The organism is Tabrizicola oligotrophica, from assembly GCF_011008935.1.
GTDB classification, from domain to species: domain Bacteria; phylum Pseudomonadota; class Alphaproteobacteria; order Rhodobacterales; family Rhodobacteraceae; genus Tabrizicola_A; species Tabrizicola_A oligotrophica.
This window is the reverse complement of the sequence record NZ_JAAIVJ010000008.1, coordinates 111,844-166,834: the sequence shown is the minus strand read 5'-3', so window position 1 is coordinate 166,834 and position 54,991 is coordinate 111,844. Positions and strand designations below refer to the sequence as shown.

Below are 54,991 nucleotides of genomic sequence, written 5' to 3'. Positions count from 1 at the left end.
CGATCTTGCGGAAAACCGCCCGACTTTCCTTGACTTTTGTCAGGGGCAGCGCCGCCTCAGCCGCGCTCGGCCTCGGCAATCAGGCGGCGCACCCAAGCCAGCGCGGCCATGTTGGCGGGCAGGGACAGCGGCAGGGACCAGAGCAGCGACTTCACCGGGCTGAAGGCCGCGGCCCAGCCCGCCGAATGCAGGATCAGGCCCGCCAGAAACAGGTTGATCGCCACCGCCCCGGCCACGAAGGGCCAAAGCGCCAGCGCCAGTTTCCAGCCTCCAATCGGCCGCGTCTCAGTGGCTGGTGCCATCTTCGAAGCTGATCTTGTTCCAGACATTGTATTTCCCCGAAGGCTTGCGCATCGGCAGCCGCTGCAACTCGGTCTGGGTCGCCGCGTCAAAGACGATGACTGCGCCGTCGTCCTCCCAGATCGACACCAGCGCCCGGCTGCCGTCCTTGGTGAATTCGGTATGCGCCACAGTCTTGCCCGGCGCGGGGGTGATGACCTTCACCACCTCGAGGCTTTGCTTGTCGATGATGTGCATCTCGCCCTTGTGTTCGCCGGTAAAGACATCGGCCCAAAGGTATGGCGTGCCGGCGTGGCTGCGCAGGAAGAAACCGGGGCCGGAGGTGTGGATCACCTTGACAAGGCTCCAGTCTTCCATGTCGATGATGCTGATGCTGCCCTCGTTCAGATGCGGCACCGCCATCACCCGGCGGCCCTGTCGCATCCAGCTGATCCCCGATCCCAGATGCGGCATGCCGGGCAGGGGCAGGCTGGCAATCTCGCGGCCGACGTCAAGGTTCACCACCACCCCGGTTTCGCCCTCGCGGTTGGCACCGATCAGGTTGCGGTAATCGGGGCTGAAGAAGAAATCGTCCAGCGGCGCCGAGACCGCAATGCGGCGGCGGGCGAACAGGCCGCGTTCGACGCCCAGGGCTTCCTCCACCCCGGCCTCGCTGGAATGCACGAAACCTTCGGCATAGGGGCCACCGTCCTCGGTCGTGGCGATCTCCCAGATCTCCGGCACGTCCTTCAGCGCCAGCACGAACGTATTGCGCTGCGGCGCCTGATAGACGGCGGCAACCCGGCTCGGGCTGCCGTCCTTGCCGGTGATCTCCACCACCTTCGCCACGCTCAGATCGGCTGTCGACAGGATGGTCAGGCTCATCGGCAGGTAATTCGCCACCGCCAGCCACTTGCCGTCCGGGCTCATGGCGATGTTGCGGCTGTTCAGCCCGGCGCGCACCTGACCCACCACCGACAGCGACCACAGGTCGTATTTCTGCACCCAGCCATCGCGCGACATGATGAAGACATGGCGCCCGTCCGGGCTGAATTTCGGGCCACCATGCACGGCAAAGGGCGTGGCAAAGCGGTCCAGCACCTCGAACGTGTCGCCATCCAGCACCGAGACATGGTGATCGCCGGTTTCCACCACCAGCGTCACGTTCATCGGATCGGCCGAGAACACCGGCGCGGCGGCGGGTTTGTAATCGGCGTTCAGCGCGCGGGTGGCGGTGATCTCGGCCGCGCCCCAGACCGGGGCTTCGGCCAGCGGCGCCGCGACATAGGCCGCCACCGCCGCAATATCCCCGGCCGAGAGCGTGTCGGCAAAGCCCGGCATCTGCGTCATCGCCCGGCCCGCGCCGATCACGGCCTCCAGCTTCTCGCCCTTCAGCCGGCCCAGACTTTCGGGAATGAGCGCCGGCCCGGTGCCGCCCAGCCGGGTTTCGGCATGGCACCCGGCGCAAAGGTCGCGGTAGATCATCGCCCCGTCCGGCCCGGCCTCCGCAGCCCCGGCCATGCCCGCGCCCAGAAGCGCCAGCAGAAGGCCAAGTCCTGCCCTTTCATACTGGCCCAAATATCCCCCGCGGAGCGTCCACCGTCGGCCCGATGCGCGGCGGCTGGCGTCAAAGGAACCGATGCGCCGGATCATGGCTTTTCCCCCGGAATGGCGTGACGCCCAGGCGGGCGCTGTCGTGCAGCCCGATCTCGGCATTGGACAGGTAGCAGGCCGGATCCTCGGCCCAGGGGTCGCCAGTGACCTGCAAGGCGCGGATGCGGGTGTTGCCGCCGCAGACCGCCTTGAAGGCGCAGTCGCCGCAGCGCCCCTTCAGCGGGCGCGGGCGCTGGCGAAGGGCGGCCAGCATCGGGTCGGCCCCGGTCCAGAGCTGCGAGAAGGGCGCGGTCTTGACGCTGCCCACGGTATAGTCCGACCAGTAGGTGTCGGGGTGAACCTTGCCCTGCGGATCGATGTTGGCGACACCGAGGCCGCTGGAATTGCCGCCCCAGGCTTCCAGATGGCTGCGCACATGCGCGGTTTTTTCGGCACTGAAATTCCGCTCCACCCAGGCCAGGAAGTAGACGGCGTCGGCGTCGTTGTTGCCGGTGACGACCTCAAGCGGCGCGGCGCCGTTCAGCCCGGCCCAGGCGCGCTCGATCAGCAGGTCCATTGCCGCCCGCGTGCGGGCATGTGCGGTATCCTCGCCCCGGTGCTTGTCGCCGCGCCCGGCATAGACCAGATGCGACAGGTAGAACTTGTCGACGCCCTCGGCCTCGCACAGGTCCAGCATGCCGGGCAGGAACTGGGCGTTGTCCTCGGTGATGGTAAAGCGCAGCCCCACCTTCACCCCCTTGGCCTTGCAGGCGCGCACCCCGGCAAGTGCGGAGACAAAGGCGCCGTCGACGCCGCGGAACCAGTCGTTCATCCCCCCCAGACCGTCCAGCGAGATGCCGACATAGTCAAAGCCCAGATCGGCGATGCGGTCGATCTCGGCGGCAACCTTGGTGCCGTTGGTCGACAGCGACAGGTGGCGAAAGCCCAGCTCCCGCGCCCGCGTCGCAAGGTCGAAGAAGTCGAACCGCGACAAGGGTTCGCCCCCCGACAGGATCAGCGCCGGAATGCCGAAGGCCTTGAGATCCTCCAGCACGCCCATGGCCTGCTCATGCGACAGCTCGCCCGGGAACGGCACGTCGGCGCTGGTGGTGTAGCAGTGCCGGCAGCGCAGGTTGCAGGTGCGCGTCAGGTTCCAGATCACCACCGGCTTCACCTCGCCCGCGCGGCGGCGGGGCGGGGTGGGGGTGATCAACTCCTGCATGTACTGGCTCAGGCGGAACATGGGTCAGCCCCCCTCGACAAGGCGCATCCCGGTCTTTTTCAGGATGCGGGTGGAATAAAGAATGTCCGAAGCCCGCAGCGCGGGACCAAGGATTGCCGCAACCTGCTGGCGCTTGGCCTCGACCTCGTCCCGGCTGGTGCCGTGGATCATAGCAAACAGGTTGTAGGGCCAGTCCGGCAGGCTGCGCGGGCGCAGGTAGCAATGGCTCACGAAACCCAGCGCGCCGATCCTTGCCCCCAGATCCTCGGCGGCCTCATCGGCGACATCCCAGACGCTCATGCCATTGGCGACCATGCCGACCGCATAGTGGTTCGGCGCCACTGCGATGCGCCGCACGATGCCGGCCGCTTGCAGCGCGGCAAAGCGCGCGATCACCTCGGCCTCGGGCAGGCCCAGCCATGTGCCGACCTCGGCAAAGGGCCGCAGCGTCAGCGGCAGGCCGCTTGCCGTGGCGGCCAGAAGGCGGCGGTCGGTGGCGTCCAGTTTCATGCAACAACCCGGAATCCGATGAAGAACTCTTTCAGTTTGGGAAAGAGATGAACCTTCAGCCCGGTCTCCTTCCCGATCCGCGCCGCCGTCCTTGCGATTCCTTCCGGCCGTTCACAGGCCAGCACGAACCACATGTTCAGGCGGTGCTGGCGCTCATAATTATGGGCAACCTCGGGATGTGCATTGACCAAAGTCACGACCTCGTCGAACCGTCCGGGCGGCACGGCCATGGCGCACAGGCAGAAGGCTCCGCCCATCGCCGCGGCGTCAAGGAAGGGGCCGAACCGGGTGATCGCCCCGACCTCGCGCAGGCGCGCGACACGGGCGACGGCCTCGTCCTCGGCAAGGCCGGTTGCCGCGGCCGCCGCCGCAAAGGGGTGGGCGGTCAGGGGCAGCGGCTCTTGCAGCAGGTTCAGGAGCTGGCGATCCGTGTCGTCCAGCGTTCCGGGGGGAAGGGCCTGGCGTGTCATGTCATGCAGCCTCCGCAAGGCGGGCGCCCGATTGCTTGAAGCAGCGGGTCGAGAACAGCACCCGATGGGCCGCCGCCGACAGGCCCGGCAGGCACCTGGCCCGCGCCAGCACCGCCAGCGCCTCGTCCCGCGTGCGGGCATGGATCATGCAGTAAAGCCCATAGGGCCAGACCCCCGGCACTGTGCGCCGCTGATAGCAGAGCGTCACGCCGGGCAGCGCGGCAAGCGCCGCGCCGGCCTCGGCAATCCGGTCCTCGGGCAGGGTCCAGACCACCATGGCATTCGCCGTCCAGCCAAGCGCGCGGTGGCGGACGATGACACCCAGCCGGCTGATCACCCCGGCCCCGATCAACAGGCCGATCCGGTCGCAAAGCCCGGCCTCGTCGCGCTGTAGCGCCTCGGCCAGGGCGGCATAGGGCCGCGCCACCAGCGGCAGGCCCTGCGACAGGCGATGCAGCAGGGGGCGATCAGCCTCGGTCAGCGCTGACAGGTCATGCCCGGTGGCGCGCGCCATGGTGGCGGGCTGCCCGGTCAAGCGAAAACCAAGGTCGATGTTGAAGGGCTGCACCAGCCGCAGGTCCAGCACCTGCAAGCCGGATCGTGCGCCGATGCGATCCAGCATCGCCTGCAGGGCAGGGCCATCGGGGGCGGTGGCCACGAACCACAGGTTCCAGTGGTCCTCGCGCAGGTAGGAATGGTTCACCCCCGGCTCGGCGCCGACCAATTCCGCCACCTCGTCGATCCGCGCCTCGGGCACGGCCAGCGCGGCAAGGGTCGAGGCCCCGGCGGTGTTGGGCCGCACCGTGGCCCCCACGCGCGCCACCGCGCCGGTCGCCTGCAGCCGCGTCAGCCGCGCCAGCACTGCGGCCTCATCCAGCCCGAGCCTGCCGCCGATCTCGGCGAAGGGCCGTTCAACCAGCGGCAGGTCGCGCTGGAACTCGTCCAAGAGGCGCGCATCGAGAGGGTCAAGCCGGTCCATGCCTAAAGCCCCGTCTGATGGGCGCGGGCGGTGAAGAAGATACCGCTCGGCGCTTCGGCCTGCACTTCGCCGACCTTCTCGCGCGTGCGGGTGTCATAGATCAGCACTGCATTGTCATCGCGGGCCGAAATCCACACTTCTGCCCCGCGCGGGGCGAATTCCATGTGCAGGACGGCCTTGCCGGGGGTCAGCGTCGCCACGACCTCGTGGGAGCGCGAGTCCACCACCTGCACCACGTCATTGAGCGGGGTGGCGAAGTTGACCCAGACATAGGGGCTGGCCGGCTGGGCGATGATGAAGACCGGCTGGCCATGCACCGGGGTCGCGGCGGTCTGGGTCTGGCTCTCGCGGTCGACCCAGAGGATTTCATGCCGGCCCACCGCCGGCAGGGCATATTGCCCCTCGGTGAAGGCCCAGCTTTGCAGATGCGGCATCTTGTAGACCGGCATGTCCTCGCCGGTCTTGCCGTAATCGGTCAGGAATTTCTGCGGTGGCGCGGCGGGGTTCCACAGATCGAAGGCCGTGACGCCCTTTTCCCCGAACAGCCCGACAAGGAAGGTATGGGCGTCGTCGGTCAGCACGGCGTCGAAGGGGTTCTTGCCGGCATTGCCGATCATCTCGACCGCCGGTTCGGCCCCGGAGAAATCGCCGAGAAACACCTCGCCGGTGTCCCAGACCGTCCAGGCAAAGCGGCGGCCCGGCACATCGACCAGCCCCACGGTCTTGCCCTTGGCCGGAATGTCGGCCACCAGCGCCAGCGTTTCGGCGTCAAACACCTTCACCCCGCCCGGTTCGTAATTCGACACAGCGACCAGCTTGCCGTCGTCGGAAATCGCGCCGCCGATGGAATTGCCGGCCTGCACGGTGCGGGCGGCGATGGTGCGCGTCAGCAGGTCCACCTTGGTCAGCCCGCCATCGCGGCCAAAGACGAAAGCAAAGCGTTCGTCCGGCGCATAGGTCAGCGAGGCGTGGCTCAGATCGCCCAGCCCCTCGATCCGCCCCAGCGCGGCGCGGTCCGAGCGGTCGATCAGCACCAGGCTGCCACTGGCGCGTTCGATCACCAGCCCCAGATCGCCGGTGGCCACGGCCTGCGGTAGATCGGCGGCAAGCGCGGTGGAGGTCAGCAGCGCAAAGGCGAGAGCGGCAAGGGCGCGCATCGGCTAGTCCTTTCCTTTCAGATAGTTGGCAATCCACAGCGCCTCGTCTTCGGTCAGCAGCGGACGCCAGGGCGGCATGGCGGTGCCGGGAATGCCGTCAAGAATGATGAGCGTCAGCCCCTCGGGATCGGCGTTGGCCAGCGCCTCGCGGGTCAGGGGCCGGCCAAGGCCGCCCTTCAGCGTCAGGCCATGGCAGGAGCCGCAATCCTGCGTGACCATGTGTTCCAGCGCGCGGGCGCGGTCGGCGGAAACATCGGCCATGGCGGGAAAGGCGAACAGCACCAGAACGGCGCACTCCTCGAGCATGTCATGCACTCGTCGTGTCACCGTCCGAGGAGGGCATGAAATGCTCGACGAGGGGCGCGCGCAGCTAAGCATAGGCCGCCATCCCCGTGCCCTCGCAGGCAAGGGCGGCAGCCAGAAGCGCAGGTTCATAAAGCGAAACCACGCGCCCGATGATGAACAGCACCGGGGCTTCGGGCTGGGCGTCGGCCATGGCACCGGCAATACCGGCGAGATCGGACAGCACCCGGGTTTCGCGCGGGGTGGTGGCGGAGGCCACTGCCAGAACCGGTGTGTCCGCGCCAAGGCCATGGGCCATCATCTGCGTCGAAATCTCTGCAATGTTGGCCACGCCCATATAGACAACCAGAGTCGTGTCGGCACTGGCGAGCGAGGTCCAGTCAAGATCCAGCGCGCCATCCCTGGCGCGGTGACCTGTGACATAGCGCACGCCGGTCGCCAGCCCGCGATGGGTCAGCGGTACGCCGGTCGATGCGGCCGCGCCCTGCGCGGAGGTGATGCCGGGAGTGTAATCGCAGGCGACACCTGCCGCGCGGCAGGCTTCGGCCTCTTCGCTGCCCCGGCCAAAGATCAACGGGTCGCCACCCTTCACCCGCGCTACACGCAGGCCCTGGCCGGCAAGCTCCACCAGAAGCGCGTTGATGCCGTCCTGCGGCAGCTTGTGGGCCTTCGGCAGTTTGCCGACGTCGATCCGCCGCACATGGGACGGGATCAGCGCCATGATCTCGGGACTGACCAGCCGGTCGTAGACCACCACATCGGCCTCGACCATCAGCCGCAACGCGCGGCGGGTCAGCAGCTCAGGGTCGCCCGGTCCGGCGCCGATCAGATGCACATGACCGGGCAAATTCGGGCTGGGCAGGAAATCTTGGAACAGGTCGTTCATCGCTCGCACCCCGGCTGGCATGTGGTGAAATTCAGGAGGGAGAGGGCGGAGAGGCGCGCCACACGCCCCTCCGCCCACCGGGACCGGCCCCCAAAGGCCGGTCCCAATCGTTGCAAGGGCTTAGTAGATGTCGTCCTTGGTGTTCAGCACGTTGAACTTGCCGGTCGGCGTGATCAGGCGCGGGTCCTTGATCACCGTCTTCAGCTCCAGCGTCTTGTCATCGACGACGACAATGGCGCTTTCCTTGTCCTTGGCGTTCCAGACCGAGAACCAGACCTCGGTGCCGTCCTTGTTGAACTCGGGCTGCACCACACGCGGCTGACCATCGGCAATCCCGGCCCATTCGCCGATCGGCAGGGTCTTGAATTCCGGGTCCACGTTCGGATCGCCCCCCATGGCGGCGATGTCGAACACCGCGACCGCCGAGGAAACCGCGGCATCGGGGTTCAGCGGCGCGTCAACATAGAGATGCTGGCTCGACGGGTGGGTCTTGATGAACAGCGACCCGCCACCAAGGGCATAGAAGCTGTCGACCACTTTCCAGGCCTGATCGGGGTGGCCTTCGGGGTCGGTGCCGATCAGTGCGACCGATTCGTCGCCAAGGTGCGAGGTCGCCCAGACCGGCCCATAGACCGGGTGGTTGATGTTCGCGCCACGCCCCGGGTGCGGCGTCTGGCCGCCGGTTTCCACCAGCGCGGTCAGCTTGTCTTCCTTGGTGTCCACCACGGCGATCTTGCCGCGCTGGTTCGCCGCCACCATGAAGTAGCGCTTGGAGCTGTCGAACCCGCCGTCATGCAGGAAGCGCTCCGCCTCGATTTCCACCGTCTTGAGGTTCTTCAGGTCGGTGTAGTCGACGAAGATGATCTTCCCGGTTTCCTTCACGTTGACGATGAACTCGGGCTTGTAATGCGACGACAGGATCGAGGCGACGCGCGGTTCGGGGTGATAGACCTGCTCGTCATAGATGTTGCCGCGGGTGGAGACGATCTTCTTCGGCTCCAGCGTTTCGCCATCCATGATGACGTATTGCGGCGGCCAGTAGGCCCCGGCGATGGCCAGCTTGTCTTCCCAACCCTCGAATTTCGAGGTCTCGATCGAGCGCGCTTCGATGCCGATCTTGATCGAGGCCACCGTGGCGGGGGTCTCCATCCACAGGTCGATCATGTTCACCAGGCCATCGCGGCCGATGACGAAGAGATAGCGGCCCGACGCCGAAATCCGGCTGATATGCACCGCATAGCCGGTGTCGATCACCGCCTTGATCTCATAGCTCGCGCCGTCGATCAGCGCGACCTGTCCGGCATCACGCAAGGTCACCGACATCAGGTTGTCGATGTCGATGTCGTTCATCTTCTCTTTCGGGCGGTCCTCGGGTTTCACCAGAACCTTCCACGAGGCCATCATCTCGGGCATGCCCCATTCGGGCGGCTGCGGCGGCTCGAGCAGCAGATAGCGGGCCATCATGTCGACCTCGCCCTCGCTCAGTGCGCCCGAGGTGCCCCAGTTCGGCATGCCGGCGGGCGAGCCGTAGGTGATGAAGCTTTGCAGGTAGTCATAGCCGTTTTCACGGGTGATGTCGGTGGTCAGCGGCTTGCCCGTCGCCCCCTTGCGCAAGACGCCATGGCAACCGGCGCAGCGTTCGAAATAGATCGTGGTCGCCTGCTGGAATTCTTCAGCCGTCATGACGGGATCATCGGCCTTGCGACCGGGGATTTCGACCTTCAGCTGGCCCAGCGTGGTCATCGAGGGCTCATAGGCGGCGGCAGGGCCGTCGGTATGGTCCTTGGGCTTTTCTTCCGCAAGAAGGGGCGCGGCCAGAAGCCCAAGGGCCAGGGCAGCACTGCCGAGAAGGACAGACCTGGCAGATTTGGCTTGGGGGGTCATGGAATTTCTCCGTTCAGCTGGTGAGGCTGAGCGCACCATTGGCGAAGGGCGCCTCCGGTTCATTGACTTACGTCAAGGCTGGCAAAAAGCTCTGCGCCCATGGTTGGTGCAGTCCCGGAGCCCGCCATGCGTCGACTGCTTGCCCTTCTGTCCCTTTGCCTTGGCCTTTGCGTTTGCCCTGGCCTGCCGGTCTGGGCCGGGGGCGGTCCTTTGGGCCTTGCCGCCCCTGAACCCCGCCCGCCAACCGCAGACGAGGCGGCGGCGCTGTTCGCCACGGTCCCGCCGGTGCAGATCACCCGGGACGCAGGCGGCGTGCCGGGCTGGAGCGTGCGGCAGGGCGCGGTGCTGCTCGGCCATGTCGGCTCGACCTGGGAACTGGCGGGGTCGGTGGGCTATTCCGGTCGGCCGCTGGATGTTCTGGTGGCGGTGACGCCCGAGGCCCGCATCGCGGGCGCGCTGCTGGTTCAGCACAACGAGCCGGTGCTGACCCTTGGCATCTCGGATGCCGACATCGCCGCCTATGTCTCGGGCTTTGCCGGCCATGAGCTGACCCGCGATCCGGCCGATCAGGCCAGGGGCCTGCCCGATGTCATCAGCCGGGCCACGGTGTCAACCGGCGTGATCCGCGACGGCATCCTGCGCTCGGCCCGCACGCTGGCGATTGCGCGCGGGCTGATGGCGGGCGGTGGCGGCATCGACCGCATCGCCTATGCCCCTGCCGACTGGGCGGGGCTGCTGGCGATGGGCGCGCTGGCGGAAACCCGCGTCAGCATGGACGAAGCGGCCAAGGCGCTGGCCGGGGCCAAGGTGCCGCTGACCCCCGGGGCCGGCGACTTCCTGCAGGCCTGGGCCGGGGTGATCGACCCGCCGACCGTAGGGCAAAACCTGCTGGGCCAGCAGGGCTTTACCAAGGCGGTCGGCACTCTGCCGCCGGGCGGGGCGGTGCTGATCGTCATGACGCGCGGGGTGGGGTCGCATCGCGGCACCGACTGGCAATCCAGCGGCATCTTCGACCGGCTGACCGTGGTGCAGGGCGAAAACCGCTGGCAACCGACGGCCGAGCGCTACCAGCTGGTCAAGAAGCTGTCGCTTCCCGACGCCCCCGAGATGAAAGAGATCAGCCTGTTCGCCCTGCCGCCGGAAATCGACGCCGCCAGGCCCTTCGCGCTGGAAATCCGGTCCGCGCGCGCCGCCGCCGCTTCGGGCGAGGTGTCCTTCGTCACCGTGCTGCCGATTGCGGTGCCGGCCGGGTTTCTTGTGCCGCAAGCGGCCGACGAACCGCTCTGGCGGGGCATCTGGACTGCCAAGACACCGCAGATCGCGCTTGTCGCCCTGCTGCTCACGGTCCTGACGCTGATCCTGTTCGCGCAGGAATGGATCACCCGTCGCCCGCGCCTGTGGCGGACCGGGCGGCTGATGTTCCTGGCCTCGACCTTCCTCATCCTCGGCATGGGGCTGAACGGGCAGCTGTCGGTGGTGCAGGTGATGGCCTTTGTCCATTCCCTGCTGACGGGCTTCCGCTGGGAAACCTTCCTGATCGAGCCGGTGATCTTCATCCTGTGGAGCTTTACCGCGCTTGGCATGCTGTTCTGGGGCAGGGGGGTCTATTGCGGCTGGCTTTGCCCGTTCGGCGCGCTGCAGGAGCTGACCAATGCCGCCGCGGTTGCCCTTGGCATCCGGCAGATCGCAGTGCCGCAGGCGCTGCACGAGCGGCTCTGGGTCATCAAGTACAGCCTGTTCATGGCCATCCTCGCGCTGTCGTTCTATTCGATGCACGATGCCATCCTTCTGGCCGAGGTCGAGCCGTTCAAGACCGCGATTTCGCTGCGCTTTGTCCGGGCATGGCCGTTCCTGCTGTTTGTTGCCGTGCTGCTGGGCGCGGGAATGTTCATCGAGCGGTTCTATTGCCGCTACCTTTGCCCGCTTGGCGCCGGGCTGGCGCTGCCGGCCAAGCTGAAGGTGTTCGACTGGCTGAAGCGCCGTCCGCAATGTGGCCGCGAATGCCGGATGTGCGAGACGAAATGCACTGTCGGCGCGATTGACGCCATCGGCCGGATCAATGCCAACGAATGCGTGCTGTGCCTGCGCTGTCAGGTCATCATGAATGATGCAACTCAATGCCCGGTTCTGAAGCGCCGGGCGCGATCGGAGGGTGCGGCATGACCGCCCGCAAGGATACCTTGGTCAAGCGGCTGTTTTCGCAGGGCTTCCGCATCTTCTTTCTGGCCGCCTGCGTCTTTGCGCTGTGGTCGGTCGCGGTCTGGGCGGTCTGGCTTGCCCGGCAGGAGTTCGGCTCGCCGGCCGGGTTGCGCCCGGCCATGGCCCCGCATCTGTGGCATGCGCACGAGATGATCTTCGGCTATGGCGCGGCGGCGCTGGCCGGGTTCTTCCTGACCGCCGTGCCGAACTGGACCGGCGGCAAGGGGGCGGCGCATCGCTTTCTTGCGGCGGTCTTTGCGCTGTGGCTGACCGGGCGGCTGGCGCTGTGGTTCTCGGCCGATCTGCCCGCCGGGATCGTGGCCTTGGCCGATCTTGCCTTCCTGCCGGTCCTTGGCCTGCAGATCGCCGCGCAGCTGCTGGCCAAGCCCAAGGCGCAACAGCTGATCTTCCTGCTGGCGCTGGCACTTCTCTGGCTGGCCAATCTGGCCTGCCATCTGGAATGGCTGGGGGTCTTGCGCGACGGCGTCGGTCCCGGCCTGCGGGCAGGGCTGCTGACGCTGGTGGCGCTGATCGCCATCCTTGGCGGTCGCGTCACGCCCGGTTTCACCCGCAACGCCATGGTTGCCACCGGCCGCGAGACCGGCCTGCCGCGCAACCCTGCGCCGCTGGCTGTCGCCACCATCACCCCGGCGCTGCTGCTGCCGCCCGCCCTTTTGCTTGGCCTGCCGGAGCCGTTGATCGCCCTCATCGCACTTGTCGCCGGCGGGGCGGCGCTGGCCCGGGTGGCGCTGTGGCAGGGGCGCTGGACCCTGCCGCGCCCGATCCTGTGGACGCTGCATCTGTCCTACGCCCTGACCGGCCTTGGCCTTCTGGCCTTTGGTCTGGCAAACCTGCAGATCGGGTCCGAGATCGCGGCGCTGCACCTTCTCGGCATCGGTGCGGTGGGCGGCATGACGCTGTCGATGCTGTCGCGCGCCAGCCTTGGCCATTCGGGCCGGCCGCTGCACGCGCCGCCGATGCTGGCCGCCGCCTACGCGCTGATGCCGCTGGCCGCGCTGGCGCGGGTCGTCGCCTCCAGCTGGCCCGCGAGCCATGCCGTCGCCAGCCTGCTGGCCGCCGTGCTGTGGATGCTGGCCTTCGTGCTGGCGCTTGGCAGCCTCTGGCCCGCGTTCCTTTTGCCGCGCCCGCCGCGCAAACCCGTCGGAGATCCCCCGCCATGATGTCGCGCCGCCGTTTTCTCAGCCTCACCGCCGTCGCCGCGCTTGTTCCGGGCCGGGGTCAGGCCGCCGACTGGCGCGGCATCGGATTTGGCGCGGCGCTGTCGCTGCGGCTGGTGGGGGGGGCGCCGCGCCAGACTGCCCGCGCCTTCCGCAAGGTGGAGCAGGAGATCGCCCGGATCGAGGCCACCGCCTCGCTGCACCGCGATTCGGCACTGACCCGGCTGAACCGCGATGGCCACCTGTCCCATCCCGACACCGGTTTTCTGGCGCTCCTCGCCCTTGCCGGTCAGGTCCACCACGCCACTGGCGGGGCATTTGATCCCACTGTGCAGCCGCTGTTTCTGGCGACCGCGACCGGGGGCGACCTTGCCGCCGCCCGCGCGCTGGTCGGCTGGCAGTCCGTGATCCTTGACGCGCAGGAGGTGCGCCTTGCCCCCGGTCAGGCGCTGACGCTGAACGGCATCGCCCAGGGCTGGGCCGCCGACCGCATCGCCGCGGTTCTGCGGGCCGAGGGCTTTGACCACGCGCTGATCGACATGGGCGAGGTGCAGGCGCTGGGCCGCCGCGCCGACGGCCTGCCCTGGCAGGCGCGCGTCCTGACGCCCGAGGGCCGGGCGCTGGCCGACCTGCCGCTCAGCGACCGGGCGCTGGCCACCTCCGCGCCGCGCGGCACGCTGATCGGCGCGGGAGTGCCGCATATCCTTGGGCCGCAGGGCCAGCCGCCGCTCTGGTCTACCGTCTCGGTGAGTGCCCCCAGCGCCGCCTTGGCCGATGCGCTCTCCACCGCCTTTACCCTCCTGGACCGCCCGGCCATTGACGCCGCACTTGCGGCCTTTCCGCAAGCGAGCCTTGTCGCGCTGGCCTGACAGGAGGCCCCGCGTGCGAAATCTCCGGCCCTCGGTTGACTTTTGTTAAGGCCCCGCCGGCCCCGCCGCTTCACAGCTTGGTGACCGTAACCGCTTTGGGAAGGACCGATCGCCATGCGCGAAGTCATGACCAAGAGCATGGCCCGCAATATTTTCTACGGCGGGTCCCTGTTCTTCATCCTCATCTTCGTGGGCCTCACGGCCCACTCGCACTACTACATCAAGACCACCTCGACCAATACCGCCACGCTCACCGAAAGCGTCGCGGCGGGCAAACACCTGTGGGAAAAGCATTCCTGCATCAACTGCCATACCATTCTGGGTGAGGGCGCCTATTTCGCGCCCGAACTGGGCAATGTCATGACCCGCTGGGGCGTGGCCGAGGACGACCATGAAGGCGCTTTCATGGCGCTGAAAGGCTGGATGGACGCCATGCCCACCGGCATCGAGGGCCGCCGCCAGATGCCGAACTTCGGCCTGACCGATGACGAATACCGCAACCTCGCCGACTTCCTGCTGTGGACCGACACGATCCGCGCGCAGGACTGGCCGCCGAACGATGCGGGCTAAGGAGCAACCATCATGAAATACCAAACGCAGAAAATCGCGCTGGCCTATTTCGCCGTCGCCATGGCGCTGTTCGCCGTGCAGGTGATCATGGGTCTGATCCTGGGCTGGATCTATGTCAGCCCGAACTTCCTGTCGGAAATCCTGCCCTTCAACATCGGGCGGATGCTGCATTCCAACAGCCTTGTGGTCTGGCTCTTGCTCGGCTTCTTCGGCGCCGCCTATTACCTCGTGCCGGAGGAATCCGAGCGCGAGATCCACTCGCCGATGCTGGCTTACCTGCAACTGCTGATTTTCGTCCTTGGCACCGCCGGGGTGGTTGTGACCTATCTTTTCAACCTCTTTGACGGCAACTTCGCCCTTGGCAACGAGGGGCGCGAGTTTCTGGAACAGCCGAAATGGGTCAAGGTCGGCATCGTCGTCGCCGCGCTGATCTTCCTTTACAACATCACCATGACGGTGCTGGCCGGCAAGAAGACCGCGATCACCAACATCCTGCTTCTCGGCCTCTGGGCCCTGGCGCTGCTGTTCCTCTTTGCCTTCTACAACCCGGCGAACCTCGCGCTTGACAAGATGTACTGGTGGTATGTGGTCCACCTGTGGGTCGAAGGCACGTGGGAGCTGGTCATGGCCTCGATCCTTGCCTTCCTGATGCTGAAGCTGACGGGCGTTGACCGCGAGGTGGTGGAGAAATGGCTTTACGTCATCGCCGCGCTGGCGCTGTTCTCCGGCATCCTCGGCACCGGCCACCATTACTACTGGATCGGCACGCCGGGCTATTGGCAGTGGATCGGCTCGATCTTCTCCTCGCTGGAAGTGATCCCCTTCTTCGCTATGATGTCCTTTGCCTTCGTCATGGTCTGGAAAGGCCGCCGCGACCACCCGAACAAGGCCGCCCTGCTGTGGTCGCTCGGCTGTGCCACGCTGGCCTTCTTCGGCGCAGGCGTCTGGGGCTTCCTGCACACGCTGCACGGGGTGAACTTCTACAGCCACGGCACGCAGATCACCGCCGCCCACGGCCACCTTGCCTTCTACGGTGCCTATGTCTGCCTTAACCTGGCGATCATCACCTATGCCATGCCGGCCCTGCGCGGACGTGACCCGTTCAATCAGGTGCTGAACATGGCCTCGTTCTGGCTGATGTCGGCGGGCGTGGTGTTCATGACCTTCACGCTGACCTTTGCCGGCACGGTGCAGACCCACCTGCAACGGGTGAACGGCGAGGCCTTCATGGACGTGCAGGACCAGCTCTGGATCTTCTACGCCATGCGCTTTGGCGCCGGTGTGGCGGTGGTTCTGGGCGCGGTGCTGTTCATCTACTCGGTCGCCGTGCCGCGCCGCGAGATCGTCACGCCCGGCCCGCTGGAACGTGACCGGATCGAGCATGATCCCGACCACGTGGCCGCACGGTGATGCACATGGATGGCTCTCACATCACAGGGGGGGCGGCAACCGCCCCCTTCTACCTCCCCCAGGGCGATGAGTGCGACGTCTTTGCCGCCGCCGCCGCCCACCGCCTGCCGGTGCTGCTGAAAGGCCCGACCGGTTGCGGCAAGACCCGCTTTGTCGCCCATATGGCCGCGAAACTGGGCCGCCCGCTTTATACCGTGGCCTGCCATGACGACCTGTCCGCCGCCGACCTGATCGGCCGCTACCTGCTGAAAGGTGGCGAGACGGTCTGGGTCGACGGCCCGCTGACCCGCGCCGTGCGCGAAGGGGCGATCTGCTACCTTGATGAGGTCGTCGAGGCCCGCAAGGACGTGACCGTCGTGCTGCACCCCCTGACCGACGACCGCCGCATCCTGCCGATCGACCGCACCGGCGAAGAGCTTGAGGCGCATCCCGATTTTCTCTTGGTCGCCAGCTACAACCCCGGCTACCAGAACATCCTGAAGACGCTGAAACCCTCGACCCGGCAGCGCTTCATCGGCGTCGAATTCACCTTCCCCCGACCCGAACATGAAATCCCCGTCGTCGCCCGCGAAAGCGGCCTTGCCGAGGAACGCGTGAAGCCCCTTGTGCGGCTGGCGAACAAGCTGCGCGCCATGAAGGGGCAGGATCTGGAAGAAGGTGTCTCCACCCGCCTTGTCGTCTATGCCGCCACGCTGATTGCCGGGGGCATGGGCGTCGACCGCGCGATCCGCACGGCCATGATCGAACCGCTCAGCGATGACGCGGATGTGAAGGCCGGGCTCCGCGATCTTGTGACCGCCGTTTTCGGGTGAGGCCGGCGATGTCACGGATCGAGTTCGAGCCATGGGAACCCGAAGAATCCGTCGGGAAACTGTGGCACGCCTTTGCCAGCCGTCTGGACAGCGAGCCTGCCCACGACGGAGCCCGTGTCCTGCTTTCCCAAGTGGGCGGACGGCTGGCAGTCCTTTTCCGCGGTCTGGGCGGCGATCCGGCCGTCGAGATCAAGCCGGTGGCGCCGGAAACCTCGCATCACCGGCTGTCGTTCCTGCGCCGTCTTGGCAGCTGGGCCGACGAGGCCCCCCGCGCCAGCTTTGACGGTGCAAGCCTGCGCCTGCCCGAAAGCCTTGCCACCTTTCCAGATGCCCGCGCCAATGCAGCACTTTATCTCTGGCTGGCCACGGCGGCCGTGGCCTTGCGCAATGCAGTTGCGCCGGAAACCGATGATCCCTTGCACGCCGATCTGGCCGCCATCGAGACCGCCAAGACCATGACGCAGGCGGCGCTGGAAAACGCCCCCGGCTACCGCAAACTGCACGCCGATCTTGCCGCCGCCACGCTCCTGTTCCGCCGCACCCCCAAACTGCCCCCGGCCGAGGCCGCCATCGAGGCCCGCATCCGCGCCGCCCTGGGCGAAGATATTCCCCTGCCGCCCTTGCCCGCGCGCGCCCCGCGCGGCTATCGCCCGTTCCGCCCGGTGCCGCTCTGGCCCGATCTGCGGGCGCTGGCGCGCTCCGAACCCATGCTGGTCGAAACCCGCGCCACCGAAGGCACGCCGGAAGAGGGCCAGCAAGAGGGCAAGACCAAACGCGCCCGTCGCCGCAAATCCGATCAGGCCGAGCGCAGCGACAGCTTCATCCTGCACAAGTTCGAGGCGATCCTGTCCTTTGCCGAATTTCTCAACCTCAACCGCCGGGTCGAGGATGATGACGACGACAGCGCGAAGAAGGCCGCTGACGATCAGGACGAAATCGGCCTTGGGCAACTGTCCAAGGCCCCCGCAACCCGCCTGAAACTGCACCTCGACCTTGCTCCCGAAGACGTGGACCGCGAGGCGCTTTCCGGCCAATCCACCTATCCTGAATGGGACGTGCGCACCGCCACCTATTTGCCAGCCCATGCGCGCGTGCTTTCCTCGCGCCTTGAGGCCAGCCTGGCCACGCCCCCGTTTCGGGACGACCCGCGCGCAAGCGCACGTATCCGCGCCGTCCGGCGTCAGTTCGAGGCTCTGCGTCCCAGCCGTGTTTCGACCCCTGGCCACCCGGATGGCGATGAATTGGACACGGATCGTGCCGTGCGCGCGCGGGTCGATTTTTATGCCTGCGGGGAAGGGACCGACCGGGTCTGGCGCCAGACAAGGCCAGAGGCCCGCGATCTGGCGGTGTCGATCCTCTTGGACGTCTCCCGCTCCACCGAAAGCGCCATTCCCGGCCATGGTCATGACGGGCGCTCGGTGATCGACATCGAACGCGAGGCTTTGGCCGCTTTGGCCTGGGGGCTGGATGCAGTGGGCGACAGTTTCGCCATCCACGCCTTTTCCTCGCTGAAACGGAACCGGGTTTTCGTGCAGGAGGCGAAAAGCTTTGATGAGCCGATGAGCGAGGTGGTTGAGAGCCGCATCGCCGCCTTGAAGCCCGGCCATTACACCCGGCTCGGGGCTGCCATTCGTCACATGTCGGCGGGGCTGGCGAAGCAAGCGCGCAAGCGGCGGCTGTTGCTGGTGATTACCGACGGCAAGCCGAACGATCTGGACCATTACGAAGGCCGCCACGGCATTGAGGACAGCATGATGGCGGTGCGCGAGGCGCGTCGCGCCGGTCATGCGGTCTTTGGCATCACGGTCGACCGCGACGGCAAGAGCTGGTTTCCCCGCATCTTCGGGCAGGGCGGTTTTGCGCTGATCCCGAACCCCGACAAGCTGACCCAGGCCCTGCCGCAGATCTATCGCCAGCTGGTCACCGGATGACAGCCGCTCAGCCGACCGCGCGCCACGACGAGAAGCCGAAGGCGTCCGAGGAGGGGGCAGGGGGTCTGCCCGGCGAGTTGATGATCTGGGTTCTCATCATCTCGGAGCTCGTCGTGTTCGGCGCGGGGCTGCTGGCGCTGCTGGCCACGCGCCTTACCGACCCGGCCGGCTTTGCCGAGGCGCAATCGCATCTGCATCGCGTCGGGGCGGCGGTGAACACCGTGGTTCTGGTCAGCTCGGGCTATCTTGCCGCGCTGGCCGTCCGTCTTGCCGCCGCGCGACCCGGCCTTGCGCGGCTGCTGCTGATCCTTGCTGCCGGGCTTGGCGCGGTGTTCCTTGCGGTGAAGGCCAGCGAGTATGCCGCTCTCTTCGCCCAAGGCATCGGCACGGAAACCCATGCCTTCTTTACCTTTTCCTATCTGCTGACCGGATTTCATGCCGCGCATGTGCTGGCGGGCATGGTGCTGCTCCTCTTGGTCGCCGTCCGGCCCGCACCCCGCCCGGTCGGCGTGGCCGCGGCCTTCTGGCACATGGTCGATCTGGTCTGGGTGCTGCTGGTGCCGGTGGTCTATCTGTTATGAAGCTGCATTACATCTGGGCCGCGCTCGTGGGCCTTTCCCTGCTGACCGCCACGCTGACAGCGGCGAACCCCTCCCGCGCCGGGTTGGTGCTGGGGGTGCTGGTGCTGGCGGGGCTGAAGTCGCGGCTGATCCTGCGGCATTACCTCGACCTCAGCCAAAGCCCGGTCTGGGCGCGTGGCTTTGACCTTGTGCTGGCGTTTGTGCTGATGGCCTTCGCGGGGCTGGCGCTGGCGGCCTAGCTGCGGAATGCGGCGGCGAAGGGCTCGGGCAGGACAAACTCGGCCAAGGCCTTGGCGCGTCCTTCGGGCGACATCTTGCGCGCGGTCTTTTCCACGATGTCCAGAAGCGCGGCCGCCTCGCGCCCTTCGGCGAAGGGCGCGAAATACCAGCGCAGGAAGGCAAAGCAGATCACATCCTCCAGCGCCTGCACCTCGGCGTCGTGCTTGAGGCCCTCCTTGCGCAGGAGGACCCCCACGCGGTCGCAATCCTCCGGCCCATAGCCCGCCGCCGCCATGATCCCGGCCACCCGCTCGCCATGCCGCCGGCCCTGTTCGCGGCGCCAGGCGAGATAGCCCGCCTTGCCTTCGGGGTAATCGGCCCGCGGCAGAAGCCAGCGTTCGACATGCTGGCCACGCGCGGCAATCGCCAGCACATCGGAGGCATCGGGGAACAGCCGCGCCAGTTCTTCGGTCATGCGCTGGCCGTAGACCAGCGCCTCGCCCTTGGGGTCGGCGGCGTTGGCGGTATCGATGGCGGCCAGCGCCGCTGCCAGATCGCCCGTCATCCGCGCGACCACGCCAGCGCCGGGTCTTCCTCGACAAAGTCGCGCAGGGTCGAGACGTCGGCAATCACAGCCACGTTCTGCTTGATGGTGACGCCATGGTCCTTCAACCGGGCGAAGGCCCGGCTCAGGCTTTCGGGCTTCATGCCCAGACGGCCCGCAATCAGCACCTTGTCATAGGGCAGTGTCACCTCGCAGGCCCCGGCGGGGCAGGAGGCGAGTTCCAGCAGGAATTCGGCCACGCGCTGCGAGCCGGTCTGCGCCTTCAGCGCCTCGACCTGCGATACGAGGTTGTGCAGGTGGATATAGGTCGCCGACAGCAGGGAAATCGCCACCTCGGGGTTTTCGCGCAGCTGCCGCAAGAGGACATCGGACTCGATGCGGATCAAGGTGCAATCGGTGACCGCCTCGGCCGAGACCGGATAGTTGTCGTTGCGAAAGGCCACGGCCTCGCCAAAGCTGGCGCCCTTGGTGATGACCCCGACCACGGCCTCCGCCCCGTTCGGGGCGACGCGGTACAGTTTCACCCAGCCGTCGGCGACGATATGGATTGCGGTCGCCCGTTCGCCTTGCAGGAAGATCGTACTGCCACGGTCGAAGGGCCGCACCCGCGCCGCCTCGAGCATCTTCTGCGCCACCGGCTCGGGGGCCGCCGACAGAAGGAGCGAATTGCGCGCAAGTGTCCGATGTTCTTCCCGCATGACGCTTTCCTGCTGTGGGGTCTTCGGGGCACGCCGCCGCCCTGGACCTCTTTATGCCAATTCAGGCGCCCCTTGCCTAGCCGTTCAGTCCGGGCGTGGCGAGGCCCCTTTGATAGCCCGGCGCGCGGCCTGTCAAGCGCCTCCGATCGCAGGGCCGCGCGCCGCGGCTGGCAGAGGGCTGACCCGGCGCGGCGCCCCGCGGGATCGGCAAACTTGCCCAGCCCGCGCTTTGCCCCTATCACCGGGCGCATGACCCAGACCCTTCCTCCCGAGCTTCCCCCCGTGCGCGGCACGCTCACCCCGAACCGGCCTCTGGCCGAGTTGACCTGGCTGCGTGTCGGCGGGCCTGCCGACTGGCTTTACAACCCGGCGGACGAGGCCGACCTGGCTGCGTTCCTTGCCGGGCTGGACCCTTCGGTTGCAGTGTTCCCCATGGGGGTGGGCTCCAACCTGATCGTGCGCGATGGCGGCATCCGGGCAGTGGTGATCCGTCTCGGGCGCGGCTTCAACGGCATCGCGGTCGAGGGCGACACCGTCACGGCAGGGGCGGCGGCGCTGGACGCCCATGTCGCCCGCAAGGCAGCCGAGGCGGGGCTGGACCTCACGTTCCTGCGCACCATTCCGGGCTCGATCGGCGGGGCAGTGCGGATGAACGCGGGCTGCTATGGCTCCTACGTCGCCGACAATCTGGTCGAAGTGCGCGTGGTCACGCGCGCGGGCGAAATTCGGCGAATTTCGGCGCCCGATCTGCATCTGGCCTATCGCTCTTCGACGCTGCCGGAGGGCTGGGTGGTCGTGTCGGCCACCTTCCGGGCGGATCGCGGCGACCCCGCTGCGCTGGAGGCCCGCATGACCGACCAGATCGCCAAGCGCGATGCCAGCCAGCCGACCAAGGACCGCTCGGCCGGCTCTACCTTCCGCAATCCGGCCGGGTTTTCCTCGACCGGCCGCGCCGATGACGTGCATGATCTGAAGGCCTGGAAGGTGATCGACGCCGCCGGAATGCGCGGCGCGCGCCTTGGCGGGGCGCAGATGAGCCCGATGCACTCCAATTTCCTCATCAACACCGGAGGGGCGAAGGCCGCCGATCTGGAAAATCTGGGAGAGGAAGTGCGAAAAAGGGTTTTCCAACAGAGCGGTATCACGCTAGAGTGGGAAATCATGCGGGTCGGCGAACACCTTCCCGAATAACCAAGATCACGGGGGAAAACCCCCGGGCTGAGGCAGTAAGACATGGCGGGAACATCCGGGCGGATGGTCTCCAAAGTGGCGGTGTTGATGGGTGGGCCTTCCGCAGAGCGGGAGGTGTCTCTGTCATCCGGGCGTGAATGCGCCAATGCCCTTCGGGAGGCCGGATATGAGGTGGTCGAGGTCGATTGCGGCCCCGATCTGGCCGCGCGCCTTGCCGAAATCAAGCCGGATGTCGCCTTCAACGCCCTGCATGGCCGTTGGGGTGAGGATGGCTGCGTGCAGGGCCTGCTGGAATGGCTGCGCATCCCCTATACCCATTCGGGCGTGCTGGCCTCGGCGCTTGCGATGGACAAGCAGAAGGCGAAAGAGGTCTATGTCGCCGCCGGTCTGCCCGTGGTGCAAAGCAGGCTCGCCAGCCGCGAGGAGGTCGAGGCCCGCCATGTGCTGCCGCCGCCCTATGTGGTGAAGCCGAACAACGAAGGCTCGTCGGTCGGGGTCTATATCGTGCATCCCGGCTCGAATGCGCCGCGGCTGGCCGAGACCATGCCCGAGGTGGTGATGGTGGAAACCTATGCGCCGGGCCGCGAGATGACGGTGGCGGTGATGGGGGATCGTGCGCTTTGCGTGACCGACATCCTGACCGAAGGCTGGTATGACTATACCGCCAAATATTCCACCGGCGGCTCGCGCCATGTGCTGCCGGCGCAGGTGCCGCAACAGATTGCCGACGCCTGCATGGACTACGCCCTGCGCGCCCATGTCGCGCTGGGGTGCCGGGGGGTCAGCCGCACCGATTTCCGCTGGGACGAGGCGCGGGGACTGGCCGGGTTGATCCTTCTGGAGACCAACACCCAGCCGGGCATGACGCCGACGTCGCTGGCGCCCGAACAGGCGGCCTATTGCGGCATTTCCTTTCCCGAGCTGTGCCGCTGGATGGTGGAGGATGCCTCGTGCAACCGCTGAACCGCCAGCCTCCGCCCCTGCATGCCCCGCGTCGCGGCCTGAGCGGCGCGATGGTGGGGGCCGCGAAAGGGGCGGTCATCGGGGCGGCGCGCGGCGCTGCGATGGGGGCCTCGGGCGAGGCCCGGCCCGCCGAGCCGAAAGGCGCGCGCCGCCACGATCCGGCACCGAGCTACTGGGACTACAAGATGCAGCGGCTGATGCTGACGCCGGTGTTTCGGGTGCTGTTCCGCGTGGGACTGCCGGCGCTGGCGATCACGGCGGTGATCGGCCTTGTGCTGGCCAGCGAAGGCCGCCGTGCGGCGATTGCCGGCGGCATTGCCCAGATCACCGACCAGTTTCAGGCTCGTCCCGAGTTTCGCGTCAGCCTGCTGGCGGTCGAGGGGGCCTCTCCCGATCTGGCCGACGCCGTGCGGGCGCGGCTGGCCGTGAGCTTCCCGGCCTCGTCCTTTGATCTTGATCTCGACGTGCTGCGCGAACGGGCCGAGGGGCTTGACGCCGTCGCGGGGGCCGAGCTGGCGGTGCGGTCGGGCGGGGTGCTGCAGGTGACGATCACCGAGCGCGAACCGGCGCTGATCTGGCGCCGCGCCGAGGGGCTGACGCTGCTTGATGCCACCGGCCACCGCGTCGCGGGGCTGGCCACCCGGGCCGACCGGCCCGATCTGCCGGTGATCGCGGGCGAGGGGGCCGATGCCGCCGCCGCCGAGGCGCTGGAGCTGGTCGATGCCGCCGGACCGCTGATGAAACGGCTGCGCGGGCTGGTCCGCCTGGGCGAGCGGCGCTGGGACATGGTGCTGGACCGCGATCAGCGCCTGATGCTGCCGGCCGACCGTCCGGTGCAGGCGCTGGAGCGGCTCTTGGCGCTGGATCAGGCCGAAGACCTGCTGGCCCGCGACCTTGCCGCGATCGACCTGCGCAATGAACACCGCCCGATCCTGCGTCTGGGCGAAGATGCCTTGCTTGAGGCCCGCCGCGCGCGCGGGCTTGTTCCTGAAGAAAAGAAAGCGGAGAGCGACCTGTGACCGATCTCTACCAATCCCAGCGCGCCATGCGCGCGCTTCGCCGGACCGCGATGCAGCGCGGCGTGGTGGCCATTCTTGACGTTGGCACCTCGAAGATCGCCTGCCTTGTGCTGCGCTTCGACGGCGGTGATCCGGCGGCGGACAGCGACGGCGTCGGGCCGATCGCGGGGCATGCCGGGTTCCGGGTGATCGGGGCGGCAACCACGCGGTCGCGCGGGGTGCGCTTTGGCGAAATCTCGGTGATGAACGAGACCGAACGCGCCATCCGTACCGCCGTGCAGGCGGCGCAGAAGATGGCGAATGTGCGGGTCGACCATGTGGTCGCCTGTTTCTCGGGCGCCGAGCCGCGCAGCTACGGGCTGGCGGGCGAGTGGGACCTGCAGGATTCCGTGGTGTCCGAACAGGACGTGGCCCGCGTGCTGGCCGCTTGCGACGTACCTCCCCTGGGCGAGGGCCGCGAGGTGCTGCACGCCCATCCGGTCAACTTCGCGCTGGACCACCGCACCGGCCTTGGCGACCCGCGTGGCCAGATCGGCAACCGGCTTGCGTGCGACATGCATCTCTTGTCGGTGGACGCCTCTGTCATCCAGAACCTGCTTTACTGCATCAAGCGCTGCGATCTGGAACTGGCCGGCATCGCCTCGTCCTCTTACGTCGCGGCGATCTCGTCGCTGGTCGAGGACGAACAGGAACTCGGCGCGGCCTGCATCGACATGGGCGGCGGCTCGACCGGGATTTCGATCTTCATGAAAAAGCACATGATTTTCGCCGATGCGGTGCGCATGGGCGGCGATCATGTGACTTCCGACATCTCCAAGGGCCTGCAGGTGCCGATGGCGGTGGCCGAGCGCATCAAGACCAAGCACGGCGGCGTGCATGCCACCGGCATGGATGACCGCGAGATGATCGAAATGGGCGGTGACTCGGGCGACTGGGAAAAAGACCGCCGTCAGGTCAGCCGGACCGAGCTGATCGGCATCATGCGGCCGCGGGTCGAGGAGATTCTGGAAGAGGTCCGTGCCCGTCTTGACGTGGCCGGCTTCGACACCCTGCCAAGCCAGCAGATCGTGCTGACCGGCGGGGCCTGCCAGATCCCCGGCCTTGATGGCCTCGCCAGCCGCATTCTGGGCGCGCGGGTCCGCATGGGGCGGCCGTTGCGGGTGCAGGGGCTGCCGCAGGCGGCGACCGGACCGGCGTTCTCCAGCGCCGTTGGCCTGTGCCTGTTCGCCGCCCATCCGCAGGACGAATGGTGGGATTTCGATATTCCCGCCGAACGCTACCCCGCTCGGTCGTTGAAAAGGGCCTTCAGATGGTTCAAGGACAACTGGTAACCCGCAACATCCTGCGGCACCGGCAATATCCCGCTAAGGCAGTCGCAAGTCGGCCCATATTTTGTGTGGTACCGCGTTTTTCGCGTGACCTCGGGCATGCTTGTGGATAGAATCGTGGATAATTCGGCAAATCGCGGCCCGGGGACAGGACGCGGACAGATCGATACGGCAACCGGCGGCGCGCACCGCTCATAATAAACAGGCGGACAGAACATGGCATTGAATCTGATCATGAGTGATGCTCGCGAAGAGCTGAAACCCCGCATCACCGTTTTCGGTGTGGGCGGCGCCGGCGGCAATGCTGTCAACAACATGATTGACCAGCAACTTGAGGGTGTCGAGTTCGTCGTGGCCAATACCGATGCGCAGGCGCTGCAGCAGTCCAAGGCGGTCTCGCGCATCCAGATGGGCGTCAAGGTGACCGAAGGTCTGGGGGCCGGCGCGCGCCCGACCGTCGGGGCCGCCGCCGCCGAAGAGACCATCGAGGAAATCGTCGATCATCTGGCGGGCGCGCACATGTGCTTCATCACCGCCGGCATGGGCGGCGGCACTGGCACGGGGGCTGCCCCGATCATCGCGCAGGCCGCGCGCGAGCTGGGTGTGCTGACCGTCGGCGTGGTGACCAAGCCCTTCCAGTTCGAAGGCAACAAGCGGATGCGACAGGCCGAAGAGGGCATCGCCGCGCTGCAAAAGGTTGTCGACACGCTCATCATCATTCCGAACCAGAACCTGTTCCGTCTGGCGAATGAGCGCACCACCTTCACCGAAGCTTTCGCCATGGCCGACGACGTGCTGTATCAGGGCGTCAAGGGCGTGACGGATCTTATGGTGCGCCCCGGCCTTATCAACCTCGACTTCGCCGACGTTCGCGCGGTGATGGACGAGATGGGCAAGGCCATGATGGGCACTGGCGAGGCCAGCGGCGAAGACCGCGCAGTCCAGGCAGCTGAAAAGGCCATTGCCAACCCGCTTCTGGATGAAATCAGCCTGCATGGCGCCAAGGGGGTGCTGATCAACATCACCGGCGGCTATGACCTGACGCTGTTCGAACTGGACGAGGCTGCGAACATCATCCGCGAAAAGGTCGATCCCGACGCCAACATCATCGTCGGCTCGACGCTGGATACCTCGATGGAAGGCACGCTGCGGGTTTCGGTCGTGGCGACCGGCATCGACGTCACCCAGGTCAAGGCGGAAATGCCGGTGGCCCGTCGCACCATGGCCGCGCCCTTGCCCGCCAGCTTCACCGCGCCCGAACCCAAGCGCGAAGCGCCGATGACGCTGACAGTCTCGCCGGTGGCAACCCCGGTTGCCGCCGCCCCGGTGACCCCCGCACCCGCCGCCTATGCGCCGGAACAGTCGCTGTTTGACCGCGAGCCCGCTGCCCAGACCTATGCGCCCGAGCCCGAGGATGTGATCGAGAACGATCTGCCGCCTCCGGTCTATCGCCCGCAGGCCGCCGCCGCCGCTCCGCGCCACACCGCGACCTCGGCGCTGGATGCCGATCCGCAAAGCTTTGTCGCGCCGCGGCCGCGCCAGCCCGGCTCGCCCTCGCCCGAGGCGCTGGCCCGTCTGCAGGCCGCCGTGTCGAAAGGCCCGGCGCCGCAACCGGCCCAGCAGCGCGCCGCCATGGCCCAGCCGCAGGCCACCCGCGCCGCGGCCGCCGCGCCGAAGCCCGCCGAAAGCCGCCCGCGCTTCGGCATCGGCGGTCTCATCAGCCGGATGGCCGGTGGCGGTCATGCCGAACCCGCGGCCGAGCGCGCGCCGGTGGGCCGCGCCCAGCCGCCGGTCACCGCCTATGACGACGAGCAGGAACCCTCGGGCGATCAGGACCGGATCGAGATTCCGGCCTTCCTGCGGCGTCAGGCCAACTGAGTCGCGCCGCAGGCGCGATTGCAACAGATGTGACAAGGCCCGGCATAGTCCGGGCTTTGTCATTTTATATCAAGAGCTTGCCGAAGATCCCTGCTGTCACAAACCGTCACAAACTGTGAATTGAGATAAATGCCCGGCAGTCTTACCTAGTGGCCCAAGCAGGGGTCCTTGCGCCTCGCCATTCGGAGCATCCTCAGGTGCAGAACACTCTGGTTCGTTCGGTCAGCTTCCAAGGCGTCGGCCTGCATTCCGGTGCGCCGGCGACGATGGTGGTGCATCCCGCCTCCGAAGATCACGGCATCTGGTTCCGCCGCACTGATCTTGCCGCCAACGCGCTGGTTCCGGCGCAATGGGATGCCGTGGTGCCGTCGAAACTTTGCACCCTGATTGCCAATGCCGCGGGCGTGTCGGTGTCTACCATCGAACATATCATGGCGGCGCTGGCCGGCTCGGCCATTCACAACGCGCTGATCGACATCGACGGGCCGGAAGTGCCAATCCTTGACGGTTCGGCCGCGCCCTTCGTCGCCGCCTTCATCAAGGCCGGTATCGTGGCGCAGGCCGCGCCAGTGCGGGCGATCAAGGTGCTGAAGCCGGTCGAAGTCCGCGACGGCGAAGCGGTGGCGCGGCTGGAGCCGTCCGACATGCTGGAAATCGACTTCCGCATCGACTTTACCGATGCCGCGATCGGCCGGCAGGAAAAGGTGCTGAACATGGCCAACGGCGCCTTCGTGCGCGAGTTGTCGAACAGCCGCACCTTCTGCCGCAATGCCGAGGTGATCGCCATGCGCGAGCGCGGTCTGGCGCTGGGCGGCACGCTGGAAAACGCCGTGGTCTTCGAAGGCGACCGGGTGCTGTCGCCCGGCGGCCTGCGGCATGCCGACGAACCGGTGCGCCACAAGATGCTGGATGCGCTGGGCGATCTGGCGCTGGCGGGCGGGCCGATCCTGGGTCGCTATACCGGCATCCGCGCCGGTCACGCGCTGACCAACCGCCTGCTGCGCGCGCTTTTCGCCGACCCGACGGCCTGGCGTACCCATGATTGCCTTGGCCTTGCCAGCGGCAAGTTGCCGGGTGTCGGCGTGCAGCTTCGGGATCTGCCGCTTTCGGCCTGAAAACTGTTGCCCGGGGCAGCGAAAGCCATTTTGCGCCCCGGATTTTTCTGTGCTACGACAGGCCAGACGACAAGGGCCCCGCGGAGGGCTCCGCTTGATTTGGTGGCGTTGCAGGCTGCGAACACAGGATATGCGGAAGATGGCAGGCGATTTCATGAGTGCGGTGCGGCTGGGTCTTTGCACGGCACTTCTGGCGGGTTCGCTTGCGGCCTGCGGTGCAGGGCTGAAAAGCCAGAAAGACGCTCCGCTGGACGACCTTCCGCCGGAGGAAATCTACAAACGGGGCGAGCTGATTCTGGAAACCGCGCGCAAGCCGGGTGACAGCCTGCGCTATTTCTCCGAGGTCGAGCGGCTTTATCCCTATACCGAATGGGCCAAGCGCGGGCTTATCATGCAGGCCTATGTCCTGCATAAATCCAAGGAATACGAAGAGGCCCGCATCGCGGCCCAGCGCTATCTGGATTTCTATCCCGGCGACGAAGACGCGGCCTATGCCACCTATCTGATGGCGCTGTCCTATTATGACGAGATCGACGAGGTGGGCCGCGATCAGGGCCTGACTTTCCAGGCGCTGCAGTCGCTGCGCGCCGTGATCGAGCAATATCCCGACAGCGAATATGCCAAGTCGGCGATGATGAAGTTCGACATGGCCTTCGATCACCTTGCCGGCAAGGAAATGGAAATCGGGCGCTATTACCTGAAGCGGCGGAATTACACGGCGGCGATCAACCGCTTCAAGGTGGTGGTGCAGGACTTCCAGACCACGACCCACACCGCCGAGGCGCTGCACCGCCTGACCGAGGCCTACCTTGCCCTTGGCTTTACCGATGAGGCGCAGACTGCCGCCGCGATCCTTGGCCACAACTATCAGTCCAGCCCGTTCTACGAAGACAGCTTCCGGCTGCTGAAAGGGCAGGGGCTGGCGCCCGAGGCCAAGGGCACGGGCTGGCTGGCAACCATCTATCGCCAGATGATCAAGGGCGAGTGGTTGTAACGACGTCGGGCAGATTGCCCGGCCAATGGGGCGAAGATGCTGCGCAGCCTTGATATCCGCGATGTGCTGATCATCGACCGTCTGTCCCTGACGCTGGGGCCGGGGCTGAACGTGCTGACCGGCGAGACGGGCGCGGGCAAGTCCATCCTGCTTGATGCCTTGGGCTTTGTGCTTGGCTGGCGCGGCCGGGCCGAGCTGGTGCGCGCCGGGGCCGATCAGGGCGAGGTGGTGGCGGTGTTCGACCTGCCGGCGGGCCATTTGGGCTACGCCATTCTGGCCGAAGCCGGAATTGCCGCCGAAGAGGGCGAGGTGATCCTGCGCCGGGTGAACGGGGCCGATGGTCGCAAGACCGCCTGGATCAATGACCGGCGGGTGTCGGGCGAGGTGCTGCGCGACCTGTCCGACACTCTGATCGAACTGCACGGCCAGCACGACGACCGCGGCCTGTTGAACCCGCGCGGGCATCGGGCGTTGCTCGACGCCTTTGCCGCGGTTGATCCCGGCCCGGTGCGCTCGGCCTGGCGGGCGCGGACGCAGGCGCGCGGCGCCTTGTCCGAAGCGCGCTCGGCGCTGGACCGGGCGCAGGTCGAGGAGGATTTCCTGCGCCATGCCGTTGCCGAGCTGGATAAGCTCAATCCGCTGCCGGGCGAGGAAGCCACACTCGACGCCCGCCGCCGGCTGATGCAGGGCGCCGAACGCATCCGCGCCGATATTGCCCGCGCCCATGGCGCGCTGAGCGAGGGGGCCGAGACGCAGATGCGCGATGCGCTGCGCTGGCTGGAAGGGGCGTCGGACAAGGCCGAGGGGCGGCTTGACGCGGCGATGGCGGCACTGAACCGGGCCTTGATCGAGCTGGGCGAGGCGACGGGTGGGGTGGAAGAGGCACTTCGGGGCCTTGATTTCAACCCTGCGGAGCTGGAGGCGCTGGAAGAGCGGCTCTTTGCCATTCGCGCCCTTGCGCGCAAGCACAACATCCTGCCCGACGACCTTGGCTTTTTTGCCGAGGCCGCGCGTGGCCGGCTGGCGGCGATCGACGGTGGCGCGGCGGGGCTGGCGAAGCTGGAAAAGGCGGTGACCGAGGCCGATGCCGCCTATGCCCGCGAAGCGGCGGCCCTGACGCTGGCGCGGCGGGCGGCGGCCGGGCGGCTTGATGCGGCCATGGCGGCCGAGCTGGCGCCGCTGAAGATGGAGCGCGCAGTCTTTGCCACCGAAATCGCCACCGGCGAGGCCGGGCCGGAGGGCGCGGATGCCGTGACCTTCACCGTCGCCACCAATCCCGGCGCGCCGGCGGGTGCGCTGAACAAGATCGCCTCGGGCGGGGAACTCAGCCGGTTCCTGCTGGCGCTGAAAGTCTGCCTGATGGGCGACAGCCCCGGCATGACGATGATCTTTGACGAAATCGACCGTGGCGTCGGCGGGGCGACAGCCGATGCCGTGGGCCGGCGGCTGAAGGCGCTGGCCGAACGGGCGCAGGTGCTGGTTGTCACCCACAGCCCGCAGGTTGCGGCCAAGGGCGCGCATCACTGGCAGGTGTCAAAGCGGGTGGAGGCCGGCACGACACTGTCGAGCGTGGCGACGCTTTCCGCGGGCGACCGGGTCGAGGAAATTGCCCGGATGCTGGCCGGCGACAGGGTGACGGATGCCGCGCGCGAGGCAGCGCGGGCGCTGCTGGGCTGACTGGCGCCTCCTCGGGCGCCGCCGGCTTCTCGTCGCCAGCGCCCCTCGCGCCGCACGGTCCCGACGAGCGACGATGTCGCCGAGGAGGGGGGCGCAGGCTCAGGCCAGCAGCGTGAAAGTCAGGCTGACCGCCCGCCAGTTCAGCCCGTCGCTGCGCAAGAGCGCCACCAGCATCGCGCCAAAGCGCGGCAGTTCCGCGCCGCTTTCCTCGATCGCTCCCGTCACCACGAAGCGTTGCCGCAACAGCGCCACGTCCGCTGCCAGCGGCAGCACCGTGCCCTTGCCCGTGACCAGGCGGGCACGGGAAAAGATGCCGGCCGCCTCGGCCTCGAACGCCTGCCGCGCCGCCTCGCGCCCTTCGGCCCAGGTGCCGGTCAGGGTCTGCGCGGTGCCGTCCTCGGTCAGGAGATCGGCGAGCGCATCGGCGTCGCGGTCGCCAAAGGCATAGGCAAAGGCGCGGGTGTAATCTTCGGGGGTCATCAACGCACCTGTTCTTGCGGCACCAGTTTGCCGGGGTTCATCAGATCATGCGGGTCAAGCGCCTGCTTGATATGACCCATGATCGCCCAGGCTGCACCATGTTCCGCCGCCATCAGCGGCAGTTTGCCAAAGCCCACCCCATGTTCGCCGGTGATTGTGCCGCCCAGCCGCAGGCTGCGTTCTGCCATGCGGGTGGCCAGCGCCTTGGCCAGATCCTTCTCTGCCGGATCGGCGGGGTCGATGAGCAGGATGGCGTGGAAATTGCCGTCACCGACATGGCCAAGGATCGGGCCGGGTATGCCCGAGGCGGCGATGTCGGCGCGGGTTTCCTCGACCGCCTGCGCCAAGGCCGAGATCGGCACGCAGACATCGGTGACGATGGCAGTGGCCCCGGGGCGGCTGGCCAGAATGGCAGGGTAGGCGTTGTGCCGCATCTTCCACAGCCGGTTGCGGTCCTCCTGCGCCTGCGCCCAGACAAAGCCGGTGCTGCCATGGTCCGCCGCAATCGCGCCAAAGCGTTCGGCCTGTTCGGCCACGCCCTGCGGCGTGCCGTGGAATTCCACCATCAACTGCGGCGCCAGCGGCAGGTCCGCGCCGGAATAGGCGTTGCAGGCGGCCACCGTGGCGGGGTCGAGAAACTCGATCCGCGCCATCGGCAGGCCGGTCTGGATGGTGGCGATCACGCAATCCACCGCCGCAGCCATGTCGGCAAAGCCGCAGGTCGCGGCCGAGACCGCCTCAGGCTGGCCATGCAGCCGCAGGGTGAGTTCGGTGACAAGGCCCAAGGTGCCCTCGGCTCCGACGAAAAGCGCAGTCAGATCATAACCTGCCGCGGATTTCGGCGCGCGGGTGCCGGTGCGGATCACCTCGCCGCCGGCCAGCACCACCTCCAGCCCCAGCACATTGTCGCGCATCGTGCCATATCTGACCGCCGTGGTGCCGGAGGCCCGGGTCGAGGCCATGCCGCCAAGCGAGGCATTCGCGCCGGGATCGACGGGAAAGAACAGGCCGGTGTCGCGCAGCCAGCGGTTCAGCTCTTCGCGGGTGAGGCCCGGTTGCACGACACAGAGCATGTCTTCGGGGTGCACCGCCAGCACCCGGTTCATCTCGCGGAAATCCATCGTCAGCCCGCCCCGGACCGCCAGCGCGTGCCCTTCCAGCGAGGTGCCGGCGCCCCATGGCGTGATCGGCACGCGATGCGCCGCACAAAGGGCAGCGATGCGGGCAACCTCGGCGGTCGTCTGCGGACAGGCCACGGCATCGGGCGGGCCGGCGGCGACGTGGCTTTCGCTCTGGGCATGCAGCGCCCGCTCGGCCGCCCCGGTCGAAAGCCGGGGACCGAGAAGCGCGGCGAGCTCGGCCAGAAGCGGATCGGGAAGCGCCATCGGTGGGCCTCAGGCCCCGCGCGTGGCGACGCGGGCCATTTCTCTGGCCAGATCGCCATAGCCGGTAAAGCGCCGCTCATAGGCCAGCCCCAGCCGCGCCGCGCAATCCTGCGCCTTGGCATCCAGTGCCGGATCGTCGGTCTGGGCCTGATAGACCAGCTTGGTGTAATTGCCGAACATCATCGGAATGAGTTCGGGGTGGCGGTCAAAACCCATCGGGCGCCAGACAAAGGCGTCGAACTGGCGGCACAGGAAGTCGGTCAGGTAGAAGGCGGAAATCTCGTCCTCATGCGCGGCAAAGGCGGCGTTGCCTTCGAAGAACGAATAGCAATGCGGGCCGGCCAGCATCTCGACGCCCAGCTCGCGGCATTTGTCCTGCAAGAGGCCGCCGGTGCCGCAATCGGCATAAAGGATGAAGATCTGCCCGTAGTCGCCGCGCTTTTCCGCAACGGTGCGGGCCACTTCGGCGGTGATCTGGTCGGGGTAGAGGTGAAGCTTGGCCGGCAGGCATTGCAGGTCAAGATGCGTCCAGCCGTTCAGCCGCTTCAGCGCCACCACCTCATGCGCGAGGGCGCCGCAGGCGATCAGGAGAACCTTGCCGCTCCCCGCGCCTTGCAGACCCCGCTCGGTGAGCGTGGCGTCGTCGGGCAGCGTCACGGCCATGCGAAGGCCCGGATGGCAAGGGCGGCCATAAGCGCCAGCAGCGCCATGACGCCCATCGACAGCCCAAGACCCGAGGCCGCCCAGATCGTCAGCCCGGCGGCGACGATCACGGCAAGGATCAGGGCAAGGAAATGCGGCAGGGGCATGGGAGACTCCTTTCCCGTCAATGTGGGGGGCAGGGCGGGGAAAGCCAAGGGGCAAAGCGGCGGGGCGCAAAGCAAAACCCCGGGCGCAAGGGCCCGGGGTTTCGAAGATCAGGTCAGGGCGATCAGGCGCTGAGCTGGTTGTGCTTGCGCGCCACCCAGGTCTTGGCGGTCTCGACCGCCACGGCGGCGTCGCGGCAATAGGCGTCAGCCCCGATGGCCTTGCCGAATTCTTCGTTCAGCGGCGCACCGCCGACCAGAACGATGTAATCCTCGCGCAGGCCCTTTTCCTTCATCGTGTCGATCACGACCTTCATGTAGGGCATGGTGGTGGTCAGCAGCGCCGACATGCCAAGGATATCGGGCTTTTCGGTTTCCAGCGCCTCGATGTATTTCTCGACGCTGTTGTTGATGCCCAGATCCAGCACCTCGAACCCGGCGCCTTCCATCATCATGGCGACAAGGTTCTTGCCGATGTCGTGGATGTCGCCCTTGACGGTGCCGATCACCATCTTGCCCATGCGCGGTGCGCCGGTTTCGGCCAGCAGCGGCTTGAGGATGTGCATCCCGGCCTTCATCGCATTGGCGGCCAAGAGCACTTCGGGAACGAACAGGATGCCGTCGCGGAAATCGGCGCCGACGATGGTCATGCCGGCCACCAGCGCCTTGGTCAGGACATCATAGGGCGTCCAGCCGCGCTCGATCAGGATGTTCACACCCTGTTCGATCTCTTCCTTCAGACCATCGTAGAGATCGTCATGCATCTGCAGGACAAGCTCTTCGTCATTGAGTTCAGAGAGAATGATTTCGTCGTCGGACATGATGCGCTCCTTCGGGGCTTTGGGGCCGTGATGCTGTGAAAGGCGGCTCTGCACTTTGCGTTTTCCGACATGCCCCAAGCGAAAGCCGACAGCAAGCCGAAAGGTCGCAGAAAGTGATTCCCTTTGTTCCTGTTATGTTCTAGATTTTCGCCATGGAAACCCGGCATGAAACCCTGAAACAAGGCCAGCGCCTGCGGGCGCGCGGGGCGGCGTCGAACACCGCGGGGCGGTTCGAGGCCGCGGTCCATGTCGCCTTTGACGATGGCTGGGACCTGCCGGAAACCGACCGGCTGGTCGCAACCGAGGTGCGGCTGGAACGCGCCCGCTCGGCGCTGGCGTGGAACCGCTCGCCCGATCTGCCCTTTGACCGTTCGATCAACCCCTACCGCGGCTGTGAGCATGGCTGCGTCTATTGCTTTGCCCGGCCAAGCCACGCCTTCCTGAACCTGTCGCCGGGACTGGATTTCGAAACGCGGCTGGTGGCGCGGCCGGGCATCGCCGCGGCGTTGGAGCGCGAACTCAGGGCGAAAGGCTACAAGGTGGCGACGGTGGCGATCGGCACCAACACCGACCCCTATCAGCCGCTGGAGGCGACGCATCGGGTGATGCGCGACGTGCTGGAGGTGCTTTGGGCGCATCGCCACCCGGTTGCGATCACCACGAAAGGCACGCTGATCGAACGCGACATCGACCTTCTCGCCCCGATGGCCGCGGCGGGGCTCTTGCGCGTCGGGATTTCGGTCACGACGCTCGACCCCGGGCTGGCGCGAGCGATGGAGCCGCGCTGCCCCGCGCCTGCCCGGCGGCTGGCGACCATCCGTCGGCTGGGCGAAGCCGGCATTGCGGTGCGGGCCATGGTGGCGCCCGTGGTGCCGGGGCTGACCGATCACGAGCTGGAGCCGATCCTTGAGGCCGCACGCGACGCCGGGGCGGTGGCGGCAAGCTACATCGCGCTGCGCCTGCCGCGCGAGGTGTCCGGGCTGTTTCAGGACTGGCTGGCCGCGCATTGCCCGGACCGGGCCGCCAAGGTCATGGGCCGCGTGCGCGAGATGCATGGCGGGCAGGATTATGACCCGGCCTTCGGGCGTCGGATGACGGGCGAGGGGATCTGGGCCGATCTGCTGAAACAGCGTTTTGCCAAGGCGGTGGCGCGGCTGGGTCTGGCAACGCGGATGCCGGCGCTGCGCTGTGATCTGTTCTGCCCTCCGGCCCGGACCGGGGATCAGCTGTCGCTGTTCTGAAGCGATTTCCTGCCAGAAATCGGGCCGGAAAATCTGCATTTTCCGGCCCGGAATTTGCAAAATTCCGTGGGCGCTCATGCAGCGCGTCCGTAGAACCCCTTCTGCTCGTCCTCGGTCATCCGCACGCCGGGGCGGTCGTAGAAGGAAAACACCGCGATGCGCCGGGCGGTTTCGCCCTCGACCGGGGTGACACGGTGGGCGGTGTTGCGGCCGCGGAACACGTTCAGCCCGCCCGCCACCAGCTTGACCCGCTGCACCTCGGGGTCTTGCCCGGCCAGCATCCGCGCCACGCCGTCGTAGTTCGGATCGCTCTCGGAGCGCAGGTCGGTGCGGTATTCGAACAGCCCGCCCTGATCGGGGGCTTGCAGCAAGATGGTCGTGGTGAATTCCGAGCGGTCGAAGTGCCAGTTCAGCGCCTCGCCCCGGCGATAGGTCATCACGTTCAGCCGGGCGAGCGGGTCGTCCATGGTGTAAAGCGCGGGCTTTTCCATGGTTGCGGCCAGGAACGCGGCAAAGGCGGGCCAGTCGTACAGCCGCTGCAGCACACCGCCCAGCTGGTCGGCGCAGAGCGTATGGTTGACAGTGCGGAAGGGCTTCAGTGCGGGGTGGTCGGAGGCCAGCCCCGGGATATCCTTGCGGAAATAGATGTTGTGGTCGCGGGCGTGGGTGAAGGCCTGATCCTGCCGGGCGGCAACCTCGTCCAGCGCCTGCGCCAGCGCCTGCGGTTTCAGGAAGCCCGCCAGATCGAACATGCCGTCGCGGGTCAAAGCGCGGCGGCAGCGGGCGACAAGCGCGGCATGGGCCTGCGTGCCGGGCTTGTCCAGAGGATAGGCGTCAAGGTCGATGATGTCCTGCATGGGGGCGCTCCTGTTGGCTGCGGTCTGGTCGATCTTGGAAGATTTCGCTCGCCGCGCAATGAGAGAAATTATAGGCTATCACAAGAATAACTGAAGGAAAGCCATGGCCCTGCCGCCGCTGACTGCGCTTCGCGCCTTTGAAACGGCCGCAAGACATGGTTCTTTCACCCGTGCCGGCGCAGAGCTTGGGGTGACGCCGGCGGCGGTGTCGCTGCAGGTCCGTGCGCTGGAGGCGCATTTCGGCAAGGAGGTATTCCTGCGGCAGGGCAACCGGCTGACGTTGACCGACGCCGGCCGTGCGATCCAGCTGCGGGTGGATCTCGCCTTTGCCGAACTGGCGGGTCTGGCGCAGGATCTGGGGCAGGAGTCCGGGCCGGCCCGCATGGTCCTGTCCTGCCTGCCGTCGCTGGCCGATCACTGGCTGGTGCCGCGGCTGGCCGGCTTTGACCGGCTGGGCGATCTTGACCTGCGGGTCGAGGATGATCCGGTGGACCTGTCGGGTGCGGCGGTGCGGCTGACCTATGGCGCGCATTTCTACCCCGATCACCGGGTGGAGACGTTGTTTGTCGACGAGATCATCGCGGTTGCCGCGCCGGGGATGGGGCGGGAAAGCCTTGTCCACACCGACTGGGGCCCGTCGCATGCCGCGGCGCCGTCCTGGGGGCGCTGGTATCATGCGGCGGAGCTGGGCGAGGCGCCGGGGCAGGGCCTGCGCCTCGGGCAGACGGCGCTGGCGCTGGCGGCGGCGCGGGCGGGTCTGGGCGCGGCGCTGGTGCCCGCGCATCTGGCCGAGGCCGATCTGCGGGCAGGGTTGATCGCCCGCCTGCCGGGGCCGGCGCTGCCCTTGCCCTGGCCCTATGTCATGATCTGGAAGCCCGCGACGCGGCGGGCGCGGCTGACGGCCGCGCTTCTGGATCACCTGCGCCGGGCGTGACCGCGGGTTTATCCGCGCCGGCCGCGGCGTTCGCGCGGGGCAGGGCCTGAGCCGCCCGTGCCGTCCGAGGCCGAGGAAAATGCCCCCAGCTTGGCCTGGATATCCTCCAGCGCGGGCACATCGCCGCGCGGCCGGCTTTCCAGCGCCGCGTGCATCGCCTTCAGATGTTCAGGCATGGTGCCGCAGCAGCCGCCGATGATCCGCACCCCGGCATCGCGCGCCAGAACCGCGTATTCGGCCATCAGCTCCGGCGTGCCGTCGTAATGGATATGGCCGTCGTGATACTTCGGAATGCCGGCATTGCCCTTGGCGATCAGCGGAATGGTCGCCCCGGCGGCGACAAAGCCCATCACGGTGCGCATCAGGTCGGACGAGCCGACGCCGCAATTGGCGCCGAAGGCGATCGGTGCGTAGGGCATGGCGTTCACCATCTCGACCATGCCGGCCGAGGTGACGCCCATCATGGTGCGGCCCGCGGTGTCAAAGCTCATGGTGCCGCACCAGGGCATGCCGGCGAGCTTCGCGGCCTCGGCGGCGGCGCGGTATTCCTCGGGGGCCGAGATCGTCTCGATCCACAGCACATCGGCGCCGCCTTCCTTCAGCCCCTCGGCCTGTTCGTGGAACATCTCGACTGCGGCGGCATGGGTCAGCGTGCCCATCGGTTCAAAGATGTCGCCGGTCGGGCCGACCGAGCCGGCCACCACCACCGCGCGCCCGGCAGCATCGGCAATCTCGCGGCCAAGGCTGGCGCCGATGCGGTTCAACTCGCGCACGCGGCCCTGGGCGCCATGCAGCTTCAGCCGGCTGGCGTTGCCGCCGAAGGTGTTGGTGAGGAAGATGTCCGACCCGGCCTCGACCGCCGAGCGGTAGAGGCTGCGGATGCGGTCGGGGTGATCGACGTTCCAGAACTCGGGCGGCTCGCCCGCGGTCAGGCCCATGTTGAACAGGTTGGTGCCGGTGGCGCCATCGGCCATCAGCCAGTCACGGCTGGCAAGCAGTTTGGAAAGCGCGTCCTGGGCCATGGCATCCTCCGGGTCTCAATCGGTCCTTTCTGCGATGTGCCACGGTCCGGGGGCCGTGGCAAACCCATAATCCGCATGATCCTGTTCGATTTCCCGCGCAAGCGGCGGGGGCCGGGTGATCGCGCGCCAGAGCGACAGGGCCGTCAGGGGCAGACCGGCCGGGTGCGCCGCGATCAGATAGCGCGGCGACCAGTGCGGCGCGAAGGCGGATTTGAAGCGCAGAAGACCGGTTGCGGCCAGATCCGGGCAAAGCGCGGCCAGAATCCTGCCGAGCCGGCCGCCCGGGCCAAAGGCGGCTTCGGGCACGGCAGCCAGCGAAACACGCGCGATCCCGAGTTGCCGGGCGTCCTCGATCGCGGCCTGAACCAGACTGTGCATGGTGCCATCCGGCAAGTCGGCGCCATGGCGCATCAGGTCAAGCGTCCATTCCCGGCTTGCGGCGTGAAAGCTGGCATAGGCGATGGGATGCCCCGCCTGCCAGGCGACATAAAGCCGTTGCCGGCAAAGGTATCCGCGGGCATGGCGACCCACGGAAAAGCCGCGCTCGCCACCATGGTCGCGCGCCCAGCGGGCGGCGATGTCGTCCATGTTGCGCCACGGCGCGGTCTCGGATGACATCTGCCGCACCGTGACGCCGGCGGCCGCGGCGCGGCGCAGCTTGCGGCGCAGGCCGGACCGCGCGGGGGCCGACAGGGCGGCGCTGGCCGGGTCCAGCCACGCCTCCCGGCCGATACGGCGGGGGGCGAACCCCAGCGCGCGGGCGCGGGCGGCGGTGCGGGCGCTGGCCTTGTAGACGGCAGGAAGCCGGCTTTCGCTGGCGGCAAGCGCCCCGAGAGCCAGCAGGGCGGCATCAATGGTCTCAGGCCTGCGGTGCGGTTCCGGATCGAAGACCGCGAACAGGCAGTGCCCGCTGCGACCGAGAAGCCAGCTCTGCTCGCCGATCGCTGCCAGCGCCAGCGTGCCCTGATGTCTGAGCCCGGTTTCGGCGCGTTGGGGAGCGTGCGGGAGATATCCCGCGGGCGGCGGCGATGCCGGGCCGGGACCGGCCACCGCCAGAGCCGCCCCGACGAGTGCCGGCAGGACGTAATAGACCATGCGCCAGGCCAGGATGGCGACCAGCAGGTCCGGTTGCGGTTGCACAGGCAAAAGGGCCAGCAGCGTGACTTCGAACGCACCCATGCCGCCGGGGGTGCCAAGCGTCAGGCCGGCGCCGAAGGCCAGCAGGAAGGCGGGCAGCAGGACGGTCAGGGCCAGATCGGCGCCGACGGGCAGCAGCAGGTGAAAGGCCAGCGCCGCGGCCAGCGTGTCGATGGCGCACAGGCCGACCAGCCGCGACAGCACGAAGCCGTTTGGCCAGCGGACCGGCAGGCCGGGCCAGCGCGGGCCGAGGCAAGACAGCAGGGCAAGGCCGAGCAGGACCGCAAGGGCCAGACCCGCCAGCGGCCGGAACGGGGCACCGGGCAGCACAAGCAGCGTGGCAGAGGTCACCACCGCCCATCCGGCAAGGAAGGACAGGGCGACGGCCGCAGTCAGGCGGGTGGCTTGCCACAGGCTGAGACCGGGCAACATCCGCCAGCGCAGGATCGCCCCCGAGATCAGTCCGAGCCCGAGCGTCTGGGACACCGCAATGGCCGCGATTCCCGCCCGCCGCGCCACCCGCGGCGGCAACCCCGTGGCGAAATGCCGGTGGATCACCCCGTCATATTGGCCGACGGCCCAGAAGGACAGGCCGGTGAACCCCAGCGCCAGAAGCCATTGCCACAGATGCAGCGCCCGGACCGCCGCTGCCAGCGCCGCAAGGTCGATCCGCGCCATCCGGTCGGCAAGAAGCCAGGCAAATACGCCGGACAGCAGCAGCGACAGGCCGGCGCGGGCCAGCAGCCGGGGCAGGGTGAAGGCAGGGCCGAACCGGTCGCCACGGCCAGCGGTGCGCGCCACGACCGGCAGACGCCCATTTCCAAATGCCCAGCGTTGAAAGGCCATGCCACCCCCTGAAAGATCGGGGAAGGCTAGGCCTGTGCAAGTATCCCTGCCCTTAACAGATAAAACTTTCCCGACATTTCCCCGTGCCCGTGCGGGGCACAAAGGCGAAAGCCGCCCCCGGGGCTGCGGGAGCGGCTTGCAAAGGCGGTTCAGCCGTTGTCGGGCGATCAGAACTCGGCCAGCAACTGGGCCTTGGCGACGGCCAGAAGCTCGCCCATCTTGGCGCGCACATCTTCGGAGCTGGCCTTGCCGGCCAGATCACCGGCGACCTTGCGCACGACGTCCTCGATCCCGGCCTCTTCGAAATCGGCGGAAACCACGCTCATCGCATAGTCATCGGCCGCGTCGCCCGACTTGCCCAAGAGACCCGCGGCCCAAAGGCCGACCAGCTTGTTGCGGCGGGCCTCGGCGCGGAACTGCATTTCCGAATCATGGGCATATTTCGCTTCAAAGGCGTGTTCGCGGTCGTCAAATGTGGTCATGGGCGGGCCCTCCGGGTGAATTCTGCGCTTGTGTCCCATATGCCCGCACGGGGCCTTGCGTTCAAGTCCCGAAGAAGCGGGGCGGGTTGCATGGGGCGCCGGCAATGCGTATAGGCGAGACAAAGGGCAGGGTGGCATTCGCCGCCCCGTTGCCCATTGGACAAGAGGCATGCATGGCGCGCAGGAAAAAGGTCTACGAGGGCAAGGCGAAGATCCTTTACGAAGGGCCGGAGCCGGGCACCTTGATCCAGTATTTCAAGGATGACAGCGCCCCGACTGCGGCAGAGCCGAAACCCGCGGCGGTCGACGGCAAGGGCGTGCTGAACAACCGTCTGTCGGAGTTCTTCATGTCCGGCCTGAACGCGATCGGCGTGCCGACGCATTTCATCCGCCGGGTGAACATGCGCGAGCAGATGGTGCGCATGGCCGAGATCATCCCGCTGGAAGTCGTGGTGCGAAACTTTGCCGCGGGCGAACTTTCGGCGCGTCTGGGCATTCCTGAAGGCATGGCCCTGCCGCGCCCGATCGTGGAATACTATTACAAGGACGACCGGCTGAACTCGCCCATGGTGGCCGAAGAACATATCGTCGCCTTCGGCTGGGCCAACCAGCAGGATCTGGACGACATGGTGGCGCTGGCGCTGCGGGTGAATGACTTCATGTCGGGCGTCATGCTGGGGGTGGGCGTGCGGCTCGCCGATTTCCGGCTGGAGATGGGGCGGATCTGGGAGGGCGATTTCATGCGGCTGATCGTGGCCGACGAGATCACCCCCGACAGCTGCCGCCTGTGGGACCTGCGCGCCATGACCGAGCGCGAGGGCCAGCCGGCGGCCGACGCCGTGCCGCTGGCCGATGTCTACACCGAGCTTGCGCGGCGTCTGGGGGTCCTGCCTTCGAACGTCACCCATACCACCAAGCCCACGCTCATCAACTGACCTTCCCCCTTGCCGCTAGGCGGCAGTGGGGGTAAGGGGCGGCAACGCCAATCTTGAGGGAATGCCATGAAAGCCCGCGTCACTGTCATGCTGAAAAACGGTGTTCTGGATGTGCAGGGCGAGGCGGTGCGTCACGCGCTGGGCACGCTGGGCTTTGCGGGCGTGAATGGCGTGCGGCAGGGCAAGGTGATCGAGCTGGATCTGGCCGAGACCGACACGGCCGCTGCCGAAGCCACCGTAAAGGCGATGTGCGAAAAGCTTCTGGCAAACACCGTCATCGAAAGCTACCGCATCGAGCTTCTCTGACGCGCCGGCCCCGGTCCGTCAGACAAGGCTAACCTGAGCCGCGCCGCTCAGGCGGCCAGGCGTGCCTCCGCGCCAAGGGTCATGGAGAGCAAGGCCTCGCTTTCCCAGTGTTTCAGGCTGCGATAGCGGTCCGGGCGGTCCATTGCGCCTTCGGGCAGCACGGCGAGCAGCGCATAAAGCTGGTCCGGCTCGCCGCCATGAAGCAGCCGGTCGCCCGGTTGCAGGCTTTCGCTTTCCACGCCTTCGGCCAGCACCATCGCATGTTCGCCAAGCAGGATATGGTGAAAACCCGTCTCTGCTCCGGGGGCCTCGCGGTAGATGCCGGCATGACCCAGCAGGTGTTCGGCCGGAACCAGAACCTTGTCCTCGCCGAACAGCAATTCGCTCTGCCAGCCGCCGAAAACCACGCGGTGGCTGGGTGACAGCCGCAGGCAGCGCGACGGGCGGCCCGAACCAAGGGCGCCAGCGGGAATGACCACCGCGCGCGAGGACGGGCAACGCAGCGCCTCGAACAGCCCGACGCGCCGGTCGCCGCGCCACAGCACGGGCAGGGCGTCGCCCTCGGCCGTCAGCACCGCCTCACCGGGTTCAAGGCTTTCGACCGGGCGCGGGCCCTGCGGGGTCTCGACCAGCGTGCCGGTGGCAAAACAGATCAGCACCGGCGGCCCCGAGGTGCTGACGCCGGTCAGGGTATGGGCGCCGTTCGGAAAGGCGTTCATTGTCACGAGGCCAAGGTTCTGGTCGGTGACGAAGAAATAGCGCTGGCCGTTCGACAGCGTGATGATCGTCACCGGATCGCCGCGCAGGTCGATCCCGTTCACATTGGACAGCTTGTTCGACATCGGCAGATTGGCCGTCATCTGGACTGTGAAGGTATAGGTGACACCATTGACGATAACCCAGGTATCGGGGTCCGGCAGGCCGTTGTTGTAGTCCAGCTTGAGATCGTTCGACGGGCTGTCCTGATTGGTGAAGGTCAACAGCGTCGTCGGCACGCTTGAGGTGCCCATGGCATTCAGCGAGGCGTTGTTCGCCGTCGAGGAATCCCCGCGTGCATAAAATGAGAGTTCCATTCCGGAATCGTCCTTCACCTATCTGCCTCGGGCGCTGGTCTGCCGACCTCTCGCGCCACGCGAAAACCGACCCAAAACAACTCCTAAAATAAGAATCAACTTGTCCGCGCCATGGAGGCGGGATGTCAGGAACAAGGTGAAAGTCAGGCAATTCTGACGCAAACGGAACAGACCGTCCGGCAGCATTGGCGGAACTCTGGGGCGGGTTCGGGCAGCAGCGGGGCGCCGGGGAAGATGCGGGCAGCGATACTCACGGCCTATCGGCAGGATCTTGCGCTCGAGACGGTGGCGGACCCGGTCTGCGAGGCCGATGGCGTGGTGCTGAAGGTGCTGGCCTGCGGCATCTGCCGCAGCGACTGGCATGGCTGGGTGGGCGAACATCCGAAGGTGAAGCCGGGTGCCATTCCGGGCCATGAATATTGCGGCGAGGTGGTCGAGGCCGGACCTTTGGCGAAATGGCGGGTCGGAGAGCGGGTGATCGCGCCCTTCATCCTGTCCTGCGGGCAATGCCCGGAATGCCAGTCGGGCAACACCACCACCTGCCGGGCGCAGCGCGTGCCGGGTTTCGGCGAGCCGGGGGCTTACGCCGAATATGTCTCGGCGCCCCATGCCCATAACCTTGCCCGCCTGCCCGACAGCCTGACGCCGGCGCTGGCGGCGGGGCTGGGCTGCCGGGTGACGACGGCCTTTCATGCGCTGACAGGCCGCGCGGCTCTGCAGGCGGGCGAATGGCTGGCGGTGCATGGCACCGGCGGCGTCGGGTTGTCGCTGCTGATTCTGGGCCGGGCCCTGGGCGCGCGGGTCATCGTGGTCGATGTGGTGCAGGAGCGGCTTGACCATGCCTTGTCGCTGGGCGCCGAGGCGGCAGTCAACGCCCGCGGCGGCGATGTGGCGGCGCAGATCATCGAGATCACCGGCGGCGGCGCGCATGTCAGCGTCGAGGCTTTGGGGATCGAGGCGACGGCGAATGGCTCGCTCGAATGCCTGCGGCCCCTCGGGCGGCATGTGCAGGTCGGCCTGCCGGTCGGCCATACCGCGACCATGCAGATCAACATGAACGCGGTCTACATGAAGCAGCTTGCGCTTTACGGCTCGCGCGGGATGCCGTCCTGGCGCTATCCTTCGCTTCTGACGCTGATCGAGATGGGGCGGGTCGATGTCAGGCCGATCGTGGCGCGGCAGGTGGCCCTGTCGGACGCAACGGCGGAATTGCGGGCCTTCGACGGGCCGATGCCGCCCGGCGTGGCGGTCATCACCGACTTTGCCGGCTAGCCGATTTCCGGCGCGGAAATTGGACCGGAATTTATGCCAAATTCCGCCCGCGACAGATTTGGGGCGCCGGAGCGCGCCGCTGGCGCCGCATGGATATTTTTGCCAGTATGAAAGGCCAAAAGGGGTGGAAGCCTCGGGGGCTTTGCGCTATGGGGCGGCCATCCCCTTTTGTCCCGGAGGCCAAGGCCATGAAAGCCGCTGTCGTCACCTTCCCCGGTTCCAACTGTGACCGCGATCTGGCCGTGGCGTTCGAGCGCGCCGGCTTCGAGGTGGCGCGGGTCTGGCACAAGGACAGCGCCTTGCCGGCCGGCACCGATGTGGTGGGCGTGCCGGGCGGGTTTTCCTTTGGCGACTATCTGCGCTGCGGTGCGATTGCCGCGCAGTCGCCGATTGCGGCGGCGGTGCAGGCCCATGCCGCGCGCGGCGGCTATGTGCTGGGCATCTGCAACGGCTTTCAGGTGCTGACCGAGATGCGGCTCCTGCCCGGCGCGCTGATGCGCAACGCCGGGCTGACGTTCAACTGCAAGACGGTGGAGCTGAAGGTGGCCACCACCGCCAGCGCCTTTACCCAAGCCTATGCCAGGGGCCAGTCGCTGATGATCCCGATTGCCCATCATGACGGCAATTACACCATCGACGCCGAAGGCCTGCAGCGCCTGCGCGGCGAGGACCGCATCGCCTTCACCTATGGCCAGAACCCCAATGGCTCGATGGACGACATTGCAGGCGTGCTGTCGGAAAACCGCCGCGTCCTTGGCATGATGCCGCACCCCGAGCGCGCCAATGACCCGCTCTTGGGCGGCAATGACGGGGCCGGGCTGTTTGCCGGATTGATGGGCGGTATGGCGCTGGCCTGAGCGCCAGATGCTTGAGGCCCGCCGCCCCGGGGCCTAGATTTGCCCCATGAGCGATATGCCAGATCCCGACAGCCTGTCTGACGCGCCTTACGGCGGGTCGTGGCGCGTGCGTCTGGTGGGGGCGCTCCTGATCCTGCTGGCGGTCGGCGTGGTGCTGGTCACCAACCGATGGCTCTCCGAGCGCTTTACCGAAACCACCCGCAACCGGGCCGAGCTGCGGCTGGCGCTGTATTCCGGCAACATGCTGTCCGAGTTGCAGCGCACCTCGGTCGTGCCGCTGCTGCTGGTCGATGATCCGACGATCCGCGATGCCCTGGTCAACGGCAAGTTTGCCGATACCACGCTGAGGCTCATCAAGGTGCAGGGCGAGATCGGGGTGGCCTCGATCCTGCTTCTGGACGAGGACGGTCGCGCGGTCGGTGCGACCAACCGCAATCTTCTGGGCACCAGTCACCGCGCCAGCCCTTATTTCGTTGACGCGATGCGCAGCCGCGAGACGGTGTTCTCGGTCGCGCCGCGCGCGGGGGGCGGCCATGACTATACCTATTCGCGGCAGATCTTCGCCGAGGGCCGGGCGCTGGGCGTGATCGTCGTCGGCGCCGATCTGATGAAGCACGAGCGCGCCTGGGCGGGGTTGCAGGATGCGGTGATCGTGGCCGACAGCACCGGCACGGTGCTGCTGGCGACCGAACCTTCCTGGCGCGGCAAGCCCCTCGATGAGGCGATGACCAGCGCCGAGGAAACCTCGGCCTTCGGCCGGGCGCTGAAGGGCGCGGCGGACTGGGCGCAGAACCCGCCCGACGCCTATGTGTCTGGCGAGGCAGTGTTGCGCACCGAGGCGCGGGTGGCGTTCCGCGGCTGGCGGATGGTGGCCTTCACCGCCTATGATTCCGTGCGCGAGCGGGTGAATGGCGTCATCGCGCTGGAAATCATGGGTTTCGCCATTCTGGCGGCCCTGACCTTCTACATGCTGTCGCGCCGGGCCTGGTCGCAATCGCAAAGCCTGCAACGGGAATCGGCCGAGCTGCGGCTTTTGAACGCCCGGCTGTCGCGCGAGATCGCCGAACGCGAGAAGGTACAGAAGAACCTTGAGGTGGCCGAGCTTACTCTGGCGCAGTCGTCGAAGCTGGCGGCGCTGGGCGAGATGTCGGCGGCGGTCAGCCATGAGCTGAACCAGCCGCTTGCCGCGATGAAGACCTATCTCGCCGGCGCGCGGCTGTTGTTGCAGCGCAAGCGCCCGGATGAGGCGCTGTCGTCATTCCAGCGCATCGACGACCTGATCGACCGGATGGGCGCAATCACGCGGCAGCTGAAATCCTATGCCCGCAAGGGCGGCGAGGCGTTCGAGCCGGTGGACCTGCGCGCCTGCCTGTCCTCGGCCCTTGCAATGATGGAGCCGCAACTGAAGCAGCGCGTGGTGCAGATCACCCGCACGCTGCCGCGCCAGAAAGTGATGGTCATGGCCGATCGGGTGCGGCTGGAGCAGGTCATCATCAACCTGTTCCGCAATGCGCTGGATGCCACCAAGGACGTGACCAGGCCGCAGATCGACATCCTGATGACAGCGGGCGATGTGGCCACCCTTTCGGTGCGCGACAACGGCCATGGGATTGCCGACATCAGCTCGGTCTTCGAGCCGTTCTATACCACGAAGAAACCCGGCGAGGGCGTGGGGCTTGGCCTTGCGATCTCATCCGGCATCGTCACCGACCTTGGTGGGCGGTTGACCGCTCATAACGTCGATGGTGGCGGGGCGGTGTTTGAAGTTCAGCTGCCAGTGCTGAAGATGGCGTCTGGCGGCGAACAGAAAGCAGCAGAATGAAGAGGGCAGCATGGCACGGGCAATGAAAGTGGCGATCGTCGATGACGAGGCGGACATGCGGGCCTCGATCAGCCAGTGGCTGGCGCTGTCGGGCTTTGACACCGAAACCTATGCCAGCGCCGAGGAGGCGCTGAAGGTGATCGGGCCGGAGTTTGCCGGCGTCGTGGTCAGCGACATCAAGATGCCGGGCATGGATGGCATGGCGTTTCTCAAGCGCCTGATGGGGATGGATTCCGGCCTGCCGGTCATCATGATCACCGGCCACGGCGATGTGCCGATGGCGGTGGAGGCGATGCGGGTCGGGGCCTTCGACTTTCTGGAAAAGCCGTTCAACCCCGACCGCATGACGGAACTGGCCAAGAAGGCCACGCAGGCCCGCCGGCTGACGCTGGACAACCGCGCCTTGCGCAAGGAACTGTCGGACGGCTCGACCATCATGAAGAAGCTGATCGGCGCCAGCCCGGCGCTGGAGCGGCTGCGCGAGGACATCCTTGATCTCGGTCAGGCCGACAGCCATGTGCTGATCGACGGTGAAACCGGCACCGGCAAGACGCTGGTGGCCCATGCGCTGCATGCGGTGGGGCCACGGGCGTCGAAGAAATTCGTTTCCGTCTCTTGCGCCGCCTGGGGCGAGGAGCAATTGGCGGCCAAGCTGTTCGGCCCGTCCGAAGACGGCAACCTGCCCTTGGTCGAGGAGGCGCGCAGCGGCACGCTCTGCCTTGAGGACATCGAGGCGCTGAGCCACGCCCTGCAGTCGCGGCTCCTGACGCTGATCAACGACCAGTCCACCCCGCCCGAGACGCGCATCATCGCGATCTGCAACGAACACGCGCCGGACAAGACGCTGGAAGACGCGCTGCGGCCCGACCTGTTCTACCGTCTGGGTGCCATGACCATCATCTGCCCGCCGCTTCGGGCGCGGGGCGAGGATATCCTGACGCTCTTTGCCCGCGCCTCCGAGGCCTTTGCCGAGGAATACGGCTGCGACGCGCCGCAGGTGACGGCGCAGGAGGCGGCGCAGCTTCTGCAGGCGCCATGGCCGGGCAATGTGCGCCAGTTGGTGAACATCGCCGAACGCGCGGTGTTGCAGAACCGGCGCGGCTCCGGCTCGATCGCCAGCCTGCTGATGGCCGACAACGAGGCCTCCGGTCCGGCGATGACGACCGAGGGCAAGCCCTTGAAGGAATATGTTGAAAGCTTCGAGAAAATGCTGATCGACAACACCATGCGGCGGCACAAGGGCTCGATCACCGCAGTGATGGACGAGCTGTGCCTGCCGCGCCGGACGCTGAACGAGAAGATGGCGAAATACGGGCTGCAGCGGCAGGATTACACCTGAGGCGGGGCCTCATCGCGCGCTGCGCGGCTCTTCGGGGGCGACAGGGACCGTCTGCGCAGGCCCTGACTGTCAGAAATCCGTTGTAATCCCCCGGCCTTTGCCGCTAGTTTGGCCATAAGGGGCGTCCTGCCCCGGCGAAATTCTCTGCCCAACCTGCGCTGGCGCCACATATGCGCCGCAAGGGACGGGCGGTCGGATCGGCCCGATTGGCCGCGAAATTGTCCGTAAGCCTTTGTTTTTGCAAGGGCAGACCGGGCTAATATAGGTGGGCGGCTGCATAGGCCGCTCAGACGTGAACCGCGATGACGCGCGCTGTGATTGCATTGACAGGCGAGGAGTGCCCAAAGGGCACATCCCGCCGGTCTGCTTTGCGTGCGCCCGCCCGAACAAGCCGCCCTGACCCGTATGACCAGCCCGCCGGCCCGCCGGTGGACCTTGTGCGCAACGGGCGCAATGGATTGATATGTCTAAGAAAATGCTTATCGACGCCACCCATGCGGAAGAAACCCGCGTGGTCGTGGTGGACGGCAACAAGGTCGAAGAATTTGACTTTGAAACCGTAAACAAGCGCCAGCTTGCCGGAAACATCTACCTCGCCAAAGTGACCCGCGTGGAGCCTTCGCTTCAGGCGGCCTTCGTCGATTACGGCGGCAACCGGCACGGCTTCCTCGCCTTTGCCGAGATTCACCCGGATTATTACCAGATCCCGGTGGCCGACCGCAAAGCGCTGCTGGAAGAAGAACGCGCCTTCAATCGCGCCGAGGAAGAAGAGGAAAACCGTCGCTCGCGACCGCGCCGTGGCCCGAAACCTGCGCCGCGCGCCGAAAAGGCCGCTGCCGGGGACGAGGTGAAGACCGCCGAGATTTCGGCCATGGACGTGGTCGATCTGGGCGAGGACGAGGCGCTGGAAGCCGCGATGCCGGAAACCGCAGCCGGCTCCGACGCGCCGGCCCCGCGCGAACCGGCCGAAGAGACCGGTGGCGGCGACCATGCCTATCACGCCATCGACCATGCCTCCGACACCGATGACGACATCGAATCCATCGCCGAAGAGGACGTGGCCGAGGAAATCGCCGCGCCGCGCCGCCCGCGCGCCCGGCGCTACAAGATCCAGGAAGTCATCAAGGTGCGCCAGATCATGCTGGTGCAGGTGGTCAAGGAAGAGCGCGGCAACAAGGGCGCGGCGCTGACCACCTATCTGTCGCTCGCGGGTCGGTACTGCGTGCTGATGCCGAACACCGCCCGCGGTGGCGGCATTTCGCGCAAGATCACCCAGGCCGCCGACCGCAAGAAGCTGAAGGAAATCGCACAGGAGATCGAGGTGCCGGAAGGCGCGGGTCTCATCATCCGCACTGCGGGCGCCAAGCGCACCAAGCCGGAAATCAAGCGCGATTACGAATACCTGATGCGGCTTTGGGAACAGATCCGCGAGTTGACGCTGAAATCCATCGCCCCCGCGCCGATCTATGAAGAGGGCGACCTCATCAAGCGGTCGATCCGCGACCTGTATTCCAAGGAAATCGAGGAAGTGCTGGTCGAGGGCGAGGCAGGCTATCGTACCGCCAAGGACTTCATGCGGATGATCATGCCCAGCCACGCCCGGCAGGTGCAGCGCTATGCCGACCAGACCCCGCTCTTCGCCCGCTATCAGGTCGAAGGCTATCTCGGCGGCATGTTCAACCCGGTGGTGCAGCTGAAATCCGGCGGCTACATCGTGATCGGCGTGACCGAGGCGCTTGTGGCGATCGACGTGAACTCGGGCCGGGCGACCAAGGAAGGCTCGATCGAGGATACCGCGCTCAAGACCAACCTTGAAGCCTGTGACGAGGTCGCGCGTCAGCTTCGCCTGCGCGACCTTGCCGGCCTGATCGTCATCGACTTCATCGACATGGAAGAGCGGCGCAACAACGCCGCCGTCGAGAAGCGCCTGAAGGACAAGCTGAAGACCGACCGCGCCCGGATTCAGGTCGGCCGGATTTCGGGCTTTGGCCTGATGGAGATGAGCCGCCAGCGCCTGCGCCCCGGCATGCTGGAAAGCACCACCCAGCCCTGCCCGCATTGCCATGGCACCGGCCTTATCCGCTCGGACGACAGCATGGCGCTGCAGGTGCTGCGCGCGCTGGAAGAGGAAGGCACGCGCAAGCGGTCGAAAGAGGTGCTGCTGAAGGCGCCGATCGGGATTGTGAACTTCCTGTTCAACCAGAAGCGCGAGCATATCGCGCTGATCGAGGCGCGCTATGGCATGTCGGTGCGGATCGAGGCCGATCCGGCGCTGATCAGCCCCGATTACGCCATCGAAAAGTTCAAGACCGCGACCCGTGTCGTGCCGGAAACCAGCCCGGTGATCTCGGGCCATGCCGGTCTGATGGGCGCCCCGGTGGATGAGCCGGAGGATGATTTCGTCGAGGAAGATCTGGCCGACGAGGCCGAGGAGGAGACCACGGTCGAAGCGACCCCGGCAGCCGAGGCGGCCGAGGCCGGTGGCGCGACGCGCAAGCGTCGGCGTCGGCGGCGTCGGCGCAAGCCGGGCGGCGCTCCGGGCGAGGCGATGTCCGCGACCGGGCAGGGCGCCGACGACGCCGGAGACGAGGACGACGAAGATGACGAGGCCGACGAGGCCGAAGTCGCCGCCGAAGCCGCTCCGGCAGAGGTGACGGCCGCCGCCCCGGTCGAAGCCCCCACGGACGCGGAAACGTCCGAGGCTCCTGCCAAGCGCACCGTGACGCGCAGCCGCAAACCGGCGGTGTCCAAGGCCAAGCCGGCCAAGGTCGCGGCCGCGCCTGCCGCAGAAGCGCCGGTCGAGCCCGAGGCGACGGCACCCGCCAAGGCCGCGCCGAAACCGCGCAGCCGCACGGCCAAGCCCAAGGCCGAAGCCCCGGTTGCCGCCGAGGAGGCCGCTCCGGCCGCCGCGGCAGAGGCCGAAGCGCCGAAGCCGAAGGCCAGCCGCAGCCGCGCCAAGCCCAAGGCCGAGGCGGCGGCAACTGTGGCGGAAGCGGACGCACCGGCCCAGACGGCAGAAACCTTTCCCGCCGATCCGATCCTGAACGAGCCCGCCCCGACCGCGGCGCTGCTGCCCGATCCCGAGGACAAGCCCGCCACGGCAGACACCGCGGGTGAGCCGCCGGCGGAGGATGGCCCGCCCAAGGCCAAGAAAAAGGGCTGGTGGTCGCTCGGTCGGTGAGATCGGGCCAGTGAAATCAGGATGGGGCGGCGGGGAAACCTGCCGCCCTTTTCGCTGGCGGAGGTTGGTCAGCCCGCCTGAATCAGGTAGACCCCGACCGCCCCCTCTTGCCGCGCCTCCAGAAACACATGCCCCGCCGCGGCGCAGAAATGCGGCAGGTCGATCGCGGCCATGCCATCGGTGGCCCGCACCGCCAGCACCTGCCCGGGCCGCATCGCCAGCAACCGCTTGCGTGCGCGCAGGACGGGCAGCGGGCACAAGAGCCCCTCGCAATCCAGTTCAACGTCGATCTTCATCGCCCCAGCCCCCTGCCTTGACCCAGATAGCCCCGGCGCTGGCCCCGACGCCAGCCCCGGATCGCGCGATTTGACGGGGATGTGACAGTCTGCCGGGGTGACGCGACGACGCGCTCCGGCTATCAGGGGGCGTAAGGAGACAGACATGTTCGGTTTCGACATCCTCGATGCAGGGCTGATCCTGGCCAGCGTGCTTGCCTTCACGGGGGGGCTGCTGTCGTTCCTGTCGCCCTGCGTGCTGCCGGTGGTGCCGCCCTACCTTGCCTATATGGGCGGGATTTCCATGGGCGAGATGACGGCTGAAGCCGGCCGCGCCTCCGCCCGCCGCCGTGTCATCCTGCCGGCGCTGTTCTTCGTCCTTGGCCTGTCGACGGTCTTCCTGCTCCTTGGCTTTGCCGCCTCGGCCTTTGGCCGGTTCTTCCTGTCGAACCTGGAAACCTTCAACCGCATCGCCGGCGCGGTGGTCATCGTCTTTGGCCTGCATTTCCTTGGCCTTTTCCGCATCCGCATCCTCGACCGCGAGGCGCGGCTTGACGCGGGCGACCAGGGCGGCTCGGCGCTTGGGGCCTATGTGTTGGGGCTGGCCTTCGCCTTTGGCTGGACGCCCTGCAACGGGCCGATCCTGTCGGGCATCCTGACTATGGCGATGCAGGGCAACGAGTTGAGCCGCACGCTTTACCTGATGGCGGTCTATGCCTTGGGCCTCGGTCTGCCCTTCCTGCTGTCGGCCATCTTCATCGCGCAGGCCATGGGCATCATGAAACGGCTGCGCCCGCACATGCGCAAGATCGAGATCGCGATGGGGCTGCTTTTGCTTGTGGTTGGCGTGACGCTGTTCACCGGCACCTTCTCGGTCTTCTCGGGCTGGCTTCTTGACGCGCTGGAAGCGCTCGGCCTGCCGCTCCTCGGCTGATACCCCCTTAATTTCGCCAGGGTTTCGTGCCAGCCTGTCGCCATGGGGGATGAGCCGGGAATGGGTGAGGGGCAGCAAGCGCAAACTGCGGTGTTCCGCCGCCGGGTGTTCTACATCCCCGGCTATGACCCGATTCACCCCCGCCGCTACCGCGAGCTTTACCGCAAGGAGGGCGCCGATCAGGCGCGGATTTCCGGCTATGGTATCGAGCTGAAACCGAAAGCCGGGCAGGGCCCCTATGGCTGGCACGTCACCTCGCAGATGGACGGGTGTCGGACCGAGGCGGATGTCGAGGTGCTGGTCTGGGCCGATATCGTCAAGGCCTCGATGGATCAGGGCATTGCCCGGACCTATCTGCAGATGCTGCGCACGGCCTGGGCCTATATCGGCTCGGGGGCACTGTTCCGGTTGATGCGGTTGCGCAAGGGGCCGATGATCGCGGCGCTTTACCCGGTCATCTTCCTGATCGTGCAGCTTCTGGTCGCGGTTCTGGCGGGCTGGGGGCTGGGCGCGCTTGTCGCCCATCTCAGCCACTGGACGCTGGGGCTGGGGGCGGGCGGGGCGCTGGTCTTGGCGCTGCTCCACACCTTCAAACGCTGGGACAACAAGATCTTCGCCTATTACCTGATGCACGACTACGCCTATTCGGCGCAGGCCAAGGGCGCGAACCCGCCGGAGCTGGAGGCCCGCATGGCCGATTTCCGCGCCGCGATTGCCGAGGCGATGACCGGGGATTTCGACGAAGTGCTGGTGGTCGGCCATTCGTCGGGCGCGCATCTGGCGGTTTCGATCCTGTCGGATCTCCTGCGCGGCGGCCTTCCCGCCCGGCGTCCGGCGCTGGCCTTTCTGTCGCTGGGGCAGGTGGTGCCGATGGTGTCCTTCCTGCCCGAGGCGCGGCGGCTGCGCGCCGATCTGGCCTATCTGTCCACCCGTGAAGAGCTGTCCTGGGTCGACGTCACCGCTCCGGGCGATGGCTGCGCCTTCGCGCTCTGCGATCCGGTGTCGGTCTCGGGGGTGGCCCCGGCGGGCAAACGCTGGCCGCTCGTGGTCACGGCGGCGTTCACCAGGACGCTGTCGCCCGCGCGTTGGGCCGAACTGCGCTGGCGCTTCTTCCGGCTGCATTTCCAGTATCTCTGCGCCTTCGACCGGCCCGGCCATTACGACTATTTCCGCATCACGGCGGGGCCGCAGACGCTCGCGGCGCGCTATGGCGGACGGCAGCCGTCAAAAAGTCGCATTGAGACGGCGTTGTCAGGCTATAGAACCACGGCATGACGCCTCCGAAACCGCCCCCCCGCCGCGACAAGGCCAGCCTCTGGCAGCATCTGCGGCTGTTCCGGCGCGACATCCTGTCCTCGCAACCGGCCCGGCTCTATCGCGCCTGGATGGCCGAGTTCCGCACCCCCTTCTTCCGCAGCTACCTGTGCAACGATCCCGCCCTGGTAAACCGGATCCTGGTGGAGCGCCCCGACGATTTTCCGAAATCGAACCGCATCCGCGAGGGGTTGAACCCGCTTCTTGGCAATTCGGTTTTCGTGACCAATGGCGAGACCTGGAAACGCCAGCGCCGGATCATCGACCCGGCCTTCGAAGGCGGGCGGTTGCGCGATACCTTTCCGGCCATGGTGGCGGCCGGGCAGGGGGCGGTGGCGCGGCTTGCGCCGGGCGACATCGAGGTGGAAGAGGCGATGAGCCACGCCGCGGCGGATGTGATCTTCCGCACGCTGTTCTCGATCCCGATCGACCTTGAGGTCGCCGCGGCGGTGTTCCACGAATTCCGTGCCTATCAGCGCACCCAGCCGCTGCTGAACCTCGCCGCCTTCCTGCCGCTGCCGCGCTGGTTTCCGCGCTTTCACCGTCGCGCGACCAGTCGTTCCGCCGCGCAGATCCGCACTCTGATCACCCGGCTCTGCGAAGCCCGCGCCGCCGAGATTGCGGCGGGAACCGCCCCGGACGATCTTGCCACCAAGATCATGACGACGCGCGACCCGGTGTCGGGCGAAACCTTCAGCACCGCCGAGATGGTCGATCAGGTGGCGATCTTCTTCCTTGCCGGGCATGAGACCAGCGCCTCGGCCCTGGCCTGGGCGCTTTACCTGCTGGCGCTTTACCCCGATGTGCAGGACCGCGTTGCCGCCGAGGCCGCAAGCCTGCCGGACACCCCCGATTTTGCCGCCCTGTCCCGCCTGAAGTTCACCCGCGATGTGTTCCGCGAGGCGCTGCGGCTCTATCCGCCGGTGCCGATGATGGTGCGGGAAAACGGTTGCCCCGAAGAGATGCGCGGGCGCAAGATCGCACCGGGGGCGCAGATGGTGCTCTCGCCCTGGCACTTGCACCGCCACGAGCGCATCTGGCCGAGCCCCGACGCCTTCGACCCCGACCGCTGGCAGACCGAGGAAAACCGGGCCTGCATGCGGGACGCCTACCTGCCGTTTTCGGCTGGGCCGCGCGTTTGCACCGGGGCGGGGTTTGCCATGGTGGAGGGGCCGCTTTTGCTGGCGATGCT

The 54,991-nt window shown here is 67.1% G+C and carries 52 protein-coding genes (1 of these 52 cut by a window edge); 29 read left to right on the top strand and 23 right to left on the bottom strand.

The features are described from left to right. Positions 1–56: 56 nt before the first annotated feature. The 10 genes from G4Z14_RS13985 to G4Z14_RS13940 all read right to left on the bottom strand — a co-directional run bounded on the left by G4Z14_RS13985 (position 57) and on the right by G4Z14_RS13940 (position 9,283). The gene (locus G4Z14_RS13985; RefSeq protein WP_227751743.1) at positions 57–302 is read right to left on the bottom strand and encodes a hypothetical protein; all 246 of its coding nucleotides are present in this window, start codon (positions 300–302) and stop codon (positions 57–59) included. Beyond that, positions 286–1,800: a nitrite reductase gene (locus G4Z14_RS13980; RefSeq protein WP_164626817.1), complete on the bottom strand. Its 1,515-nt coding sequence runs from the start codon at positions 1,798–1,800 to the stop codon at positions 286–288. Before G4Z14_RS13980 ends, G4Z14_RS13985 begins: the two co-directional genes overlap by 17 nt. Before the next feature lie 106 nt (positions 1,801–1,906). Then, positions 1,907–3,115 (bottom strand): heme d1 biosynthesis radical SAM protein NirJ, encoded by a 1,209-nt coding sequence (gene nirJ / locus G4Z14_RS13975; protein ID WP_164626766.1) that lies wholly within the window; start codon positions 3,113–3,115, stop codon positions 1,907–1,909. 3 nt (positions 3,116–3,118) lie between these two features. Further along, positions 3,119–3,604 (bottom strand): siroheme decarboxylase subunit beta, encoded by a 486-nt coding sequence (gene ahbB / locus G4Z14_RS13970; RefSeq protein ID WP_164626764.1) that lies wholly within the window; start codon positions 3,602–3,604, stop codon positions 3,119–3,121. Beyond that, positions 3,601–4,074: an Lrp/AsnC family transcriptional regulator gene (locus G4Z14_RS13965; RefSeq protein ID WP_164626762.1), complete on the bottom strand. Its 474-nt coding sequence runs from the start codon at positions 4,072–4,074 to the stop codon at positions 3,601–3,603. Before G4Z14_RS13965 ends, ahbB (G4Z14_RS13970) begins: the two co-directional genes overlap by 4 nt. Position 4,075: 1 nt before the next feature. Next, positions 4,076–5,053: a siroheme decarboxylase subunit beta gene (ahbB, locus tag G4Z14_RS13960; protein WP_164626760.1), complete on the bottom strand. Its 978-nt coding sequence runs from the start codon at positions 5,051–5,053 to the stop codon at positions 4,076–4,078. A 2-nt stretch (positions 5,054–5,055) separates the two neighbouring features. Next, a complete protein-coding gene (locus G4Z14_RS13955; RefSeq protein WP_164626758.1) occupies positions 5,056–6,210 on the bottom strand; it encodes a cytochrome D1 domain-containing protein in 1,155 nt (384 codons plus the stop codon). 3 nt (positions 6,211–6,213) lie between these two features. Next, positions 6,214–6,516, bottom strand: a complete 303-nt coding sequence (locus G4Z14_RS13950) for a c-type cytochrome (protein ID WP_164626756.1) — start codon at positions 6,514–6,516, stop codon at positions 6,214–6,216. 64 nt (positions 6,517–6,580) lie between these two features. Next, positions 6,581–7,399: a uroporphyrinogen-III C-methyltransferase gene (gene cobA / locus G4Z14_RS13945; protein WP_227751742.1), complete on the bottom strand. Its 819-nt coding sequence runs from the start codon at positions 7,397–7,399 to the stop codon at positions 6,581–6,583. A gap of 120 nt (positions 7,400–7,519) precedes the next feature. Next, positions 7,520–9,283: a nitrite reductase gene (locus G4Z14_RS13940; protein ID WP_164626752.1), complete on the bottom strand. Its 1,764-nt coding sequence runs from the start codon at positions 9,281–9,283 to the stop codon at positions 7,520–7,522. A 126-nt stretch (positions 9,284–9,409) separates the two neighbouring features. Between G4Z14_RS13940 and G4Z14_RS13935 the strand changes: the two genes are divergently transcribed. The 9 genes from G4Z14_RS13935 (at position 9,410) to G4Z14_RS13895 (ending at position 19,072) form a co-directional block, all read left to right on the top strand. Next, positions 9,410–11,446 (top strand): NosR/NirI family protein, encoded by a 2,037-nt coding sequence (locus G4Z14_RS13935; protein ID WP_164626751.1) that lies wholly within the window; start codon positions 9,410–9,412, stop codon positions 11,444–11,446. Continuing rightward, entirely contained in the window at positions 11,443–12,663 is a 1,221-nt protein-coding gene (locus tag G4Z14_RS13930) for an NnrS family protein (RefSeq protein WP_164626749.1), read from the top strand. The genes G4Z14_RS13935 and G4Z14_RS13930 overlap by 4 nt, the downstream gene beginning before the upstream one ends. Beyond that, positions 12,660–13,529: an FAD:protein FMN transferase gene (locus G4Z14_RS13925; protein ID WP_227751741.1), complete on the top strand. Its 870-nt coding sequence runs from the start codon at positions 12,660–12,662 to the stop codon at positions 13,527–13,529. Before G4Z14_RS13930 ends, G4Z14_RS13925 begins: the two co-directional genes overlap by 4 nt. 114 nt (positions 13,530–13,643) lie before the next feature. Beyond that, positions 13,644–14,099, top strand: coding sequence for a c-type cytochrome (locus G4Z14_RS13920; protein WP_164626748.1), 456 nt, complete (start codon positions 13,644–13,646; stop codon positions 14,097–14,099). Between the two features lie 12 nt (positions 14,100–14,111). After that, the gene (locus G4Z14_RS13915) at positions 14,112–15,509 is read left to right on the top strand and encodes a cbb3-type cytochrome c oxidase subunit I (RefSeq protein ID WP_164626746.1); all 1,398 of its coding nucleotides are present in this window, start codon (positions 14,112–14,114) and stop codon (positions 15,507–15,509) included. Then, entirely contained in the window at positions 15,509–16,321 is an 813-nt protein-coding gene (locus tag G4Z14_RS13910; protein WP_407703834.1) for a CbbQ/NirQ/NorQ/GpvN family protein, read from the top strand. Before G4Z14_RS13915 ends, G4Z14_RS13910 begins: the two co-directional genes overlap by 1 nt. A gap of 8 nt (positions 16,322–16,329) precedes the next feature. Further along, entirely contained in the window at positions 16,330–18,252 is a 1,923-nt protein-coding gene (locus G4Z14_RS13905; protein WP_164626743.1) for a nitric oxide reductase activation protein NorD, read from the top strand. Between the two features lie 80 nt (positions 18,253–18,332). Then, complete coding sequence (locus G4Z14_RS13900; protein WP_227751752.1) at positions 18,333–18,833, top strand: cytochrome c oxidase subunit 3; 501 nt, start codon at positions 18,333–18,335, stop codon at positions 18,831–18,833. Then, positions 18,830–19,072, top strand: coding sequence for a cytochrome C oxidase subunit IV family protein (locus G4Z14_RS13895; protein WP_164626739.1), 243 nt, complete (start codon positions 18,830–18,832; stop codon positions 19,070–19,072). The genes G4Z14_RS13900 and G4Z14_RS13895 overlap by 4 nt, the downstream gene beginning before the upstream one ends. On the opposite strand, the gene G4Z14_RS13890 is transcribed toward G4Z14_RS13895, so the two are convergent. Both G4Z14_RS13890 and G4Z14_RS13885 read right to left on the bottom strand, forming a co-directional pair. Further along, on the bottom strand, positions 19,069–19,617 hold the full coding sequence (locus G4Z14_RS13890) for a DUF4202 domain-containing protein (protein ID WP_164626737.1): 549 nt from the start codon (positions 19,615–19,617) through the stop codon (positions 19,069–19,071). The two genes, G4Z14_RS13895 and G4Z14_RS13890, sit on opposite strands and share 4 nt — an antisense overlap. Beyond that, entirely contained in the window at positions 19,614–20,315 is a 702-nt protein-coding gene (locus tag G4Z14_RS13885; RefSeq protein ID WP_164626735.1) for a Crp/Fnr family transcriptional regulator, read from the bottom strand. The genes G4Z14_RS13890 and G4Z14_RS13885 overlap by 4 nt, the downstream gene beginning before the upstream one ends. 249 nt (positions 20,316–20,564) lie before the next feature. Between G4Z14_RS13885 and murB the strand changes: the two genes are divergently transcribed. The 8 genes from murB to recN all read left to right on the top strand — a co-directional run bounded on the left by murB (position 20,565) and on the right by recN (position 30,480). Further along, positions 20,565–21,506, top strand: a complete 942-nt coding sequence (gene murB / locus G4Z14_RS13880; RefSeq protein WP_164626733.1) for a UDP-N-acetylmuramate dehydrogenase — start codon at positions 20,565–20,567, stop codon at positions 21,504–21,506. A 42-nt stretch (positions 21,507–21,548) separates the two neighbouring features. Further along, entirely contained in the window at positions 21,549–22,469 is a 921-nt protein-coding gene (locus tag G4Z14_RS13875; protein ID WP_227751740.1) for a D-alanine--D-alanine ligase, read from the top strand. Next, positions 22,457–23,488, top strand: coding sequence for a cell division protein FtsQ/DivIB (locus G4Z14_RS13870; protein ID WP_321573050.1), 1,032 nt, complete (start codon positions 22,457–22,459; stop codon positions 23,486–23,488). Before G4Z14_RS13875 ends, G4Z14_RS13870 begins: the two co-directional genes overlap by 13 nt. Then, positions 23,485–24,819, top strand: a complete 1,335-nt coding sequence (gene ftsA, locus G4Z14_RS13865; protein WP_164626731.1) for a cell division protein FtsA — start codon at positions 23,485–23,487, stop codon at positions 24,817–24,819. The genes G4Z14_RS13870 and ftsA overlap by 4 nt, the downstream gene beginning before the upstream one ends. 213 nt (positions 24,820–25,032) lie before the next feature. Further along, a complete protein-coding gene (ftsZ, locus tag G4Z14_RS13860) occupies positions 25,033–26,694 on the top strand; it encodes a cell division protein FtsZ (RefSeq protein ID WP_164626729.1) in 1,662 nt (553 codons plus the stop codon). 197 nt (positions 26,695–26,891) lie between these two features. Beyond that, complete coding sequence (lpxC, locus tag G4Z14_RS13855) at positions 26,892–27,809, top strand: UDP-3-O-acyl-N-acetylglucosamine deacetylase (protein WP_164626728.1); 918 nt, start codon at positions 26,892–26,894, stop codon at positions 27,807–27,809. A 139-nt stretch (positions 27,810–27,948) separates the two neighbouring features. Beyond that, the gene (locus G4Z14_RS13850) at positions 27,949–28,803 is read left to right on the top strand and encodes an outer membrane protein assembly factor BamD (RefSeq protein ID WP_227751739.1); all 855 of its coding nucleotides are present in this window, start codon (positions 27,949–27,951) and stop codon (positions 28,801–28,803) included. Between the two features lie 36 nt (positions 28,804–28,839). Then, the gene (gene recN, locus G4Z14_RS13845) at positions 28,840–30,480 is read left to right on the top strand and encodes a DNA repair protein RecN (RefSeq protein WP_164626726.1); all 1,641 of its coding nucleotides are present in this window, start codon (positions 28,840–28,842) and stop codon (positions 30,478–30,480) included. A 99-nt stretch (positions 30,481–30,579) separates the two neighbouring features. Here recN and G4Z14_RS13840 read toward each other — a convergent pair whose 3' ends face one another. The 5 genes from G4Z14_RS13840 to G4Z14_RS13820 all read right to left on the bottom strand — a co-directional run bounded on the left by G4Z14_RS13840 (position 30,580) and on the right by G4Z14_RS13820 (position 33,972). Beyond that, entirely contained in the window at positions 30,580–30,960 is a 381-nt protein-coding gene (locus G4Z14_RS13840) for a YybH family protein (protein WP_164626724.1), read from the bottom strand. Beyond that, entirely contained in the window at positions 30,960–32,345 is a 1,386-nt protein-coding gene (locus G4Z14_RS13835; RefSeq protein WP_164626722.1) for an FAD-binding oxidoreductase, read from the bottom strand. The genes G4Z14_RS13840 and G4Z14_RS13835 overlap by 1 nt, the downstream gene beginning before the upstream one ends. Before the next feature lie 9 nt (positions 32,346–32,354). Then, the gene (locus tag G4Z14_RS13830) at positions 32,355–33,008 is read right to left on the bottom strand and encodes a DUF1638 domain-containing protein (RefSeq protein ID WP_164626720.1); all 654 of its coding nucleotides are present in this window, start codon (positions 33,006–33,008) and stop codon (positions 32,355–32,357) included. Continuing rightward, entirely contained in the window at positions 32,999–33,154 is a 156-nt protein-coding gene (locus G4Z14_RS13825) for a hypothetical protein (RefSeq protein WP_164626718.1), read from the bottom strand. Before G4Z14_RS13825 ends, G4Z14_RS13830 begins: the two co-directional genes overlap by 10 nt. A 122-nt stretch (positions 33,155–33,276) precedes the next feature. Then, positions 33,277–33,972, bottom strand: a complete 696-nt coding sequence (locus G4Z14_RS13820) for a corrinoid protein (RefSeq protein ID WP_164626716.1) — start codon at positions 33,970–33,972, stop codon at positions 33,277–33,279. Positions 33,973–34,124: 152 nt separating this feature from the next. Between G4Z14_RS13820 and G4Z14_RS13815 the strand changes: the two genes are divergently transcribed. Beyond that, positions 34,125–35,213 (top strand): PA0069 family radical SAM protein, encoded by a 1,089-nt coding sequence (locus tag G4Z14_RS13815; protein WP_164626714.1) that lies wholly within the window; start codon positions 34,125–34,127, stop codon positions 35,211–35,213. Positions 35,214–35,287: 74 nt separating this feature from the next. Here G4Z14_RS13815 and G4Z14_RS13810 read toward each other — a convergent pair whose 3' ends face one another. Beyond that, positions 35,288–36,070 (bottom strand): HalD/BesD family halogenase, encoded by a 783-nt coding sequence (locus G4Z14_RS13810; protein ID WP_164626712.1) that lies wholly within the window; start codon positions 36,068–36,070, stop codon positions 35,288–35,290. A gap of 103 nt (positions 36,071–36,173) precedes the next feature. Between G4Z14_RS13810 and G4Z14_RS13805 the strand changes: the two genes are divergently transcribed. Then, entirely contained in the window at positions 36,174–37,004 is an 831-nt protein-coding gene (locus tag G4Z14_RS13805) for a LysR family transcriptional regulator (RefSeq protein WP_164626710.1), read from the top strand. 8 nt (positions 37,005–37,012) lie between these two features. Here the strand turns inward: G4Z14_RS13805 and bmt are convergent, their stop codons facing one another. The 3 genes from bmt to G4Z14_RS13790 form a co-directional block, all read right to left on the bottom strand. Further along, positions 37,013–38,026 carry a betaine--homocysteine S-methyltransferase gene (gene bmt, locus G4Z14_RS13800; protein ID WP_164626708.1) on the bottom strand — a complete coding sequence of 338 codons (1,014 nt, stop codon included), beginning with the start codon at positions 38,024–38,026 and terminating at the stop codon, positions 37,013–37,015. 15 nt (positions 38,027–38,041) lie between these two features. After that, the gene (locus G4Z14_RS13795; protein WP_164626706.1) at positions 38,042–40,009 is read right to left on the bottom strand and encodes a phosphatidylglycerol lysyltransferase domain-containing protein; all 1,968 of its coding nucleotides are present in this window, start codon (positions 40,007–40,009) and stop codon (positions 38,042–38,044) included. Positions 40,010–40,176: 167 nt separating this feature from the next. Next, positions 40,177–40,491: a DUF1476 domain-containing protein gene (locus G4Z14_RS13790; protein ID WP_164626704.1), complete on the bottom strand. Its 315-nt coding sequence runs from the start codon at positions 40,489–40,491 to the stop codon at positions 40,177–40,179. A 173-nt stretch (positions 40,492–40,664) separates the two neighbouring features. On the opposite strand from G4Z14_RS13790, the gene G4Z14_RS13785 reads away from it, so the two are divergent. Both G4Z14_RS13785 and purS read left to right on the top strand, forming a co-directional pair. Continuing rightward, positions 40,665–41,426, top strand: coding sequence for a phosphoribosylaminoimidazolesuccinocarboxamide synthase (locus G4Z14_RS13785; RefSeq protein WP_164626703.1), 762 nt, complete (start codon positions 40,665–40,667; stop codon positions 41,424–41,426). A gap of 66 nt (positions 41,427–41,492) precedes the next feature. Then, positions 41,493–41,732 (top strand): phosphoribosylformylglycinamidine synthase subunit PurS, encoded by a 240-nt coding sequence (purS, locus tag G4Z14_RS13780; RefSeq protein ID WP_164626701.1) that lies wholly within the window; start codon positions 41,493–41,495, stop codon positions 41,730–41,732. Between the two features lie 47 nt (positions 41,733–41,779). Here purS and G4Z14_RS13775 read toward each other — a convergent pair whose 3' ends face one another. Next, on the bottom strand, positions 41,780–42,805 hold the full coding sequence (locus G4Z14_RS13775; protein WP_164626699.1) for a Hint domain-containing protein: 1,026 nt from the start codon (positions 42,803–42,805) through the stop codon (positions 41,780–41,782). A gap of 234 nt (positions 42,806–43,039) precedes the next feature. Here G4Z14_RS13775 and G4Z14_RS13770 point away from each other — a divergent pair, with 234 nt between their 5' ends. From G4Z14_RS13770 to G4Z14_RS13750, 5 genes are all read left to right on the top strand, one after another. Beyond that, positions 43,040–44,077, top strand: coding sequence for a zinc-binding dehydrogenase (locus tag G4Z14_RS13770; RefSeq protein ID WP_164626697.1), 1,038 nt, complete (start codon positions 43,040–43,042; stop codon positions 44,075–44,077). 188 nt (positions 44,078–44,265) lie between these two features. Continuing rightward, positions 44,266–44,934, top strand: a complete 669-nt coding sequence (gene purQ, locus G4Z14_RS13765; RefSeq protein ID WP_164626694.1) for a phosphoribosylformylglycinamidine synthase subunit PurQ — start codon at positions 44,266–44,268, stop codon at positions 44,932–44,934. A gap of 55 nt (positions 44,935–44,989) precedes the next feature. Further along, positions 44,990–46,756: a sensor histidine kinase gene (locus G4Z14_RS13760; protein ID WP_407703835.1), complete on the top strand. Its 1,767-nt coding sequence runs from the start codon at positions 44,990–44,992 to the stop codon at positions 46,754–46,756. Between the two features lie 10 nt (positions 46,757–46,766). Further along, entirely contained in the window at positions 46,767–48,095 is a 1,329-nt protein-coding gene (locus G4Z14_RS13755) for a sigma-54-dependent transcriptional regulator (protein WP_164626690.1), read from the top strand. Positions 48,096–48,558: 463 nt separating this feature from the next. Beyond that, positions 48,559–51,276, top strand: coding sequence for an Rne/Rng family ribonuclease (locus tag G4Z14_RS13750; protein WP_164626688.1), 2,718 nt, complete (start codon positions 48,559–48,561; stop codon positions 51,274–51,276). A 68-nt stretch (positions 51,277–51,344) separates the two neighbouring features. Here G4Z14_RS13750 and G4Z14_RS13745 read toward each other — a convergent pair whose 3' ends face one another. After that, positions 51,345–51,572, bottom strand: a complete 228-nt coding sequence (locus G4Z14_RS13745) for a sulfurtransferase TusA family protein (protein WP_164626686.1) — start codon at positions 51,570–51,572, stop codon at positions 51,345–51,347. Between the two features lie 145 nt (positions 51,573–51,717). Between G4Z14_RS13745 and G4Z14_RS13740 the strand changes: the two genes are divergently transcribed. The 3 genes in view from G4Z14_RS13740 to G4Z14_RS13730 are tightly spaced (at most 60 nt apart) and all read left to right on the top strand, a layout consistent with a single transcriptional unit that may run on beyond the window. Next, complete coding sequence (locus tag G4Z14_RS13740) at positions 51,718–52,485, top strand: cytochrome c biogenesis CcdA family protein (RefSeq protein ID WP_164626684.1); 768 nt, start codon at positions 51,718–51,720, stop codon at positions 52,483–52,485. Between the two features lie 60 nt (positions 52,486–52,545). Next, positions 52,546–53,760 carry a hypothetical protein gene (locus G4Z14_RS13735; protein ID WP_164626682.1) on the top strand — a complete coding sequence of 405 codons (1,215 nt, stop codon included), beginning with the start codon at positions 52,546–52,548 and terminating at the stop codon, positions 53,758–53,760. Continuing rightward, positions 53,757–54,991, top strand: the 5' portion of a protein-coding gene (locus tag G4Z14_RS13730; protein ID WP_164626680.1) for a cytochrome P450. 109 nt of this gene lie beyond the right edge of the window; only the first 1,235 of its 1,344 coding nucleotides appear in the window; it begins with the start codon at positions 53,757–53,759; its stop codon lies off the right edge, out of view. The genes G4Z14_RS13735 and G4Z14_RS13730 overlap by 4 nt, the downstream gene beginning before the upstream one ends.

What these genes read in the sequence shown, in the direction of transcription:
- G4Z14_RS13850 (WP_227751739.1), top strand. Translation starts at nt 27,949, where the DNA reads ATGGCAGGCGATTTCATGAGTGCGGTGCGGCTGGGTCTTTGCACGGCA.
- G4Z14_RS13810 (WP_164626712.1), bottom strand. Translation starts at nt 36,070, where the DNA reads ATGCAGGACATCATCGACCTTGACGCCTATCCTCTGGACAAGCCCGGC.
- G4Z14_RS13815 (WP_164626714.1), top strand. Translation starts at nt 34,125, where the DNA reads ATGGAAACCCGGCATGAAACCCTGAAACAAGGCCAGCGCCTGCGGGCG.
- G4Z14_RS13920 (WP_164626748.1), top strand. Translation starts at nt 13,644, where the DNA reads ATGCGCGAAGTCATGACCAAGAGCATGGCCCGCAATATTTTCTACGGC.
- G4Z14_RS13745 (WP_164626686.1), bottom strand. Translation starts at nt 51,572, where the DNA reads ATGAAGATCGACGTTGAACTGGATTGCGAGGGGCTCTTGTGCCCGCTG.
- G4Z14_RS13750 (WP_164626688.1), top strand. Translation starts at nt 48,559, where the DNA reads ATGTCTAAGAAAATGCTTATCGACGCCACCCATGCGGAAGAAACCCGC.
- G4Z14_RS13950 (WP_164626756.1), bottom strand. Translation starts at nt 6,516, where the DNA reads ATGCTCGAGGAGTGCGCCGTTCTGGTGCTGTTCGCCTTTCCCGCCATG.
- G4Z14_RS13785 (WP_164626703.1), top strand. Translation starts at nt 40,665, where the DNA reads ATGGCGCGCAGGAAAAAGGTCTACGAGGGCAAGGCGAAGATCCTTTAC.
- purS (WP_164626701.1), top strand. Translation starts at nt 41,493, where the DNA reads ATGAAAGCCCGCGTCACTGTCATGCTGAAAAACGGTGTTCTGGATGTG.
- G4Z14_RS13925 (WP_227751741.1), top strand. Translation starts at nt 12,660, where the DNA reads ATGATGTCGCGCCGCCGTTTTCTCAGCCTCACCGCCGTCGCCGCGCTT.
- G4Z14_RS13840 (WP_164626724.1), bottom strand. Translation starts at nt 30,960, where the DNA reads ATGACCCCCGAAGATTACACCCGCGCCTTTGCCTATGCCTTTGGCGAC.
- G4Z14_RS13760 (WP_407703835.1), top strand. Translation starts at nt 44,990, where the DNA reads ATGCCAGATCCCGACAGCCTGTCTGACGCGCCTTACGGCGGGTCGTGG.
- murB (WP_164626733.1), top strand. Translation starts at nt 20,565, where the DNA reads ATGACCCAGACCCTTCCTCCCGAGCTTCCCCCCGTGCGCGGCACGCTC.
- G4Z14_RS13775 (WP_164626699.1), bottom strand. Translation starts at nt 42,805, where the DNA reads ATGGAACTCTCATTTTATGCACGCGGGGATTCCTCGACGGCGAACAAC.
- bmt (WP_164626708.1), bottom strand. Translation starts at nt 38,026, where the DNA reads ATGGCCCAGGACGCGCTTTCCAAACTGCTTGCCAGCCGTGACTGGCTG.
- recN (WP_164626726.1), top strand. Translation starts at nt 28,840, where the DNA reads ATGCTGCGCAGCCTTGATATCCGCGATGTGCTGATCATCGACCGTCTG.
- G4Z14_RS13740 (WP_164626684.1), top strand. Translation starts at nt 51,718, where the DNA reads ATGTTCGGTTTCGACATCCTCGATGCAGGGCTGATCCTGGCCAGCGTG.
- G4Z14_RS13820 (WP_164626716.1), bottom strand. Translation starts at nt 33,972, where the DNA reads ATGTCCGACGACGAAATCATTCTCTCTGAACTCAATGACGAAGAGCTT.
- G4Z14_RS13795 (WP_164626706.1), bottom strand. Translation starts at nt 40,009, where the DNA reads ATGGCCTTTCAACGCTGGGCATTTGGAAATGGGCGTCTGCCGGTCGTG.
- G4Z14_RS13875 (WP_227751740.1), top strand. Translation starts at nt 21,549, where the DNA reads ATGGCGGGAACATCCGGGCGGATGGTCTCCAAAGTGGCGGTGTTGATG.
- G4Z14_RS13980 (WP_164626817.1), bottom strand. Translation starts at nt 1,800, where the DNA reads ATGGCCGGGGCTGCGGAGGCCGGGCCGGACGGGGCGATGATCTACCGC.
- G4Z14_RS13930 (WP_164626749.1), top strand. Translation starts at nt 11,443, where the DNA reads ATGACCGCCCGCAAGGATACCTTGGTCAAGCGGCTGTTTTCGCAGGGC.
- ahbB (WP_164626764.1), bottom strand. Translation starts at nt 3,604, where the DNA reads ATGAAACTGGACGCCACCGACCGCCGCCTTCTGGCCGCCACGGCAAGC.
- G4Z14_RS13895 (WP_164626739.1), top strand. Translation starts at nt 18,830, where the DNA reads ATGAAGCTGCATTACATCTGGGCCGCGCTCGTGGGCCTTTCCCTGCTG.
- G4Z14_RS13770 (WP_164626697.1), top strand. Translation starts at nt 43,040, where the DNA reads ATGCGGGCAGCGATACTCACGGCCTATCGGCAGGATCTTGCGCTCGAG.
- G4Z14_RS13890 (WP_164626737.1), bottom strand. Translation starts at nt 19,617, where the DNA reads ATGACGGGCGATCTGGCAGCGGCGCTGGCCGCCATCGATACCGCCAAC.
- G4Z14_RS13900 (WP_227751752.1), top strand. Translation starts at nt 18,333, where the DNA reads ATGATCTGGGTTCTCATCATCTCGGAGCTCGTCGTGTTCGGCGCGGGG.
- G4Z14_RS13735 (WP_164626682.1), top strand. Translation starts at nt 52,546, where the DNA reads ATGGGTGAGGGGCAGCAAGCGCAAACTGCGGTGTTCCGCCGCCGGGTG.
- G4Z14_RS13755 (WP_164626690.1), top strand. Translation starts at nt 46,767, where the DNA reads ATGGCACGGGCAATGAAAGTGGCGATCGTCGATGACGAGGCGGACATG.
- ahbB (WP_164626760.1), bottom strand. Translation starts at nt 5,053, where the DNA reads ATGGACCGGCTTGACCCTCTCGATGCGCGCCTCTTGGACGAGTTCCAG.
- G4Z14_RS13910 (WP_407703834.1), top strand. Translation starts at nt 15,509, where the DNA reads ATGCACATGGATGGCTCTCACATCACAGGGGGGGCGGCAACCGCCCCC.
- ftsZ (WP_164626729.1), top strand. Translation starts at nt 25,033, where the DNA reads ATGGCATTGAATCTGATCATGAGTGATGCTCGCGAAGAGCTGAAACCC.
- purQ (WP_164626694.1), top strand. Translation starts at nt 44,266, where the DNA reads ATGAAAGCCGCTGTCGTCACCTTCCCCGGTTCCAACTGTGACCGCGAT.
- G4Z14_RS13825 (WP_164626718.1), bottom strand. Translation starts at nt 33,154, where the DNA reads ATGCCCCTGCCGCATTTCCTTGCCCTGATCCTTGCCGTGATCGTCGCC.
- G4Z14_RS13905 (WP_164626743.1), top strand. Translation starts at nt 16,330, where the DNA reads ATGTCACGGATCGAGTTCGAGCCATGGGAACCCGAAGAATCCGTCGGG.
- G4Z14_RS13830 (WP_164626720.1), bottom strand. Translation starts at nt 33,008, where the DNA reads ATGGCCGTGACGCTGCCCGACGACGCCACGCTCACCGAGCGGGGTCTG.
- G4Z14_RS13790 (WP_164626704.1), bottom strand. Translation starts at nt 40,491, where the DNA reads ATGACCACATTTGACGACCGCGAACACGCCTTTGAAGCGAAATATGCC.
- G4Z14_RS13915 (WP_164626746.1), top strand. Translation starts at nt 14,112, where the DNA reads ATGAAATACCAAACGCAGAAAATCGCGCTGGCCTATTTCGCCGTCGCC.
- G4Z14_RS13955 (WP_164626758.1), bottom strand. Translation starts at nt 6,210, where the DNA reads ATGCGCGCCCTTGCCGCTCTCGCCTTTGCGCTGCTGACCTCCACCGCG.
- G4Z14_RS13940 (WP_164626752.1), bottom strand. Translation starts at nt 9,283, where the DNA reads ATGACCCCCCAAGCCAAATCTGCCAGGTCTGTCCTTCTCGGCAGTGCT.
- nirJ (WP_164626766.1), bottom strand. Translation starts at nt 3,115, where the DNA reads ATGTTCCGCCTGAGCCAGTACATGCAGGAGTTGATCACCCCCACCCCG.
- G4Z14_RS13985 (WP_227751743.1), bottom strand. Translation starts at nt 302, where the DNA reads ATGGCACCAGCCACTGAGACGCGGCCGATTGGAGGCTGGAAACTGGCG.
- G4Z14_RS13805 (WP_164626710.1), top strand. Translation starts at nt 36,174, where the DNA reads ATGGCCCTGCCGCCGCTGACTGCGCTTCGCGCCTTTGAAACGGCCGCA.
- G4Z14_RS13885 (WP_164626735.1), bottom strand. Translation starts at nt 20,315, where the DNA reads ATGCGGGAAGAACATCGGACACTTGCGCGCAATTCGCTCCTTCTGTCG.
- G4Z14_RS13965 (WP_164626762.1), bottom strand. Translation starts at nt 4,074, where the DNA reads ATGACACGCCAGGCCCTTCCCCCCGGAACGCTGGACGACACGGATCGC.
- cobA (WP_227751742.1), bottom strand. Translation starts at nt 7,399, where the DNA reads ATGAACGACCTGTTCCAAGATTTCCTGCCCAGCCCGAATTTGCCCGGT.
- G4Z14_RS13935 (WP_164626751.1), top strand. Translation starts at nt 9,410, where the DNA reads ATGCGTCGACTGCTTGCCCTTCTGTCCCTTTGCCTTGGCCTTTGCGTT.
- G4Z14_RS13835 (WP_164626722.1), bottom strand. Translation starts at nt 32,345, where the DNA reads ATGGCGCTTCCCGATCCGCTTCTGGCCGAGCTCGCCGCGCTTCTCGGT.